We start from the raw sequence: 56938 nt of genomic DNA on the forward strand, positions 1-56938 counted from the left end.
CGGAAGATTATGTGCAGCCCTATCAGGCCTACATGGCCCTCAAGACCTACCCGCTGCGCCGGGACGTGTATCTGATCAGCCGGGAGGCGCGGGCGGGCCTTGGCACTGGTTTTGCATCTTTCGCGGCAGGCAACAAAGGCCAGCTCATCATTCTGAAATCGGGGCTGGTTCCCGCCGTCGGCCAAACGCGAATTATTAACACCAATAAGCTTTAGCCGCCTTTCTTTAACTTTCCACACGCTTTTTCACCAAACCTTTTGCTCATGAACTTCAAGCCCTGGAAGCTATCGCTCCTCGTTGCCTTGTCTGTTTCCGGCTCTGCCGCTATTGCTCAGAATACTACGAGCGCCCAGAAATCAATTGAGCTGGAGCGCTATAATGAAGCCCGGGCATCTTTGCTTAAGCTAGGGCAGTCGGCCGATGCTTCGTTTGCGTTGGGCCGCCTGTATCAGCTGCGCAACATGCCGGATTCGGCAGCTTACTACTTTAACCGGGTTCCGCTGAATCCGAAAGATGCTATGTCGTTGGTAGCAGCGGGCCGGGCGGCTTTGGCGCAAGGCAAAACCGCAGAGGCTGAAATCCACTTCGACAATGCTGCCAAGCTCACCAAAAGCAAGGATGCTAAGGTGCTGACGATGATTGCGCAGGCCTACGCCGAGTCGGACGTGAAAGATGCCACGAAAGCACTGAGCTACGTGGAAGCGGCCCATAAGGCCAACAAAGGCAAGGACGACGCGGCGCTGATGATTGCCCGCGGCGACATTTACCTGAAGCAGGAAACCGGCGGCGGCGAGGCAATGTCGAGCTACGAGCGCGCCTCGCTGGCCAACCCGAACGACGCCCTGTCTTACTACCGCAAAGGCCAGTTGAACGTACGTTCGCGCAACTACAATGAAGCCCGCACGTCGTTTGAAAAGGCTCTGAGCCTTGACCCAAGCTACGCGCCGGCCCAGCGCGACCTGGCCGAAATGTATTTCTACGCCGGCAAGTACGATGATGCTCTTTCCGGCTTCCAGAAGTACATGGCCGCCGCCGAGAAAACGCCGGACACGGATGCCAAGTACGCTTCGTTCCTGTTCCTGACCAAGAAATATCCGGAGGCGCTGGTTGAGATTGATAAAGTGCTGGCACGCGACCCGAACAACTTGACCATGAACCGGCTGCGGGCGTACTCGCTGTATGAAACCGGCAAAAACGACGAGGCCATTGCCGCCATGGACAAGTTCATGAAAACGGCTCCGGCCGGCAAAGTTCTCAAGGAAGACAATGTGTACTACGCCAAGATGCTCTCGAAATCCGGCAAGGGCGAACAGGGCGTGGCGTTGCTGGAGAAGGCCGTAGCAGCCGACCCAACCAACGGCGACCTGCGCAAAGACTTGGCCCAGGCGTATCTGAGCAAGAAAGACTACCCGAACGCCATCGGACAGTATAAGATGCGCATGAAGGATGGCAAAGGCGACTTGGCCGACAACGTACTGCTGGCGCGGGCCTACGAGCTCAACAAACAATACACGCAGGCCGACAGCCTCTACAACGTGGTACTGGTAGCACGCCCCACCTACGTGCCGGGCTACATGATGCGGGCCCACGTGAATACTTACCTTGATCCGACCTCGAAGCTGGGCACTGCCAAGCCGTATTACGAGAAGTACATTGAGGTAGCTACCGCCAACGACCCAGCCAAATACAAGGATGGCCTGATTGAGGCCAACAACTACCTGGGCTCGTATTATCTCTTCACTAAAAGCGACAAAGCGGCCGCTCTGCCCTACTACCAGAAGGTTCTGGCCCTGGACCCAGGCAACAAGGACGCTACGGTAGCTGTGAACGAAATAACCGGCAAAAATAAAGTGGCCACTAAAGCTCCTGCTAAGAAGGCTCCGGTAAAGAAGAAGTAACGCTTCTTGCTTCAGTAAAAAGGCCCGTTACAATCGTAGCGGGCCTTTTTTTGTATCCGAGTGGGCGGTCAGGCTATTCCTGCTCCTACACACCGTACTTTTCCCAAAGCTTGAGCACGGCGGCGAAGTCAGCGGGCAGTTCCACTTCAAAGTGCATGGTGGCTCCGGTCTGCGGATGCACGAAGCCCAGCGACTTGGCATGCAGGGCTTGGCGGGGCATCACCTGAAAGGCGTGCTCCACGAAGTCCCGGTAGGCCCCCGTGCGCTGGCCGTAGAGCACCTTATGGCCGCCATAGGTAGCATCGGAGAACAGCGGGTGGCCGATGTGCTTCATATGCACCCGAATCTGGTGCGTACGACCGGTTTCGAGGTTGCACTGCACCAGCGAAACGTGCTGGAACGTCTGGAGCACTTTGTAGTGCGTCACGGCGTGCTTGCCCTGGTCGCCCTCGGGGAACACGGCCTGCACCTTGCGGTCTTTTATGCTGCGACCAATATTACCCGTAATTGTGCCCTGCGTTTCCTTCGGAATGCCCCACACCAGTGCCAGATACGTGCGCTCGATGGTGTGATGGAAAAACTGATTGGACAGATGCGTCATGGCCCATTCCGTTTTGCCGATGACCAGCAGACCGGACGTATCCTTATCGATGCGGTGCACGAGGCCGGGACGGATTTCGCCGTTGCGGCCGGTGGGCAGGTGGTTTAGGTGGTGCGTGAGGCCGTTTACCAGCGTACCGTGCCAGTTGCCGAAGGCCGGATGCACCACCAGCCCCGCCGGCTTGTTCACCATCAGCAGCGACTCGTCTTCGTAGCGAATATCGAGGTCCATGGGCTCGGGCAGCACCCGAAAATCGATGGGGGGCTCGGGCAGCGTGATGGTAATGACATCGAACGGCTTGATGCGGTAGTTCGACTTCACCGGCTTCTCGTTTACCTGCACCGCCTCGGCCTCAATGGCATTCTGAATCTTGGTGCGCGAGGTGTGCGAAAGCCGCCGCATCAGAAACTTATCGATGCGCAGCAACTCCTGCTTGCGGTCTACCTTGATGCGGTGATGCTCATATAGCTCGTCGCCTTCACCTTCCTCTTCGGGCAGGTTGAGGTTGGGCAGATCTTGTTCTTCGTCGTCCGTGTCCGTCATGGTGGCGGCAGTTGGGTAAAAAGGTAAAAAAGAAAGCCGGAGCCCAGGGCCCCGGCTTTGCTGGCCGAAAAAAGCGCGAGGCGCTTACTTCTTCGTTTTAGTCTTGGTCTTGGTGGCAGCCGGTACGGCCGGGGTTGCTGCGGCAGCCGGTGTGGCTACTTTAGCAGCCGGGGCGGCACCCGGCGTGATGCCCATTTTCTTGAGCACCAGGTCCGAAATGTCGCCGTCTTTGGGGCCGTGCAGCAGCACCGGGCTGGCACCGTCCGAATTCAGCACGTAAGTGTAGCCATTCTCTTCGGCCACCACGTCAATGGTCTTCTGGAGCTTATCGAGGGCCGGCTTTAGCAGCGTCTGCTGCTTCTGCTGCAGGCTCTGATCGGCGCTGCGCTGAAACTCCTGGATGGATCCCTGCAGGCCGGTTAACTCTTTCTCTTTGTCGGCCCGCACTACTTCCGTCATCGTGGAAGCGCCCTTCTGGTAGGCTTCGGCCTTGGTCTGATAGTCGCTGTACTTGCTTTTCAACTGCGCTTCGAGCTGCGAACTGTAAGCCTTCAAATCGGATTCGATCTGCTTGCTTTCCGGCATCTGGCTCAGCACGTATTCCACGCTGGTGTAGCCGATTTTCAACGGAGCTTGCGCCAAGGCCGCGGTGGTAGTCGTAAGGCTGAAAACGGCCGCAATCAGGGCAAGACGGAATTTGTTCATGGTAATCATTAAAGGAAAAACGGTCAGAGAGTTGGAGTTGCGGGAGCAAAGTTAATTTTTTCCGGCACCTGGGCGCGGGGCGCGGGTGGCGGGCTTGCGCGGGGCCGGAGCCGGGGCCTCATCCGACTCAGAGTCGCCGGCCGGTGTGGTGGGCTTGGTTACGGTGCGCACGGCCCCCTTCTGGGCCGGCTGGTTGCGGTCTTCGGAAGCCAAACCCAATTCTTCCATCACAAATTCCGTGTAATCGTGAATGGGGTTGGTGTACAGCATAGTCAGGTCGCCGGATTTATCGAAGATGATGCCCAACTGCTTCTTCTTCGCCACTTTCTCCACCGCTTCAAACACCTGATCCTGCACGGGCTTAGTCAGCTCCTGGCGCTTCTTGAAAAGCTGGCCTTCGTAGCCGAAAATCTTGTTCTGGTAGGCCTTCACGTCCTGCTCCTTCTTCAGAATCTCGTCTTGGCGCTTCTTTTTCATCGGCTCCGTCAGCAGCACCTCTTCCGACTGATAGTTGCGGTAGAGCTTGTCGAGGTCCTTTTTCTGGCTCTCAATCTCCTTCTGCCAGTTGGTCGACAGCGTGTTCAATTCCTGCTGGGCCTGCGCGTAGGCCGGCATCTTGCCCATGATAAACTCGGAGTCGATGTAGCCAAACTTCTGGGCCTGCGCCGCGGGAGTGGCCGTGAGCAGCACGAAAGCGGCCGACAGCAGGCAAAACAGTTTTTTCATAGCACCTGAGTGAGACGTGAAATCCGGCGGCAAACCGCCGCAACGCTAGCGAATCTGCTGCCCGATGATAAAGTGGAAAATCCCTTTCTGCTGCGCGGCCTGACCCGGCGAGTACACATCTACCTTGTCGAAGCCGTAGCCGTAGTCGAAGCCCAGCAAACCAAATGCCGACATGAAAATGCGGGCCCCTACCCCGGCCGAGCGGTACAGCTTGTAGGGGTTGTAGCGGTTGTATTGCTCAAAGGCATTGCCCGCCTCCGCGAAGCCCAGCACGTATACCGTGGCCGCCGGATTGAGCGAAACCGGGTAGCGCATTTCCATTACGTACTTATTGTACACAACACCGCCTCCCGACTGAGGGTTCTGAATGGCCGTAGCCGTATTCGGGTCCTCATAGCCGCGCAGGCCGATATATTCGGTGCCCACAATGAAGTTGGACGATCCACCATAGCCCAGGCCCGACCCACCGAGCTTGAAGCGCTCAAATGGACCGATGGGGCGGCTGGAATTGTAGGAGCCGATGAAGCCGAAATGGGCCCGCGTGTTCAGCACTAGCTTGCCCACCACGGGCGTAAACCACGAAGCATCGAACATCCACTTATGAAATTCGATCCACTCATTCACGTTCGGGTGCGCCCCTTTGAACACCGAGTACGGCGGGGTTAGATTCACGCTCAGCGCCAAAGAAGAACCCCGGCGCGTGTAGGTCGGATTGTCAATGCTATTGCGCGACAACGTGGTGTTGAAGGTGATGTTGTTCGCGTTGCCAGTAGAGAAATCCGTGAAGCCCGGATAGTTATTCAGCTGATAGCGGCTGATAGACAGCGAGTTGCTCAGCGTGAAATAGTCATCGGGCACGCGCAGGCGGCGGCCCAGGCCAACCGTCACGCTGTTCACTTTAATCGACTGATCGTTGTTCGCGTCGAAGTTAGAACCCACGCGCTGGATACTGCGGTTCAAGCTCACCGACAGCGAGTTGGGCTTGCGCCCGCCCAGCCAGGGCTCCGTGAAGGAGAAAGAGTACGCTTGGTATTGGGTGCCGTTGGCCTGCACGTTCAGTGCAAGGCGCTGGCCGTCGCCGGCCGGCACGGGGGTCCAGTTGCGGAAGTTGCCAGCTTTGCGCAGCGAGAAGTTGTTAAATACCAACCCGACCGTGCCAATGAAGCCCGCGTAGCCGCCCCAGCCGCCCGAAAGCGTAATCTGGTCAGAGGGCTTTTCAACCACCGAATAGTTGATATCCACGGTGCCCTCGGCCTGGTTTGGCACCGGCACCATCCCGATTTTTTCCGGGTCAAAATAGCCCAGCGTGGCAATCTGCCGCTGCGAGCGGATCAGCAACTCGCGGTTGAACTTGTCGCCGGGCAGCGTCTGCAGTTCGCGCCGCAGCACATGGTCGCTGGTCTTGGTGTTGCCGGCAATGTTCACTTCCTTGATGCGGGCCTGCACGCCTTCGCTGATGCGCATCTCAATGTCGATGGAGTCGCCCTCTACTTTGGTTTCGACCGGATCGATGCCAAAGAACAGGTAGCCGTCGTTCATGTAGAGCGAAGTCACGTCCTGGCCGGTTGGGTTGTAGTTCAGGCGCTTGTCCAGCGTTTCCTTGCTGTATGTGCTGCCCTCCTTAATGCCCAGCACCGACGACAGCGTGCGGTTATCATACAGGTAGTTGCCGCTCCAGGTAATGTGGCGGAAGTAATACTTCGGGCCTTCATCTACCTTAATGGTCAGGGCCAGGCCGTCATCCGTCCGGACCAATGTGTCCGATACGATGGCCGCATCCCGGTAGCCCTCGCCGTTATAAAAGTCGATCAGCTTTTTCTTATCCTCCTCAAATTCCGACTGCTGGAACTTGCCGGCCGTCAGCGGATTGTATGCTTTCCGGGCTTTGGTTTTCTTCAGCTTGCCCCGCAGCTTGCGGTCGGTGAAAGCCGTATTGCCCTCGAAAGCAATATCCCGAATGCGAATTTTCTCGCCCTTATCCACACTGATGTTCAGCACCACACTGTTCGACAGGCTGGAATCCGGCGTTTGGGTAATGGTAGCTTTCGCGTCTAGAAAGCCCTTGTTCGTGTAGAACTTGCGTACCTGCGCCCGCGTGTTGTTCAGAAGCGCATCGGTCACCACCTTTCCCCGAATCAGCTTGATTTTGTTCTTTAGATCATCGGCCTGGGTCTTGCTGATGCCCGTAAACACGAACTTCGACAAGCGCGGGCGCTCCGTTAGGTTGAAATCCAGAAAGATCTTGGTGCCTTCCGTGCGGGCAATGGATACGCTCACGTCGCCCAGAATGCCTTGTTCCCACAGCCGCCGGATGGCTTTGCCAATTTCCTCGCCCGGTACGGTAATAGGGTCACCGATTTTCAGGCCCGTCAGGCCAATGAGCGTATTGGTATCGAGGTAGCGGGCACCGCTCACCGTGATACCGCCCAACGTATACCGCTGCGGCTCAGCGCCTCCCGGAGCAGTGGGCGTGGTTTGGGCCCAGGTGGCTTCAGCGGTCATTCCTACTACCAGGAGCAGCACGGTTAGAAACCGGAAAAGCGTATTTGAGAAAGAAATCATTGAAAACTTACGAAACGGTTAGCTGCTCACTGGTTTTGCCAAAGCGCCGCTCCCGGCGCTGATAGGCCTGGATGGCATCGTAGAAATGCTCGCGCCGGAAATCAGGCCATAGCAAGTCCGTAATATAGAGTTCGGTGTACGCCAGCTGCCACAGCAGAAAGTTGCTGATGCGCTGCTCCCCGCTGGTCCGAATCAGCAGTTCCGGATCGGGCACGCCAGCCGTAGACAGATACCGGGCAATGGTCTGCTCACTCACTTGCTCGGGTAGCAGCGTACCGGCCGCCACCTCCCGGGCTACGCGCTGCGTAGCCTGCGTCAGGTCCCAGCGGCCGCTGTAGCTCAAGGCCAGAATCAGCGTCATGCGTGAGCCGGCTTTTGTCAGCTCTTTGGCTTCCGCCAATTCCCGCTGGCATGATTCCGGCAGGCTGCTTATATCGCCAATGGATTCCAGCCGAATGCTGTTTTTCAGCAGCGTCGGCGTCTCCTGCCGAATAGTATGCACCAGCAGCTGCATCAGCGCCATTACCTCGTGCTTGGGCCGGGCCCAGTTCTCGGTCGAAAAAGCGTAGAGTGTCAGATACTGCACGCCTACTTCCGCCGCGGCCTCCACCGTATCCCGAACCGCCGTAATGGCATTCTGATGGCCGAAGATGCGCAAACCGCCTTTCTGCTTGGCCCAGCGGCCATTGCCATCCATAATGACGGCAACGTGGGCAGGTAAATTCTGAGAGTCTATTTCGGACCGGGCGGCCATCGGTGCTTTTTGCGTAAAAGAGGCCGCAAGGTACGCAAATGGTTGCATTCAGCCCCGCCATAATGCCTTCTACCTCAATAGCTGCTTATTTTCCTTATAAGAATCCGGGCAATGAATTTTGTAAAAAGTATAGGATATACTCACCCCATTATAGAAATACCAGTCCTGATCGTGGCTATTGACCAAAACCGGAGTCTGCGTGCTGGCATGGTCCAACTCATCCGTAAAGGTCTTGCGGGCTCCGGCCTCCAGCCCCAAGTTCCAGTGCCGCGACAGCGCCAGCTTCAATCCGAAACCGGCCGGAATGGCTATTCCCAGCATGTTGCCGCTTTTGTTGAATGCTTCGGCACCCGCCGCGCTACTCTGCGTGGTGGTGTTAGCATAAAATCCGGCCACCCCCACCATCACGTAGGGCGTAAAATGTATCTTCTCTTTGCGGTTATGAAAGTCAAAGAAATTATACTCCAGAGCCCCCGACACCTCAAGCAGACTGCCCTTCATGTTGGCTCGTCGCGCCGCTGATAAAGGAGCCGTGTTGCCATTTATCCCTTTCACGTTCGCATCATCGGCCCGTAGCAGCCCGCCCATCACCGCCCCACGCAACGTAATGGGAGCCGAAATATCCCGCCGGTAAAAGGCAGTTAGAGCAGGCCGGTTATTTCTGAACTGATAGCTGGGGGCTAGGTCACCTTTATAAACCAGGCCACCCACACCAATACCTACTTCGCTGGTATTTTGAGCCGTAGCAGAGGAGACAAAAAAAACGCTCCCTGCTTGCACAAGGCAAACAAGGAGCGTTTTGAAGAGAGACGAATTCGTCATTAGACTAGCTGAAAGTTGAATCAGACAGCCAGCAAAAGCTGTCTAACGGAATTTAGGGCTCTTAACGCGCGGCGCCAAGATGTAGTTTAGGTTTACCCCAGTAACGATGTACCAGTCCTTCTCATTGCCCTTGCCGCGCATTTCGCCGGGAGAGTTGAAATTGATGAAGGTACCATCATCGGTGCGGGTGATGCCCCTACCAAAATATTTGGCAGCAGGAGATGTGAGCTTACTATCCTCGATATATACTTGGCTTACATCATCCAGATAGTCCGTGAATGTCTTGCGCCAGCCTATTTCCAGACCAATATCGAAGCTTCGGTTCAGCTTATAGCGCACACCACCGCCAAAAGGAATCGATACCTGAGTCAGGCTGTAAGATATTCCTTCGGTTTGCAAAGGCTGCAGATTCACGTAGGTACCCTGTTCAAGATTAGAAGTATTCGGACCTACCAAACCTTTGGGGTTATGGTGGAATACTGCAACACCAGCAAATACATATGGGACAAAATCCGGGCGTTTAATGTAGTTGTTCCGATTGGCAATGAGGTCGAAAACGCCTACAGCGGAAGCTTCCACAAGGTCATTGCGGAAGTTCATGTTACGGTGGTAGCGGAAGCGAGCGTCAGCATCATTCTTGTCGGCTGCTTTGCTGTCATCACCGGTAATGCGACCATAGGCCAGCGCTACCCGAGCCGAGATACGGGGAGTAAAGCGGTGAGTCAGGTTAACCCCAATGTTGGGGCGGGTGGCGGCGAAGCGCAGGCTTGGAATGCTGGCTTTCGGCACGATGTCGCCGAAGTAGTTCATGGCATTCAGGCTTACGCCAACAGAGTTGTACTGTTTCCGCTTGCTGAACTGCTGCGCACTCGCCTCCGGAGAAACCAGCGCAAGGGCCAGCGCCAGAGTCAGGGTGTAGGTGAAAAATTGCTTCATATGGAGCGAAAATTTTTATGGATATGCAAAGTGGAAGAACGCGGTAAATCCGTCAGGACACGGTCGCAGTCGGCAACAAAAGTACGGTTTGCCAGCAACTTAAAAAACAAATAGCAGAAATTCTCGATTTTTTAGAGCGGTACTCCAGCCGGATTGCGGCGGTCGAGGCCCCAATTGAGTTTGCTGCGCAAGGTACTCAGAAAGTTTACGTGATTTAATTTGACCAAGCGGGCAGCGAATGTTTCACGCCGAACGGCTATCTGAATGCCGGCATCGACGGGCACCGCCCGCGAATCGAGGGAGAGCAGGAAGTTATTGCTGCGGCCCTCAATTTCGAAGGAAATGACGCTACGATCTGGGACAATCAAAGGCCGGACGTTCAGATTGTGCGGACATACGGGAGCAATGATAAAATTGTTGGTCTGGGGCAACATTACGGGTCCCCCACAGCTCAGCGAGTAGCCGGTAGAGCCCGTAGGCGTGGCCACGATCAGGCCATCAGCCCAATAGGAATTGAGGTATTCGCCGTCGATGTACGTGTGGACGACGATCATAGACGACGTGTCGCGCTTCGAAATCGAAAACTCGTTGAGGCCGAAGTTGATACCGTCGAAAACTTCGGGGTCAGTATCAACGCGGATGAGGCTGCGCTCCTCAATGACGAAATGGCCTTTGAATAGCGCGTCGATGGCCTGGGCGATGTGGGCGGTGGTGATGGTAGCCAGGAAGCCCAGGCGGCCGGTATTGATGCCCAGAATCGGGATTTGGAGCGCGCCAACGTAGGTTACAGTGTCGAGCAGGGTGCCGTCGCCGCCGATACTGAAGACGAACTGCACGCCGCGCAGGGAATCGCCGCGGCGGAAGGTGCCGATGGCTTCGGGCAGCCGCAGACGGTTGTCGAGGTAGGTGCGAAACGACTCGACGATGATGATGTCGGTGCGGCGGGCCACCAGATCATCGAGCAGGGCCTGCACGAAGGGCAGGGTTTCTTCGTCGAAGGGCTTACCCAGAATGGCAATTTTCATAACACAAACATAATCTAACCAGAGAGCAGAACGGGTCAGATGGGAAACTCACTACGGAAGAAAAAGCCTCCTTCGCCCCGGCCGTTGCGGGTGTACTCCAAGGTCAGTACCCGGTCGTAGAAGGTGACGAGGTGTAGACCGAGGCCGGCGGAGGCCAGTAGCTGGTTGGGGAGCCAATTCGTGGCTTCCACCGTACGGGCAGCGACATAACCGGCATCGACAAAGGTATTTAAATAAAGCACCAGCGGAATGCGGTTGACTTTGGGGTCACGGATGGCATCGAGCTTGAGCTGGCCTAGATCGAAGAGCCGATACGATACGCTTTGCTGCACCAGACCGTAGTGGCGGCCATCCACTACGTAAGGGTCGTAGCCGCGCACGAGGCGGTCGTAGCCCAGGGCACGGTGGTCGATGTAGGCCACGCGCTCAGCGAAGCGCAGCTGGCCCTGCAGGTTGAAATTGTAGTAAAAACCGCGACCCAGGGCGAAATACTGGGCGTACTGGGCGCTGGCGGTGGTGATATCGGGGGTGTCGGGCGTGAGGAAGGTGCGGTGCGCCAGGGTGGCCTGCGCGAAGCGGCCGGTGAGCGGATACGCAAACGTGTTGCGTTGATTCAGGGTAGAGCTTAGGCGCACATCCAGAAACTCGCGGCGGGTGCGGCCCAGATAGTAGTCGGGGTTGCGGCGCAGCACCGAATCGGAAATCTGCTGGCGGTGGTAGGCAACATCCAGAGCAGTGCGGCGCTGCACGGTGTGGCGCCAGCGCAGCCCGGCCGTGACGTAGCGGCGCTCGATGGGAAAGCCGGTTTCGTCGCGGAACGTAACAAGGCGGTCCTGCACGGTGGCGTAGTCGAGGGCGTGGCTGCGGTAGTAGGAAAGCGCGAAGCCGAAGCCCACGCGGCGGCGGCGGCCGTAGCCGGGCGCTTCGTAGAACAGCTCGTATTTGCGGTTGAAACCCAGCTGCAGATTGCCGCTCAGATCTTCGTTGCGGCCGCGGAAGTTGCGGCGCACCAGGTGCAGGCCATAATCGACGCGCTGCCACTTGTCGGGGCGGTCGAGCCAGGCGCGGAAGTTGCGGTCAGCGAGGGAGAATATGGGCACCGGAAACGTGTACCAGCGCTCCTGCAGGCTAAACAGCACCGTGATTTCACCGTCGCGGCACACGGTTTCGGTGAGAACTTGGTGGAAAAGCTGCAGGTTGAAGATTCGGCGGCGGTTGGCTTCGAGGCGCTTGTTCAGCTGAGCGGCCGGGATGGTGTCGCCTTCGTGAAAATCCAGCTCAGCCCGTAGAATCGGCTCTTTCGTGACCTCATTGCCCACAAACAAAATCGTCCCTACGCGCAGTGCCGCATACTCGGGGCACTGCACCCGCACGAGACTATCGGGGGTCGTGGGCCGGCGGGTGGTATCTGGCCGGACGGCCATAGGATGGAAAGAGGAAGGCCAGCCCAGCAGCAGAAAAAGCAAACAGGCAAGCACTAGTGGAATTCTGACTGTTGAATTCTAAATTCTGAATTAGCAGGCTTCACCATAAGTATGGCAATGGCCAGGCTGGTCAGAAGGTTGATTCTCAATTCAGAATTCATAATTCACAATTGCTCCTAGAGGCTTAGGTATTTGAGCAGGGCATCGAAACGGTCCTGCTCGCCTTCGCTGACCTCACCGGCGCCGCTGAACTGGGCCGTGATGATGTAGCCGAACCGCTCGAGCGTGGCCGTGATGCGGGCCAGATCGGCGGTATTGAGCTTCAGGGTGAGGCGGATCTTGTAGGGGTCGTGCTCGTCCTGCGCGACGTGGGCGCTGAGAATCTTGGCGTTGTTTTCCTCAACGTAGCGGCTGATCTGGGTGAGGGAATAGTCGCGCTCGGCCATCGACATGACGATGATGCCGCCCTGACCGGCGGCAATGGGCATCTGGCCAAACGCGGCCAGCGTATCGCCCACCGTGACTACGCCCAGGTATTCGCGCCGGTCGTCGAGCACGGGCACGAGCTGGAGCTTGTTCTGAATGGCCAGCTCCATGATGCTGTAGAAGTGCTGATCGTGCTGCACATGCACATTGGCAAAGCCGAAAGGAACGCTGGCCAGGGGCTGGTCGGAGTTTTCGTGGTCGAGCAGGTCGGCTTCGGTGATGAGGCCGCGGTATTGCCGGTTTTCGAGCACGGGAAGCTGGCCCACATGAAACTCTTCCAGCCACTTGGCAGCCTTAGAGGCTGAGTCGGAGACTTTGAGCGGCGGAATCATCTGGTTGAGCAAGTCTTCGGCAATCATCGAATGCATCGGCAAGAAAAAGCTGAAAGGCGTAAATAAACTGCTTACAAACGATGAATAAGCGAACGGGCAGCTGCTTTGTTCAGTAGCGCCTAACCCGCTGACTTCAGGCCCCTACCGCCACCGGGTGCCCGGCCGTGCGGCGCAGAAACTGGCGCAGATAGGCATTAAACTCCTGAGGGCGCTCCATCATGGGAGCGTGGCCGCAATGGTCGAGGAAGCGCAGCTCGGAGCTGCTGATGAGGCGGTGAAACTCGTGGGCGACGGGCGGCGGCGTGATGGTATCGTTCAGACCCCAGACCAGCAGCGTGGGCACCTTGATACGGGTAAGATCCTTGCCAAGGTTGTGGCGCTGGGCCGAGCGGGCAATGCTAATGATGCGCAGGCACTTAGCATTGGAGTTGGTCACGTTGAAAACTTCATCAACCAGCTCCTTGGTCGCCACCTGGGGGTCGTAGAAGGTATAGGCCACGCGCTCCTGCACGAAGGCATAGTTGCCGCGCTTGGGGAAGGAGCCGCCCATCGAGTCTTCAAAAAGGCCGCTGCTGCCGGTGAGCACCAGCCGCCGCACCCGGTCGGGGTGGCGCAGCGTATAGACCAGCGCCACATGGCCGCCGAGCGAGTTGCCGAGCACCGTAGTGGGCTCGGTGAGGTGAATGGCAGCCAGAAAATCCTCCACGTAACTCATCAGGCCCGGTACGCCGGCCTTGCTCAGCGGCATCTCATAGATGGGCAGCAGCGGAATGATAACGCGGTGGTCGGTGCTGAATTCGCGCACCACATCTTCCCAGTTGCTGAGCGCCCCAAACAGGCCATGCAGCAGCAGCAGCACCTCGCCGGTGCCTTCATCGACGTAGTTGAATCCGTTTCGTTCCTTGATCTGCAGTTCCATCTTCTCGGGGCGGGCGGCTCAGGCAGGTTGGGCCTGACCGGCCTTTGCAATGATACAACACTTGACCCAATTGCCCAGCAAGGCCAGCCCATGGGTCGTTAAGAGGGCTTCGGGGTGAAACTGGACCCCGTATAGCGGAAGCGTACGGTGCCGCAGGGCCATCAGTTCGGCGGGCTCGTCGGTGGTGAAAGCTAAGGGAGCCAGCACCGGCGGCAAGTCTTTGAGCACCAGAGAATGGTAGCGCGTAACCGGCATCCGGGCAGGCAGGCCGGCAAACAGCGGGTCTTCGATGGCGCAGCTGATGGTGGATAGTTTGCCGTGCATGGGCCGCGCCGCCCGCGTGAGCCGGGCCCCGAAAAACTCGCCCAGCGCCTGGTGGCCCAGACACACACCCAGCATGGGCAGCCGCTGGTGATAGGCTTCGATGAGGGCCAGCAGGCAGCCGGCTGCAGCCGGCGTGCCAGGACCGGGCGAGAGGACAACGGCATCGAAAGCCAGCCGCTGGATTTCGGCCAGCGGCACGTCGTTGCGCACCACATGGGCATGCACGCCCAGCTGCCTGTAGTAGTCGAGCAGATTGTAAGTGAACGAGTCGAAATTATCGAGCAGCAGTACTTGCATAGGCTACGTACCAGATACCGCGGGGCAGCAATTGGTTGGTAGTAACTCGGCTTTCGCCGCATAAAAGTTGGCCAGGGGCTAAAATACGCCGCGCAGCCGCGTAAGCAGCGTGCTGGCAAACGGCAGTACAAACCCAACCACCTCCAGCGCCACCGGCGTGGCGTGCTGCACCAGCGGCAGCACCTGCGAGTCGGCAACCAGCTGGGGCGAAAGCAGCTTGAGGCCGGCCAGCCCTACGCCGTGCAACAGCAGGCTCAGGCCCAGAATCCATTTCAGGGCCCCGGCTGCGCCGCCCAGCAGGTGGTCGAGCATGCCCAGCGGAGTGAGATGAACAGCGCTTTTAATAACGCCGCCCAGCAGATGCACGCCCCAGGTAATGCCCACAAACACCAGCAGAAACGACACCAGCGGCAACGCCCCGAAGGCATCGCCCACGTAGTGCCGCACCAGCGGAATGGCATCGTTGAGCAGTGTCAGCCCACCCACGGCCCCCAGCACAAACGCTAGCAGTGAGGCCACCTCCAGCACCAGCCCCCGGCGGAAGCCCTTCACGGCGCCCACCCCCAGGGGCAAGAGAAGCAATATGTCGAAGCCGGACATGGCGGAGAGGTTGTGAAGTTGTGGAGTTGTGAAAACGGAGTGATGATGTTCTGCTGGCGCTAGGTGCGCAGTTTGAACAACTCACAATTTCACAACTTCATAATCTCACCGTTTAGACATTCGTGTTGTTTAGCAGGTTGCTGACTACCTGGGAGATGACGCGGCCGTCGGCCTGGCCGGCCAGCTCGCGGGCGGCTACGCCCATCACTTTGCCCAGATCGGAGGGGCCGGTGGCACCTACCTGCTGAATGATGGCCACGATGCGCTCCACGATATCGGCCTCCGACATCTGCTGGGGCAGGTATTCTTCGATGATGGCAAGCTCAGCCAGCTCGGTTTCCTCTAGGTCGGAGCGGAACTGCTTCTGGTAGGTTTCGGCGGCTTCGCGGCGCTGCTTGGCGGCTTTGGTGAGCAGCTTCATTTCGGCGTCGGGCGAAAGGGTTGCGCCGTGGGCTCCTTCGGCCGTTTCGGCCAGCAGAATCTGCGACTTGATGCTGCGCAGCGTGAGCAGGCGCACTTTGTCCTTGGCCAGCATGGCTTTCTTGATATCAGCGTCGATGAGTTCTTTCAGAGCCATAAGAGGGAGCTTGAGTAACGGAGTGAGTGAATGGCGGGCTGGGCCGAAGCGGCGCGGCACCTTGTTGGGCCGGGGAACGTAACTTTGGCCCGGTGCGGGCAGCAAAGGCCCCAAATTTCGCCCTATGTCATGACGAAACTTAGCGTAAACATAAATAAAATAGCCACGCTACGGAATGCCCGCGGCCACAACCGCCCCAACGTGGTGCAAACGGCCCTTGACTGTGAGCGGTTTGGCGCGGAGGGAATTACAGTGCATCCGCGACCCGATGAGCGCCACATCCGCTTTCAGGACGTGCGCGACCTGCGCCGCGTCATCAGTACGGAGCTGAACGTGGAGGGCAACCCGACGGCCGAATTCCTGGCCCTGGTGCGCGAAGTGCGGCCCGAGCAGGTGACGCTGGTGCCCGACGCCCCCGATGCCATTACCTCCAACGCCGGCTGGGATACCATCGAGCACCAGATCTACCTCACCGGCATCGTGACGGAGCTGAAAAGCCTGGGCTGCCGCGTCAGCATCTTCCTCGACCCCAACCCGGCCATGGTGAAAGCCGCCGTGGGCACCGGCACCGACCGCATCGAACTATACACCGAGGACTATGCCCGCCGCTACCCCACCGACCCCGCCGCCGCCATTGCGCCCTACCGGACGGCCGCCATCCTGGCGCAGCAGCTGGGCCTGGGCCTGAATGCCGGCCACGACCTCGACCTGGAAAACCTGGCCTACCTGAAGCAGAACTTACCCGGTCTGGCCGAGGTTAGCATCGGGCACGCGCTGGTGTGCGACGCGCTGTATCTGGGGCTGGAAAACACGATTCAGCTGTATAAGCGGCAGCTGCGCTAGGGTCTGTGGAGAATAAAAACAGAACGTCATTCCGAGCGAAGCCGAGGAATCTCGCGTGCTGACGTCTGAATAGTAATCCCACATCAGCACGCGAGATTCCTCGGCTTCGCTCGGAATGACGTTCTGTTTTCACCATTCACTGCTAATTACAAAATGCCCCGTCTTCCCCTCTCCGAGTTTCTGCAAGGCCCGGCCCATGCGCCCATCTTAGATGTGCGGGCGCCCATTGAGTACGCGCAGGGGCATATTCCGGGGGCGCTGAGCCTGCCGCTGTTTTCGGATGAGGAGCGGGCCCGCATTGGTACGGCCTACAAGCAGGTGAGCCAGGACCGCGCCATTCATATTGGGCTGGATTTCTTCGGGCCGAAGATGAGCAAGCTGGTGAAGCACGCCCAAAAGCTGGCTCCCGGCAAGGAAGTGCGGCTGCACTGCTGGCGCGGCGGCATGCGCAGCGGGGCCGTGCTGTGGCTGCTGGAGCTGGCCGGCTTCAAAGTGCATCTGCTCGATAAGGGCTACAAGGAGTACCGTCGCTGGGCGCTGGCGCAATTCGCTGAGCCCCGCCCGATGCTGATTCTGGGCGGCCTCACGGGCTCCGGCAAAACCGACGTGCTGCACGAGCTGGCCCGGCAGCAGGAAACCATCGTGGATCTGGAAGGGCTGGCGAATCATAAGGGCTCCTCGTTCGGAGCCATTGGCCTGCCGCCTCAGCCTACGCCCGAGCAGTTTGAGAACAACCTGGCTCTGGTGCTGAGTGAATTGCCGACTGATGTGGTGCCGTGGCTGGAAGACGAAAGCCTGACCATCGGCCGCCTCACCATTCCGAAGCCCTTTTTTGAGCAGATGCGCCACGCCCCGCTGGTGGTGCTGGATATTGCCAAAGAAGTGCGCACCCGCAAGCTAGCCGCCGAATACGGCAAGGAAGACCCGCAGCAGCTCGCGGAAGCCATTCAGCGCATCAGCAAGCGGCTGGGCGGGCTGGCTACCAAGGAAGCCCTGGCCGCCATCGAGGCCGGCGACATGGAAAAGATGGTGGATATTGCCCTGAGCTACTACGACAAAACCTACGGCTTCGGCCTCGAAAACAAGGCCAGCCGCCGCATAGTGCGCGTGCCCTCCGCCACCTGCGACCCGGTAGTGAATGCCGGGCTGGTGCGCGAGGCCGTGCGCCGCGAAGGGCTGGTGGAGCTGGCCAAACAACCGGTAGCCCTGGCATCATAGGCTTTGGGTAAAAGGTTGGCCCAAAAGTCAAATGCACCGCCGCACTGCCTGCTTACATCATCCTACACAGTTCTTTCAGTCGCTCTTCTACGCTGTCCTCACCTCTGCTTTGCCGCCCGCCATTGGCGTAGTGAATGCAGGGCCACTTAGCGCGGCGAAATGGGAGTTTACGAAACTCATCTGCCTGGCGCGTTTCGTAAACTTTAATTCGTAGAAGGGTTTCTCAGACCCTTCCGAGCCGGCAGCGGCCTACGGGCTCTTGGTGCCGGCCATCTGCCAGGCGTTTACCGAAAGGAGTCATTAATTTAACGGCCCTAGGATGCACGAGCACCTTATATTTGGCCAATCTTATTACCCCTGCATTCATGGACCCTATTGCGTCGCGTCGTCTCGAAATTCTCGCCTCGAACATTTTATTCTTTGGCTTGGCTGTTGCTCTTGTGGACAGCGCGTGGACAATGCGCGGGGCGCTCCACAAACCCGCGACATCGGGTACGCTTTTATTGGGTTTCGTGGTACTCGGCGGGTTTTATTACGGCATCCGTCGTGGCGTCACACTGCTTAAATGGCTGTTCGTGCTCGGTCAAGGTGCCACGCTGTTGTACACCTTGGTGCAGTACCGCACGACCCTGTTGCCGGTGCTACACACCCCCTTATGGACGGCACTTGCCTATGTGGCGTTTTTTGGGTCACGCCTCGTGGCCATGTTTGTGCTCCTTCCCACGTTGCGCACCCGCCGTCCGGCCCCCTCTACTAGTACCTAGCTAGGTGTTCACGAAAACGGTGGTTCAATCAGGCAGTGCGGCGGCCCGGCTAACTTTTGGACCAAAATTTTCAACCAAGGCCACCACAGCCCCAGGCCGGTTGCTCGCGAAAAAAGCCGCCCGACCCCATAGGCCGGGCGGCTTTTTGCTGCGTTTTTAAACTACGCGGCCGGCGGTGGCGCTACTTGGCTGGCGGCACAACGGCCTTTTTTTCGGCTTCCTCAATCACCTCGAAGCCGAACTCGCCCAGGCGGCGCAGGTTCTGGCTATACACGCCCGTGAGCAGGTCGCGGGAGCTGCGGGTTTGGGGCACGAACACGTCGAGCAGCAGCTGGCGCTGGCCGTAGAGGTTTTTCAGGTCCTTTTCCAGCTGGTCAATCTGGGCCTGCAGGGTTTGGGCAACGGCCACTTTGGGGCCTACTTCGTCCCAGCTAGGCAGCTCCTCCAGCGCGTTGAGGGGCGATTTGGCCCCCAGCTTCTGGTGCTGGGCATAAATCAGCTCGTCGAGGGCAAACAGGTCGGCGGGATTCTCGGGGATGACAATTCGGGGTTTGCGGGGCATACTGAAATAGAATAAGATGTGAGTACTGATGCCGGAAGATACAGGAATTACCGACTCAGCCTGGCGCGCTGCGCCGGAGGCCCTTCCGAAGCATCGGAGGCCGCCCGGCTGCTCCGGAGGGGCCTCCGGTGCTTCGGTTTGCCAACCCGGTGCTTCGGGTTGGCAAACCGAAGCTCCGGGTTGCCAATCCGGTGCAGCCGACTGGCAAACCGGTGCAGCCGGGAGCCAAACCGGTGCTTCGGTTTGCCATTCCGGAGCACCGGATTGCCATTCCGGTGCTCCGGTTTGCCGGTCGGCTGCACCGGGGGGCCAGTCGGAGGAGCCGGCCGGGTGCTGGTCGGGGCGCTGCTTAGGCGGGCGGGTCGGGGCGCATGCCGCGGCTTCCGATTTTTTCCGGGAGCTTTGCGTCGCCTACCGGTTGTTTTGCCTCACCCCCGACCTTCTGCCTTATGCACCCCGATACCGCCTCCCCTACCGCCACCGGCTACCGCCTCACCCAATACAGCCACGGCGCGGGCTGCGGCTGCAAAATCGCGCCCAAGGTGCTCGACCAGATTCTGCACACCACCATCCCGCAGCCGCAGGATGCGAAGCTGCTCGTCGGCAATGGCAGCCGCGACGACGCGGCCGTGTACGACATCGGCGGCGGCCAGGCCCTGATTTCGACCACCGACTTCTTCATGCCCATCGTCGATGATGCGTATGATTTCGGCCGCATTGCCTCCGCCAACGCCATTTCCGACGTGTATGCGATGGGCGGGCGGCCCCTGATGGCCATTGCCGTGCTGGGCTGGCCCATTGATAAGCTGCCGCCCGAGGTAGCCCGCCGGGTGCTCGAAGGCAGCCGCAGCATCTGCGCCGAGGCCGGCATCCCATTGGCCGGCGGCCATAGCATCGACTCGCCGGAGCCAATTTTCGGCCTGGCCGTGACCGGGATGCTCGACATCAAGAACCTGAAGCAAAACGACACCGCCACCTCCGGCTGCGAGCTGTACCTGACCAAGCCCTTGGGCGTAGGCATGCTCACCACGGCCCAGAAGCGCGGCATTCTGCGCCCTGAGCACGCGCAGCTGGCCCCCCAAAGCATGATGCAGCTCAACAAAATCGGCTACGACCTGGGCCAGCTCGAAGCCGTGCGGGCCATGACCGACGTGACGGGCTTCGGCCTGCTGGGCCACCTTTCGGAAGTGTGCGAGGGCAGCAACCTCACCGCCGACATTGAGTTCGGCAAAGTGCCCCTGCTGGCCGAGGCCGAGGAATACCGCCTGCAAAAGTCCATTCCCGGCGGCACCGTGCGCAACTGGGACAGCTACGGCCATAAAATAGGCCCCGTGACCGACGAGCAGCGCACCTGGCTCTGCGACCCGCAAACGTCCGGCGGCTTGCTGGTGTGCGTGGAGCCCGCCGGCCGCGCGGCGGTGATGGCCGTGTTCGGGCAGTATGGGCTGGCGCTGGAACCCTTCGGCACCCTGCGGGCGCACACCCCCGGCGAGGCCTGGATTCAGGTGCGCTAAGCCGGTGAAGCTGTTTCCATTTCTAAGGCCCCTGCTGGAAATCAGCGGGGCGGTGCTGGCCGTTATCTTTGGCTTGCGGCTGATTACGGGTTTTTTCACGAAGGCCAGCCGGGTGTATCGGCCCACATTTGGGCGGCAGCTGTATCTGCTGTTCTGGCCGTTGCTGTGCCTGGGCGTGGGGCTGCCGTTTCTGGCCTCCTTCTTTTTCTTTGGGCCGCTTTCGAGCTACGAATTGGTGCTATTGACGGCGGTAGCGGCCGTGGTTCTGGGCTTTGCAGGGCCAGCGCTGGCGCTGCATGCGCAGTACTATGTACGCAACCTGCACACCACGCTGGTCTTCGAGCCGAAGCAGAATATCTTGGAAGTGTACGAAAGCGGGGTGCCGATTCCCTTCGCCAAAAGCGACCTGCAGCGAGTGGAATGGGTGACCTGCGCCTCGCCGCGGCTGTTCTGGAGCAACTACAACTTTCTGCGGCTGCACCTACGCGACGGCCGCGCCATCACCCTCACGGCGCTGCTAACCAATTTGGAGCCGGTAGCCGGTTTTTTGCGCAATTCCAATATGGAGCCTCGGCAGCGCTGGTGCTGCTTTTTGTAGAAAGCTCACTTTAAAAGTCTATTTCGCCTTATCTCTATCCTTTTAGGCTGCCTTATACCAAGGCTTTGCTGGTGGCGTTATAATCCACTAAGTATTACTTTTATAAAAGCTTATCTATCTACGCCCCCGATGCGGCATCTGTTCTTTGCCCTGTTTCTTATTCTCCAGCTTCTGGCCCCGCCGCTGCGGGCGCAGGATACGACCTTGTTGCACCGGCAGCGGCTGCTGTTGCGCACACTGCCACCCGCTACCCGGCGCGTGCGGGTCCTCGATTCGCTGTGCTACGCGCTGCACGAAACAAATATACCGCAGGCCCTGGCCTATGGGGAGCAGGGCGTGGCGCTGGCCCGCCGCCTGGGCGACCAGCCGGGCCTGATGCGCTGCCTGCTGAGCCTGGGCAGCTGCTACGCCTCCTCTTCTGACAGCCCCCACGCGCTGACGCTCTACAACGAAGCCCACGAGCTGGCCCGCCGCCTCAGCAGCGCCGAGGGCCTGGTGAGCAGCTACACCTACATAGCCGGCATTCATCACGAGCGGGGCGACACCACCATTGCCAGCCGCAACTACCGGGCGGCGCTGCGCCGTGTACATCAGCCCGGCGTGAGTGAGCACACCCGGCTCATTCTGTTTGGCAACGCCGCCAGCTTTTATTTTTACCAGAAGCGGCACGCGCTGGCTCTGAGCTACATGCACAAGGCCCTCTACCTGGCCCGCCGCAACCACGACCGCTCGGGCGAGGCGCTGTATCTGGCTAATCTGGGCACGTATTACTGGCAGAAAGGCCGCCTGGAAGTAGGCGAAGGACTGGTGCGTCGGGCCCTGCAAATCACGCAGGAGCTGCACGAGAACCGCTACGAAGCCGGCAACCTGGAGCTGCTAAGCCTGATTCTGCTACAGCAGCGCCGCACCGCCGAGGCCGCCGAATACGCCGCGCAGGCGCTGCAGCAAGCCCGCCGCAGCCGGTATCTGGAGCGGGTGCTGGATGCCTACAGCGTGCTGGCCCAGGTGAACACCCAGCAGCAGAACTACAAGCAGGCCTACGAGTGGCAGGAGCGGTATCTGGCCCTGAACGACACGCTCAACAGCCGCCAGCGCCTGAACACGCTCATGGCCCTGCAAACCCGCTACGACCTGCGCGACAAGGAGCACCAGATTCGGCTGCTCACCGAGCGCAGCCAGCTGCAGCAGCTGCGCAACCGCGGCCTGTGGGCGGTGGTAGGCTTTTTGGTGGTGCTGATAGCGAGCGGTGGCTTGCTCTATTGGCAGCTGCGCCGCAACCGGGCCGCGCTGCGGGCCAATAACCAGGCGCTGCAGGAAACCACTACCGAGCTGCGCCGTGTGGCTGCCTCCAAAGACCGCCTCTACGCCATCGTGGCGCACGATCTGCGCGGCCCCGTCACGTCCTTCGTGGGTGTCACGGAGCTGATTGGCTTCTACCTCTCGCGCCGCGACGAAGACGGCCTGCGCCGCCTGCCCGAGCTGGTGCGGCAGTCGGCCCACAGCCTCAACGGCCTGCTGGATAATCTGCTGAACTGGGCCGTGAGCCAGACCGGCGAGCTGGCTTTCCGACCCGAAAAGCTGAGCGTGGCCGAGCTGTTTGCCGAAAATGCCCAGCTCCACCAAACCACCGCCGAGGCCAAGCAGATCAGCTTCGAAACCACCCACGCCCCCGACCTGCGCCTGTGGGCCGACCACAACATGACGCGCACCATTCTGCGCAACCTGGTGGGCAACGCGCTGAAATTCACGCCGCCCGGCGGCCACATCCGTTTCCACGCCGCCGCCAACCCCGAAACCGGCACCGTCACGCTCACCGTTTCCGACTCGGGCCACGGCATGCCGGCCGCGCTGGTAGAGGAGGTGCTGTATTCGCCGGAGATGCCCCAGATGCTGGGCTCGGCGCACGGGGCGCGGGCGGGCACTGGGCTGGGGCTGCTGCTGTGCCGGGCCTTCGTGCAGCGGCAGGGCGGTTTGCTCAGTATTCATAGCACCGTGGGGGCAGGCACTACGGTGCATGTGCAGCTGCCGGGGGCCAGGGCGTAGCGAAGCGAGTCAAACAGCTATTCTGACGGTGAGGCGGCCGGCCGATGGGGTTTGCCGGCTTCTTCCGACCTTTGCTCGCTATGCAGCTACACTTCCGCGAACTGGGCCAGGGCACGCCGCTGGTTATCCTCCACGGCCTCTTCGGCACCTCCGACAACTGGCAGACGCTGGCCAAGCGCTGGTCCGAAACCCACCGCGTCGTTGTGGTGGATCTGCGCAACCACGGCCGCTCCCCGCACGCGGCCGAGCATTCCTACGAGCTGATGAGCCAGGACGTGTTGGCGCTGTTCGACCAGCTGGGGCTGCCCGAGGCCACGCTGCTGGGCCACAGCATGGGCGGCAAAGTAGCTATGCGCTTCGCCCTCGACCACCCCGAGCGCCTCACCCGCCTCATCGTGCTCGACATCGCGCCCCGCCTCTCCGACATGCGCCACCAGGACGATATTCTGGCCGGACTGAACGCCGTGAACCTCGCCACCCTGCAAACCCGCCAGGAAGCCGACACAGCGCTGGCGCAGCACATCCCGGATGTGGGCGTGCGGCAGTTTCTGCTCAAAAATCTGTATCGCAAGGAAGACAATTCCTTTGCCTGGCGGCAGAATCTGGCGGCCCTCACGGCCCAAATGGCCGCCATTGGAGCCGAAATAACGGGTTTGCATCCCTTCCTGAAGCCGGCCCTCTTCCTGCGGGGCGGCAAATCCGACTACATCAGCCCCGAAGACAAGCTTTACGGCATTCCGGCCCTGTTTCCCAACTCGCAGGTCGAAACGGTGGTGGATGCGGGCCACTGGCTGCACGCCGAAAAGCCGGAGGAAGTGTATGGGCTGGTAGAGGCGTTTATGGGATGATAATCTGTCATCCTGAGCTTGCGAAGGACCTTATCAGGACAGAACGATAATCGTTGATACGACTCGTTCTGTCCTGATAAGGTCCTTCGCAAGCTCAGGATGACAGTCGATTTTGCATCAGCCTACTCCGACACTCCGACATTTCCACATCAGCACATTCAAACCCTTTCATGCCCGGCACTCTCTACCTCATTCCTACCATCCTGGCCGATGAAACCGCCGCACAGGTACTGCCGGCGCAGGTGGCGGCGCGGGTGGCGGCCCTCTCCTGCTTTCTGGTCGAGAATGCCCGCACGGCGCGGCGCTTTATCAAAAGCGTGGCCCCGCAGCACGTCATTGAGACGCTGGCCATCAGCGTCATCGACAAAGACTCGACCGAGGCAGAGATAAGCGCGGCGCTGAAGCCAGTGCTGGCTGGGCAGGATGCGGGCGTCATCTCCGAAGCCGGCTGTCCCGGCGTGGCCGACCCCGGCGCGGAAATAGCGCGGCTGGCGCACCGACTAGGCATCAAAGTAGTGCCGCTGGTCGGGCCGTCGTCGCTGCTGCTGGCCCTGATGGCGTCGGGCATGAACGGGCAGAGCTTCGCCTTTCATGGCTACCTGCCCATCGAGCGGGCGCAGCGGGCCGGGGCACTCAGAGCCCTCGAAAAACAAGCCCTCACCCAGCACCAGACCCAGTTGTTCATCGAAACGCCCTACCGCAACATGCAGCTGCTGGAAGATCTGCTGGCACATCTGCACCCCGGCACCCGCCTCTGCATCGCCGCCAACCTGACGGCCCCCGACGAGTTCATCCGCACCGACACGGTAGCGGGCTGGAAAGGCAAGCTTCCGCAAATTCACAAGCAGCCAGCGGTTTTTCTGATTGGCCGTTAGGATCTTAGGGCTAGCGATTAAAAGCTAGCTCCCCTCCTTTTTTCAAGGAGGGGTAGGGGTGGTTACTAGATCTAGAAGTCGTTCAACGATAATCTAGCTTTAGCTGAACCACCCCTACCCCTCCTTGAAAAAAGGAGGGGAGCTCTAACTTTTAGTTTCTACCCCTAAACCCCTACTTAAACACCTGATACACAATCAGCGACGACACATACGCCAGTCCGGTCATGTATACCAGCTGCAGAATCGGCCATTTCCAGCCTTTGGTTTCGCGGTATACCACGGCCAGCGTGCTCATGCATTGCATAGCAAACACGTAGAAAACCAGCAGCGAAAACGCCCGCGCCGGCGTGAAAAACGGGTTGCCGTTTTCGTCCTTTTCGGCGGCCAGCTTTTGCTGCACCGTGCGCATATCGGCATCCTGCCCTACGCTGTAGATGGTGGAGATAGTGCCCACAAACACCTCCCGGGCCGCAAACGAGGTAATCAGCGCAATGCCGATTTTCCAGTCGAAGCCCAGCGGGCGGATGGCGGGCTCCAGCGTACGGCCGAACACGCCCGCGTAGGAGCTTTCCAGCTTCTCGGACGCCACCCGGGTTTCGGTTTCGGCCTTATTAAGCTGCTGCTGAGCAGCCATAGCCCGCGCCTTACTTTCAGCCTGTTCCAGCGCATTGCCGGGGCCATATGAGGCCAGCACCCAGAGAATAACTGAGATGGCCACAATGACTTTCCCGGCCTGAAAAACGAAGGTTTTCACCTTCTCCACAATGGTGATGCCCACGTTTTTCCAGCGCGGCCAGCGGTACACCGGAAACTCCATGATGAAGTAGCTCCGCTCCCGCGTGCGTAGCAGCAGCTTCAGCGCCAGCGCCGAGAAGATGGCCGCGAAAAACCCCAGCAGGTACAGCCCCATCAGGGCAATGCCGCGCAGGTTGAAGATGCCCAGCACCGGCTCGTCGGGCACTACCAGCCCGATGAGCACCGTATACACCGGAATCCGCGCCGAGCACGACATCAGCGGCGTGACGAAGATGGTAATAATGCGGTCCTTCCAGTTCTCGATGGTGCGGGCGCTCATGATGGCCGGCACGGCGCAGGCCACGCCCGAAATCAGGGGCACCACGCTCTTACCGTTCAGCCCGAACTTGCGCATGATGCGGTCCATCATGAACGTGACGCGGGCCATGTATCCGGTTTCTTCCAGCACGGCAATGAAGGCAAACAGCAGCGCAATCTGCGGTATGAAAATCAGCACCCCACCCAGCCCGGCCAGAATTCCTTCGGTGAGCAGGTTAATCAGCGGGCCATTGAAATTGGTCTGGATCAGGCTGTTGATCCAGGCCACGCCCTGGTCAATCAGCTCCATTGGGTAGATGGCCCAGGCAAATACGGCCTGGAACATGAGAAACAGCACCCCGAAGAAAATCAGATAGCCCCACACCTTGTGGGTCAGCACCTTGTCGAGCTGGTTGCTGTAGGGTTCGTTCTTCTCGGTGCGCGTCACGGTCACGGCATTCAGCAAAATGTCGTTGATGCGGGCGTAGCGGGCAATGGTTTCCTGGGCCTGCCGGGGCGTGGCCTGAAAGTCGTACTGCGCCACCAGCTCGCCGATGTAGGCGCGCTCATCGGCCGTCAGAAAGTTGATCTGCCGGAACTGGTGCGCGTAGTGCAGCGCCAAGTAGTCGTTGTGCAGGTTGAAGTAGTAGCGAATCTGCCGGATCATGAGCAGCAGGTCGGCCTCGGCTTCGTAGAAATGCTCCGTGGAGGCACTCATCTGCTGCGCCATCACGATTTTGAGGGCCGCCACGCCAATGCCTTTGCGGGCGTTCATCGGAATGACCGGTACGCCCAGCTCCTGCTGCAGCGCGGCCACGTCAATCTTCACGCCGTGCTGCTCGGCCACGTCCATCATGTTCAGCGCCAGCACGATGGGCAGGCCCAAATCAGCCAGCTGCGTGAACAGCAGCAGGTTGCGGCGCAGGTTGGAGGCATCCACTGTCACCACCACAAAATCCGGGAACTGCTCGGAGGCGCGGTCGTAGAGCAGGTCGGTTATCACTTTCTCATCCAGGCTCTTGGGGTAGAGCGAGTAGGTGCCGGGCAGGTCAATGATTTCGGCGCGGTGCTGGGGCGTGAGCTGACTGATGCCGGTTTTGCGGTCCACCGTCACGCCGGGGAAATTGCCCACTTTCTGGTTGAGGCCCGTGAGCTGGTTGAACAGCGACGACTTGCCCGAGTTGGGGTTGCCGATCAGGGCGATGCGCGTGAGCGGGCGGGCGCCGCGGGGCGGAAAGTCGCCGAGGGTTTCGAGGGCTACGGCGGAAGCGGCCGTACCGGCGGGGTCGGTGATGAGCGCGGCGCGGGCCATACGGCAGCGGCTAAGCTTTCAAAAGAATGGTTGCCGCCTCGCTCACCCGCAGCGACAGGGTATAGTCATCGTCGCCGAGCACCAGCGTGATGGGGCAGCCCAGCGGAGCCCGGCTGTTTAGGCGCACCTGCGTGCCCGGAATGCAGCCCATCTCCAGCAGCTTCAGCGCCATTTCCGGATCCTGCAGGCAGCAGATCGTGCCGGTTTCGCCGAGGCGAAGGTCTTTCACGCTGCGGGCGGCAGCGGCGGCAGAGCGGGCGGAACGATTGGACACGGGCGGGAGAGGTTATTTAGATTCTGTTCAAACAAAGGTACAACCGTTTTAGTTTTCAGCCAAAACCACCGCCTAGCTACGCGCCAGTCCAAGTAGAGCTAACAGGCTGACTTTGAATTATTCCCCCTTGCAATTGCATCTTTATAAAGATTCGGGGAAGGCTTGCAGAAATCAGCTTAATTGATTGTAGTTTTGGGGTAGGATAATCTGCCTTACTATGCTCAAACGCGTACTTGCTCTGCTCACCTTAGTGACGTTGTTCCCGATTCTGGGCTTCGCTCAGGAAAACAATAAGCTCTCCGGGCGTATTGTCGATTCTAAAACCAAGGAACCGATTCCCTTTGCCTCCATTCAGCTAAAAGAGGAGTCGACTGGAGCCTTGACCAACGAGTACGGCTTCTTCCAGATGGCTATGCCCGAGAAGAACGCCCAGGACTCCCTGTTGGTGCTGGCGCTCGGCTATTTCCGCAAAGCGGTGGTTATCAAGAAGGGCGGCAACATGACCGACCTCATTATTGAAGTGCCGAAGCGCGTGGTAGAGCTGGGCAACGTGACCGTGAAAGGCGGCAAGGTGAAAGACCTGTCGCTGGGTTCCAAAACGAGCACGCCGGGCGAAGGCATGATTCAGGGGATGCCGGGCCAGCAGTACGCTTTCTACGTGAAAAATGAGAAGGGCAAGAAGCTGGGCAACATCCGCTCCGCGTCGTTCTACATCGGCGAGCACGGCTTCCCCCGCGAGCCATTTCGCGTGCGCATCTACAAAGCCGACGGCAACTATAACTCGCCCAACACCGACCTGCTCACCGAAAACGTAGTTGTTTCGGCGCCCGGCGGCGGCCAATGGTACACCGTCGACCTGACTCCCTACAACATTGAAGCGCCCTCCGAAGGCTTCTACGTGGCCATGGAGTGGATTGTGAGCGGCGACAAGTTCTACACCACCAACTTCATGGACACTTACACTCCTTACGGCCAGATCATGCGCCCCACGTTCGAGTTCAAGGAGAGCCGCACCTGGTCGTATTCGCTGGGCAAAGGCTGGAGCCTGATTACGCTGGCCAACAACGGCATGCGCTACAACGCCATGATTAAGGCGGAAGTAGACATGATTAAAGACTAATTTTTAATGTGCTAAATGTGGAAAATATGCTGATGTGCTAATCGGCAGCCGACTTCCTCATTAGCTAATCATACTAACAAAAGAGGCTGCTTCCTTCCGGAAGCAGCCTCTTTTGCTTTATGTGTGCTGGATGTTAAAGCATTGCTGAATACACTAATCAGCACATTTTCCACATTCAGCACATTAGAACATTATTTGGTGCGGACGGCAATTTCTACGCGGCGGTTCTGCTTACGGCCTTCGGCGGTGGCGTTGGAAGCTACGGGGCTGCTTTCGCCCATCGGCTCCAGGCTCACGCGGCCAGCGTCGATTTTACCGTTCTGAGCCAGCCAGTTTTTCACGGCTTCGGCGCGCTGGGCGCTCAGTTCCTTGTTGAAGTCCTTGTCGCCGCGTGAGTCGGCGAAGCCCATGATGCGCACGGGACCGGTGGCATAGCGCTGCCCGATGGAAGCGGAAATCTGGTCCAGGGCTTTGCGGGCGCTGGCTTTAATTTCGGCTTTGCCGGTATCAAACAGCACCGTTTCTTCCAGGCCATACACGCTGTACTCGTCGTTGCCGCGCACAGTCACCTCGGAGGTATTCACTTCCGGGTATTTCACGTCGGCCAGTTGGGCCTTGGTCATGTCCCAGGTGTTGTCGACGGCATTGCCAGCCGCGTTGGCGGCATCGGCTACGGCCCCGGCGGCGGTTTCGCCGTCGCGGTATACTACGGCCGTATCCTGGGTGGCCTCCTGGGGCTGGTCCTTGGTTTCGGGGTTCTTCAGATTGTCGCAGGCCGACAACAAAGCCACGAGGGCGACGATGGAAAGCAGTTGTTTTTTCATGGTTGTGGAAAGGAGGTTGGGAACAGGTAGGCCCCCTTACGCACAACATGGCCGGAAGTTCTGGCCCGGCTTATTTTAGCGAGCGGGCCATAATCCAGGCGCGCACCGTTTCCAGCGCGGCGGGCGAGAAGTTGGGGTGCGGCTCGCCGCCTACCAGCGGCCATTCGGTAGCGGCAGGCTGAAACAGGTGATTTACACCCGGCAGTGCTTTGTTGGTCAGATTGGGGGCATTGCGCAGCGCCTTAGTCAGCGCCGCCAAATTAGGCTCGGCGGCCACTTCCAGATCGGCGGTGCCGTTGAGCAGCAGCACCGGGCACTTCACCTCACCCAGGTGCTGAGTGGGGTTGTATTTCAGGAAGTAGCGGTAGCGGGTCGAGGTCAGCTCCGTGGCCTTCACCTGGGCGGCAGCAGCCTCCAGGGTCGGGTCGTTCTGGCGCAGCATGGTGGCTACCAGCGTCTGAGCATTGGCCGCGTCGGGCGTCTGATTGATAACATCGAGCACGAGCTTCTGCTGGCGGGCGGCCTCCTCAATCTGGGCGGGCGTGCTGCCCGTGGAGCGCAGCAGGGCGGCCTGCTGCTGGGTAGCCAGCACCGTACCCGACTGCCCATAGGCGGCCAGCGCCACCACAAAAGCCGGTGGCAGCGGCTTGGTGGCCGTCAGCAGGGCCACGTTGCCGCCCTCGCCATGCCCGATGACCCCGACGTGGGAGAAATCCACTTCGGGCCGGGTCCGCAGCAGCTTCAGGCCGGCCTGCACGTCCGTCACCAGCTCTTCGGTAGTGGCTAGGCCGTAGTTGCCGGCCGAGCCGGCCACGCCCCGGTCGTCGAAGCGCAGCACCACTATGCCGCGGCGGGTCAGGTAATCGGCCAGCGCGCCCAGCAGGCGGTAGTCGCCGGTGGTGGCGTCCCGGTCGTGCGCCCCGGCATCCGACACAAGCACTACGGCCGGGAAAGGGCCTACGCCGGCCGGAACCGTAACCAGACCGCTAATTTTGAGATTGTTACTGGCATTGATGTACGCCACTTCGTCCTCGCGGTAAGGAGGGGTAAGGCGTACTTTGGCCGTGGCCGGATTAGCAGGCGTGGGGGTGAAGGTGAGCGTGAGAGGCGCATCGAAGCCGGGCTGGTGCCAAGTGCCCACAATCTGCTGACCATTGGCCGCCACCTGCCCCGTGAAGCGGCTACCGGCCTCGGGTGCCGCCAGCGTAAGCGTATCGCCGCGCAACTCCGCCTTCACCGACATGCGGCTGACTTTCTGCAGCGGCACATCCAGGGTGGCGAAATATGTACCATCGGAGAGACCGACTAGCCGGAAAACGACCTCCAGCTCGCCGCCGGGCATTTTCAGCGGGCCTTTCCACAGGCCGTCTAGCTTAGGAGCCGCGCTGGCCCCAAATGATGCGGCCCCGAAGAGCAGCACAGGCAGGAAGCAGCGAATCAGGAAGTGATAAACGCTTGTTTTCATGTTGTGATAAAGGGGGGTAATCAGAGCGGAAAGCAGCCAATCAGCCGACCTTGAAGCTGACGAAACCGGCTACTTTTTCTCAAATGTAGGGGTATTAAAGTACTCGGCATGCATACATTAGAACTGTATAACTCGCTATTCCAATAATACCGCAGCAGGCTGCTTTTCGACTCAATTTTTCACAATTACCCCTAACTATCAACTGCTTACCAGGCTAAGCTCAGGCGTGGGCAGAAGGCATTACTCGGCGAAGAATACCCGCTTCACCCGCTCGCTCACGTTGGTGAGCAGCTCGTAGGGAATGGTGCCGATACCAGTGGCCAAAGTCACCAACGGCATTTCCTCCCCGAACACCGTCACGGGGTCGCCGGCGCGGGCGGCGGGAATACTGGTTACGTCGGCCATGCACATATCCATGCACACATTGCCGATGATGGGGGCGCGGTGGCCGCGAATAACGACCTGGCCGCCGCCGTTGCCGAAGCGGCGGTCGTAGCCATCGGCGTAGCCGATGGCGATGGTGGCAATGCGGCGCTCGTAGTCGGTGGCCTGGCCGCGGCGGCCGTAGCCCACGGTTTCGCCGGGTGCCAGGGTTTTGATCTGGGAAATGGTGGTGCGCAGGCTGCTCACGGGCCGCAGGGCCTCGGGGTGCTGGCCGCTGGCCTCCACGCCGTAGAGCCCGATGCCGAGGCGCACCATATCGAAGTGAGCCTCGGGGAAGCGGATGATGCCGGCGGAATTGAGAGCGTGCTTCAGGATGGGGTAGCCGAGGGCGGCTTCCAGCAGGGGCGTCATGCGCTGAAAGGCGGCCAGCTGGCGGCGCGAGAAGTCGTTATGCTGCTCCTCATCGGCACCAGCCAGGTGGGTGAGGGCGCTGGCCACGCGCAGGTGGGCGGCGTTTTTGCGCAGCAGTTGGCATAGCTCAGGCAGATCTTCCTCGGCGAAGCCCAGGCGGCGCATGCCGGTATCGAGCTTGAGGTGAATGGCGGGCAGGGGCTGCTCGCCGGCGGCCCGCAGGTAGTCGCGCAGGCGCTCGAAGGAGTAGATTTCGGGCTCCAGGTGGTACTGGCGCAGCTTCTGGAATGAGTCCGGCGACGGATTCATGACCATGATGGGCAGGCTGATGCCATGCTGGCGTAGGTCCACACCCTCGTCGGCGTAGGCCACGGCGAGGTAGTCGGCGCGGTGAAACTGGAGCAGGTTGGCCACTTCGTAGGAGCCGCTGCCGTAGGCAAACGCCTTCACCATCACCATCAGCCGGGTGCCGGGCTGCAGGCGGGCGCGGTAGTAGTTCAGGTTGTGTACCAGCGCGTCGAGGTTCACTTCCAGCACCGTACCGTGAATCTTTTGCTGAAAAGCCGTCACAATCCGCTCGAATCCGTAGCGGCGGGCCCCTTTTACCAGGATGGTTTCGTGCTGAAAGTGGTCGGGGCGGAAGTCGTCCAGGAAGGCTTCGGTATCGGGGAAGAAGGCTTTGGCGGCGAGGGCGAAGGCCGATTGGAACTGGCTGATTTCGGGGCCGATGCCGATGAGGCGCTCCACGCCGTGGGCGGGCAGCAGGGCCGCCACGCGAGCGTATAGCTCGGCCGCAGGCAGGCCCGATTCGAGCACATCGGACAGGATGAGGGTGCGGCGGCCGCGGCGGGGCTGGCGGGCCAGGGCATCGAGGGCGAGGGTGAGGCCGGCCAGGTCGTTATTATAGGTGTCGTCGAGGACGTAGCAGTCGTTGATGGCCTGCTTCATTTCCAGGCGCATGGCCACGGGCTGCAGCCGATCCAGGCGGCGCTGAATTTCGGCGGCCGCCACCTGCCGCCAGAGCAGCACCGCGAGGCAGTGCAGGGCGTTTTCGACGGAGGGCTCGTCGGCAAACGGGATAGTGAAGGTGTGCTCCTGGGGCAGGGGCTTGTCGAGCACAACGCGCACCAGCGTACGGTCGGCCAGGGTTTCGAGCACCGTCACGGCCACGTTGGCCTCGTGCGGGTGATGGCGGCTCCAGGTGAAGCGGCGGTGCGGCAGCAGCAGGGCCTGCGCGGCTTGGTGCACGAGCGGCTGATCCAGGCAGTAAAAGAGCGTATCGACGCTTGCAAAAAGCTGCAGCTTCTCCCCTACTTTCTCCTCGGGCGAGCTAAAACCGGCGTCGTGGGCGGTGCCTAGGGTGGTGAAAATCCCCAATGTGGGCTGGATGACGCGGGCCAGCCGGGCCATTTCGCCGCGCTCCGAGATACCGGCTTCGAAAATCCCCAGTGTGTGCGTGGGGTTCAATTCCCACACGCTCAGCGGCACGCCCACCTGCGAGTTGAAGCTGCGCGGACTCTTGCACACCAGCTCATCGGGGCTTAGCAATTGGGCCAGCCACTCCTTCACAATGGTTTTGCCATTGGAACCCGTGATGCCGAATACCGGCCCGCGAAACTGCTGCCGGTGGTGGGCCGCCAGCGCCTGCAGCGCCGCCAGGCTATCTTCGACCAACAGAAAACCGGCCTCCGGAAAAGCCGCCACGCCACCCGGAATCTCAGCCTCGGCTTCGATGATGAACAGGCGCACGCCCTTGGCATACAGTTCGGGCATGTAGCGGTGGCCGTTGTGCTGGGGGCCGCGCAGGGCAAAAAACAGCGAGCCGGCGGGCTGGCCCACGCGGCGGCTGTCGAGCAGCAGGTGCTGCACGCGGGCCGGGGCGGCGGGCAGCTGGAGCAGGGTGCCGGAGAGGATGGCGGGCAGGTCGGGGAAGAGCAGCATAACAGCGGAAATAACCGGGGCAAAGGTACTAGGGTTTGGGGCGGGGAGGCAGTAGATCTACTGGCGGGAGTCTGAAATGGAGCGCAGCGCAATGCGACTTCCAGCCGGATGCATGCGGTCAGTCTCCAGACTGACGATGGTGGAACGAACGGTTCAGCGCCGGTCTCGCGCTGGTTTCGCAAGTCTGGAGACTTGCCTCGTGGCGCGGCTGGAAGGCCCATTGCGCTACGCTCCATTTCAGACTTCCGCCAGCGGTCTACTCGCCCGGCTCCGCGGCGTACCTTTGCGGCTTCTTTCGCCTGAATTCTCTTTTCGTGCCGCTTTCCCGTCATCATCTGGCTGCCCTGGCGGCCTTTCTCATCTGGGGCTTCTTCCCGATTCCGCTGCGGCTGCTTACGGGCTATGCCAGCGGCCAGATTCTGTTTTTTCGCATTCTGCTTTCGTTGGCTATGCTGCTGGCCATCAACCTGCTGGCGCGGCGCGATGCCCTGCGGGCCACCTGGCGGCAATGGCAGCAGGCTCCGGTGCGGGAGCGGCAGCGGGTGGCGCTGAGCACGGTGGTGGGCGGGGTGCTGCTCACCGGCAACTGGCTGCTGTTCATTTATGTAGTGAACCAGGTGAGCGTGCAGGCAGGCTCGTTTGCCTATCTCATCTGCCCCATTCTGACGGCACTGCTGGGCTTTGCGGTGCTGGGCGAAAAGCTGCGCCCGCGCCAGTGGTTGGCCATCGGGCTGAGCGCGCTGAGCTGTGCGCTGCTGGGCGCGGGGGCCTGGCAGGCGCTATTGATGAGCCTAGTGGTGGCCGCTACCTACGCTTCCTACCTCATCAGTCAGCGCCAGCTGCAGGGCTACGACCGGCTGCTGCTGCTCACGGTACAGCTGCTGCTGGCAGCCCTGGTCATTTTGCCCATTGCCCCGCTGCTGGGAGCAAATCCGGCGGCGGGTTTTCAGGATGGGCATCTGCTGCTGATAACGGCCGTTCTGAGCGCCGGCTTCACGGTGGTGCCGCTGTTTCTGAACCTGTATGCCCTGAATGCGCTGCCCTCGGGTACGGTGGGCATTCTGATGTATCTGAACCCGCTGGTGAGCTTTGCCGTGGCGTTTCTGTACTTCCAGGAAAAAGCCAGTCTGGAGCAGGCATTGGCCTACGGGCTGATTCTGGCCTCGGTGGTGCTGTATAACTCGGGGCCGCGCCCGGCGGCGGCTGGTGCGTCCGCCAAAGCCTAAAACCGGCCGCCGGCTTCGCGGTGCCGGGGAAAACGGCTACCTTCGAAACTCATTTTCCGACTCTTTTTCGCCTGATGACTACCGTTTCTTCCTCGCCCCAGGTGCCGCTGTGGCGCCGGGTGCTGCCCCACCTGCTGGCCGTCGTGTTTTTCGTGGCGCTGGCTTCGATCTACTTCTCCCCCATCGTATTCGACCACAAAACGCTGGCCCAGCACGACGTGGTGCAGTTCAACGGCGGGGCGCACGAGGCCCAGGTGTACCGGGCCGAAACCGGCAAGGAAGCCCTCTGGACCAACTCCATGTTTGCCGGGATGCCGACCTACCTCATCAGCACCCATTTCACCGGCGACCTGTCCATCTACCTGCACCAGCTGTTCACGCTGAACCTGCCGGCGGTGGTGGCCAACATGTTTCTGGCGCTGCTGTGCGGCTATATTCTCTTCATTGCCCTGGGCGTGCGGCCGCTGATTGCGGTGGTGGGCGCGGTGGCGCTGGGCTTCACCAGCTACAACCTCGCCATTCTGGCGGCCGGGCACAATACCAAATCGTTGGCGCTGGCCTACGCGCCGCTGGTGCTGGGCGGGCTGCTGGTCACGTTTCGGCGCAACCGCTGGCTGGGCGCGGCGCTGTTTGCCCTGGGGCTGGCCATGAACGTGCGCTCCAACCACTTGCAAATCACCTACTACCTGATGCTGCTGGTAGCCATTTTCGGCATCGTGGAGCTGGTAGCGGCGGTGCGAGAAAATCGGCTGAAGGACTTTTTCGGCCGCACCGTGCTGCTGCTGCTGGCCGCCGTGCTGGCCGTGGGCGTGAGCTTCGGCCGCCTGTACGTGACGGCCGAGTACAGCAAATACTCCAACCGCGGCAAGGCTGAGCTAAAGCCGCTGCCGGCCCAGCCGGGCCAGACCGCCCCTTCGACCGACGAGGACGGCCACGACCCCGACTACGCTTTCCACTGGAGCTACGGCGTGGGCGAAACCATTACCCTGCTCATTCCCAACTACTTCGGCGGGGCTTCGTCGGGCAAGCTGAGCGAAACCTCGGCCACGGCCAAAGCCCTGGAAGGGCTGGGCGTGCCGCCGGTGCAGCTACGCGACTACCTGCAGAACATGCCCACCTACTGGGGCAATCAGCCCATCACGAGCGGGCCGGTATATGTGGGCGCGGTGGTGTGTCTGCTGTTCATTCTGGGCTTGTTTGTGGCTGATCGGCGCACGCGCACCTGGCTGCTAGTGGGCACCATCTTCTCGATTATGCTGGCCTGGGGCAAGAACTTTGAGACATTCAATCTACTCATGTTCAATTATTTCCCCGGCTACAATAAGTTTCGCTCGGTGAGCATGGCCCTCGTTATTGCCCAGCTGGCCATGCCGCTGCTGGCAGTGTTGGCGCTGGCCCGCGTGCTGCGCACGCGGCCGGCTATGGTGCCGGTGGCCGGCGCCAGCGCCCACCCGAGCTTGGCCGCCCTGGCCGGCCAGCCCACGGACTCGGCCGAAACGGCCGAGTTGAAGCGCAAGCTGCTGTATGCCGTGGGCATCACGGCGGGTATTTGCGTGCTGGCTTTCCTGGCCGGCCTGGGCGCCGATTTTGCCGCGCCCGTAGATGCGCAGATGCAGCAGCAGGGCTTCCCGGTGGATGCCATTCGCACGGACCGCGCCAGCCTGATGCACGCCGACGTGCTGCGCTCCATCGTGTTTGTGCTGCTGGCGGGCGGGGTGCTGTATTTCTATCTGCAGCGCAAAATCTCGGTGAGCATTGCCGCCGCGCTGGTGGGCGTACTCACGCTGGTGGACCTGTGGAGCGTGGATAAGCGCTACCTCAACGACAATAATTTCCAGCGCGAAACCATTGCCCAGCAGTTTCAGCCCAGCGCCGCCGATCAGCAGATTCTACAGGATAAAGACCTGAGCTATCGAGTATTTAATCTCGCGGGCGGCGACCCATTCAGCGAGGCCAATACTTCCTACTTCCACAAGAGCATCGGCGGCTACCACGGGGCCAAGCTGCACCGTTACCTGGATTTGATCGAGCGCCAGATTTCGCAGAACAACCTGCAGGTGCTCAACATGCTGAACACCCGCTACATCATCCCGCAGGACCCCAAGCTGCCCGTGCAGCGTAACCCCGGCGCGTTGGGCAACGCCTGGTTTGTGAGCAAAGTGCAGAAAGTGCCGAACCCCGACCAGGAAATGGCGGCTCTGACCACCCTTAACCCGGCCACCGAAGCCGTGGTGGACATCTCGAAATTCCCCCTCACCAAAACGGACTATACCGCTGCCGGCTCCACCATTACCCTCACCAAGTACTCGCCCGACGCGCTGACCTACCAGGCCAACGCAGCGCAGGACGGCTTCGCGGTGTTCTCGGAAATCTATTATAAAGACGGCTGGAATGCTTACATCGACGGCAAGCTGACGCCGCACTTGCGCGCCAACTACGTGCTGCGGGCGCTGCTCATCCCGGCCGGCACGCACACGGTAGAGTTTAAGTTTGAGCCCAAGGAATACGCCATCGGCAACACGGTGTCGCTCATTTCGTCCGTTCTACTGATTGTGGCTATGCTGGCGGCGGTGTTTTATGCGGTGAAGCGCAAGCCGGAGATGGTGGAGGAGGCGCAACTGGTGGCGTAGCTTTTGACGGCTGTTCTCTTGAGTCGTCTGTCATCCTGAGCAGCGCGAAGGACCTTCCTCTTTCCGTTCCACCAAGCGCTTTTTCAACGCTCAAAGCCCTTTACCGTTGCGGTGGTAAAGGGCTTTGCTCATTTAGATGAACTTTGTAGTGGCGAAGAGGAAGGTCCTTCGCGCTGCTCAGGATGACAGACGACGAAAAAGAAAAAACGCGCCAACCAAAACTCCTCCTGCAGGAACTCGCCGAGCCCTCGGCCACCCAGCACGGCATCCGCTTGCTACTGCTGCGCGACGACCTGACCCACCCCGCGCTGCCCGGCAACAAGTGGCGCAAGCTCAACTACAACCTGCAAGCCGCCCGCCAACAGGGCCACCATACGCTCCTGACCTTCGGCGGGGCTTTTTCCAACCACCTGGCCGCCGTAGCCGCTGCCGGCCGGCTCTACGGCTTCCGCACCATCGGCCTCGTTCGGGGCGAAGAAGCCCGGCCGCTGAACCCCACGCTGGCCCAGGCCGCCCTCGACGGTATGCAGCTCCGCTACCTCGACCGCGAAACCTACCGCCGCCAGCACGAGCCGGCATTTCTGGCCGCGCTGCTGGCCGAAACCGGCCCCGTCTACGTACTGCCCGAGGGCGGCACCAACGCCCTGGCCCTGCCCGGCTGCGCCGAGCTGATACCCGAGTTACTCGCCCAAACCGACTTCGACGCCATAGCCGTGGCCTGCGGCACCGGCGGCACGCTGGCGGGCCTGCTCACGGGCCTGGATGGCCAAAGTAAAGCCCTCGGCGTGGCGACGCTGAAAAATGGCGGCTTCCTGCGCGACGAAATCGACGCGCTGACGCGGACGGCAACGGGCCGGCAGTATGCCAATTGGAGCCTGCAGACCGAATATCATTTTGGCGGCTATGCTAAATTCTCCGGCGAACTGCTGGGGTTTATCCGGGCGTTTGAGGCCCGGCACGGCGTGCTGCTCGACCCCATTTATACTGGCAAGCTGCTGTTTGGCGTGCTTGATCTGATTGCAAAAGGCCATTTTCGGCGCGGCAGCACAGTGGTTGCCATTCATACCGGTGGGCTGCAGGGCTGGGCCGGGTTTCGGCAGCGGTTTGGAGCCCGCAGCAGTTGGTGGCCGGCGCTATCCTGAAAGCGGAGGGCAGCCAAACCCGGTGCCGGACCGTATTTTCCTCACACTTCTCATTGCTTGTATGCCGCTTATCCGTTTGCTCCGTCGCCTGTTGCCGCTGCTGTTTTTGGTGGGCCTGGGCTGGTTTCTGTGGAAAAAAGTGCAGCCCGCGCTGTTTGACAACCCGCTCAACCCTGAGCCGCGCATCACCGTGACGCACAACACGGTGCTGCAAAAGGTGGAAGCGCTGGGCCGCCTGGAGCTGGTGCGCTACCACTTCAAAGACGTGGTAGAATACCGGAAAAGCACCTACCGCTTTCTGCCCGATGCCAAAGTGGCCCTAATCGTCGCCGGCGACGCCGTGGGCTGCCTTGACCTGCGCAAAGTCAGGCCTCAGGATGTAATGTTTGAAGGCGACTCCGTGGTGCGCGTCGCGCTGCCCGCCGCCGAGCTGTGCACCTGGCAGGTTGACCACAGCCAGAGCCGCGTATACAGCGTGGAAAACGGCTTTTTCCAGGATGCTGAGCTGGTGGATGCCGGCTACAAATACGCCGAGGCCAACGTACGCACCGCCGCCCTGCAATCCGGCATCCTGGCCCAGACGGAGCAGAACGCCGAGAAAATTCTGCGCCCCATGCTCGAAACCATGACCGGAAGACGCGTGATTCTGACGCAGCAGATGGCCCCGCCGCAACTGCCGGCAAGGCGGTAGAGTTAGGAGCTAAAAACTCCCCTCCTTTTTTCAAGGAGGGTGCCCGAAGGGCGGGGTGGTTGCTAGAGCTAGAAAACTAGAGCTGACAGATCGTTCAACGATTGAACCACCCCTAGCCCCTCCTTGAAAAAAGGAGGGGAACTAGCTTTCTAGCCTTCTAGCCTAGTCCCCTCCCTTTCCTCTGGCTCCTTGCCCAAGTCGTCCAGCGCCATCCGGATTAAGTCGTTTTCGTAGCCTTTCACCGTCATAAATAGGGTGAGCTTCTGGCGGCGCAGACGCTGGTTGCGCTCTTTTTCCACGCGGTTGCGCTTTTCCAGCACGTCCACTAGGTTCTGGAAGTACTCGTCGCCGTCGATTTCCTTCATCCCGACTTTAATGCAGTAGTCGGAAATGCCTTTCTGCTTCAGCTCCTGCATGATGCGGCGGCGACCCCACTTTTTGATGCGGTACTTGCCACGCACAAACGCCTGGGCGTAGCGTTCCTCATCGAGCAGCTTCTCCCGGCTCAGCCGAATGATTATTTCGCCGGCCTCGTCTTCGTTCAGGCCGTATTCGCGCAGCTTCGATTCAACTTCCTTCTGGTTGCGTTCCTGGTAGGCACAAAAAGCCGCAATTTTGGGCAGGGCTTCCGACGGTGTGTAGAATTTTCGTTTGGGTTGATCCATGAGCGTGATACGGGGCGACGGGTGAACGGACGGGGCTGCTACAACGCCCAAAACCGGCCAGATGTTCGGTAGCGCGGCAAGCTACCGCCCCACCGGCAAAACCACCAGCCAGCGGGCTGGTTTGCACTGAAACCTATTGCTTCCGCTGCCCTGTGCGGCGGCTTTCCCTTTGCTATGCCCCTCACCCGCGGTGCCCGCTACATGCTGCTGTCCACGTTGTTTTTCGCGCTTATGAACGTGTGCGTGAAGCTGTTGCCCCACCTGCCGGCCCTCGAAATCATCCTGTTCCGCTCGGCCATGTCGGTGGTTATCAGCTATGTCACGCTGCGGGTGCTGCGCATCCGGCCCTGGGGCACCAACCACTTTTTCCTCATTGCGCGGGGCACTACCGGGGCGCTGGCGCTGATTCTGTACTTCTTCACCCTGCAGAAAATGCCGCTGGCCACGGCTGTTACGGTGCAGTACCTGGCCCCGATTTTTACGGCCGTGCTGGGCATTTTCATCGTGAAGGAAAAGGTGCGGCCCTGGCAGTGGCTGTTCTTCCTGCTGTCGTTTGCCGGGGTGCTGGTGGTGGAGGGCGTGGATACCCGCGTCGATCCGCTGTATCTGGCCGTGGGCGTGGCTTCGGCCATTTTTTCGGGCTTTTCCTATAATTCTATCCGGCGGCTCCGGGGCAAGGAAGACCCGCTGGTGGTGGTGTTCTACTTTCCGATGGTGGCGCTACCCATTGCTGGCGTATACTGCCTCTTCCATTGGGTGCAGCCCCAGGGCCTCGACTGGCTCTGGCTCATCCTCACGGGCCTGCTCACGCAGGGCGCGCAGGTGTGCATGACCAAGGCCTACCAGGCCGAAAAGCTTTCCAGCGTGGCCAACCTCAACTACATCGGCATTGTGTACGCGCTGGGGCTGGGGCTCGTGTTTTTCAACGAAACCTTCCACCCCGCTTCCTACCTGGGCATGGCACTGGTGCTGGCGGGCGTGGTGCTGAACACGGTGTATGCTGCCCGCGCAGCCAAGGCCCTGCCCCACCCCACACCCGAAAAAGTGGCGGCCTAGACCCGAAAAAACATCATCAGCGCGCTACCAGACAACCTTTGCCTACCCGATTCTATCTACCTTCACACCTCCCGTGACTTGTAGCTCTATGCCGCGTTTTCTACTGATTTTTCTGCTGCTGGTAGCAGCCGCTCAAACCCGCGCCGGCATCGTGCGCGGCCGCATTCAGGACCCGCAGGCCGAGGCCCTGCCCTTCGCCAACATTGCCGTGCGCGGCTCGGCCACCAGCACCGCCTCCAATGAGCAGGGCCGCTACCAGCTGCGCCTGGAGGCCGGTACCTACGAACTGGTATACCAGTACGTGGGCTTCCGGCCCCGCATGGAAACCGTGCGCGTGGCCGGCGGCGACACGGCCACCGTGCTCGACGTGACCCTGACGCCCGAAAACTACAAGCTGGGCGAAGTGGTGGTGCGCGGCACCGATAAGGACCCGGCCTACACCATCATGCAGCAGGCCATCAACTGGCGGCGCTACCACCGGGCGGAGGTGGCGGCCTTTTCGGCCCGCATGTACATCAAGGCCGTGTTTCGCCTCACCGACGTGCCGGGCAAGGTGATGGGCCTGTTCAAGGTGGGGCCGGATATCAAGCCGGGCATCGTGTACCTGTCGGAGTCGGTGTCGGACCTCACGTTCCGGCAGCCGGGGCAGCTGCAGGAGCGCATGATTTCGTCCCGGGTGAGCGGGAGCAGTAAGGGCTTCAGCTTCAATAGGGCCTCCAAGAGCTTCAACTTCTACGACAACCTGCTGCAGTCGGGCTTCGCCGAGCGCGGGTTCGTGTCGCCGGTGGCGCAGAATGCCATGCTGTTTTACCGCTACGAGCTGGTGGGCACCACCGTGCAGAACGGCATCACCATCGACAAAATCCGCGTCACGCCCCGGCACCGCATCGACCCGGCCTTCTCGGGCTACGTCTACATCGCCGAGGACGGCACCTGGCGCCTGCACAGCCTCGACCTGAGCCTGAACGCCGACGCCGGCATCGAGTACGTGGACAAGATGCGGGTGGAAGTGCTCTACGCCCCCGCCCCCGGCCACCCCCAGGCCTGGATTGTTCAGTCGCAGAAGGTGTACATGAACGGGGAGGGTTTCGGCTTCAAGGGCAACGGCAGCATCAACGCCGTGCTGTCGAATTACCGCGTGAAGCCGACCTACGCCGCCCCGCCCGTGGTGGCGGCCGCCCCGCCCGCCGCGGCCCCCGACGAGCCGGTACACCGCGCAACCGTGGCCCAGGTGCGGCGGCAGCAGCCCCAGCTGCGGGCTGCCACCCGCGGCATCCGGCGCGAGGCCCGCACCCTGGGCCAAGAGCAGCCGGCCACGGCGGCCACGCCCGGCGGCGAGGCCGTGGCGTCCCTGCCCAAGGGCGAGATTATGCGCATCGAAAAAGGGGCCAACGAGCGGGACGCCGCCTACTGGAACGAGGTGCGCCCCATCCCGCTCAGCGACGAGGAAACCAAGGACTACCGCGTCAAGGACAGTGTGGAAGTCATTCATAAAAGCAAGCCCTACCAGGATTCCTTGGACCACATCCGCAACAAGCCGGGCCTGGCCGCCCTGCTGCTGACGGGCTACACCTTTAGCCGCTCGTTTGAGAAGCGCTTCATCAGCGTGGCCCCGCTCACCACGGCCCTGCTCTACAACACCGTAGAGGGCACCGTCATCAACGCTTCGGCCACGCTGATTCAGCGCTACGAGGACCGCCGCAACTACCTGCTGATTCCGACCCTGCGCTACGGCTTCGCCAGCCAGCGCCTCAGCCCCGGCCTGCGCGGGTTCTACACCTACCGGCCCGAGTCATTCAGCCGGGTGGGCTTCGCCGTGGGCCGCTTTATCCTCGACTTCGACCCGGCTGCCAACTTCCAGCAGACCGTTATCAATACCCCCGACATCAACACGACCTACACGCTGCTTTCCAACCGCAACTACGCCAAGTACTACCAGCAGGACGGCCTGGAGCTGAACTACCGCACCGAGCTGACCAACGGCCTGATGCTGACCGTGAGCGGGGCCTACGCTGACCGCCGGGAGTTGCAGAACACCACCATCAAGCTGCTACGCGACGTGCCGGGCCGGGCCTTTACCCCGAATCAGCCGGTGGCCGCCGAGCGGCCCGCCGGCACCGGCTTCGGCCGCAGCCAAGCCACCACGCTGGCCGCCGAGCTGGTGTGGCAGCCAGGCCAGCAGTACATCACCCGCCCCGACGGCAAGTTCAACCTGCGCAACACCCACTATCCGCGCCTCGCGCTGGGCGTGCGTCAGGCCTTCCGCGGCGTGCTGGGCTCCGATGTGCGCTATACCCGCCTGGAGCTGGGCGTGCGCAAGGAATTCGCGCTGGGCCTGTTCGGCGACACCCAGCTCGACGCCACGGCCGGCACCTACGCCGGCCGCCCCGACCTGACCTTCATTGACTACCGCCACTTCAGCGGCAACCGCACCGTGCTGGTGGTGGACTTCGACCGGCAGTTTCAGCTGCTCGACTATTACCGCTACAGCACCGCCCGCCGCTATCTGGAAGGCCACTTCAGCCACCATTTCAACGGCTTCTTCCTGAACAAGGTGCCCGCCCTGCGCCAGCTGCGCTGGCAGGAAGTGGCCACCTTGAACTACCTGCACACGCCGGCCGCCGGCCACTACGTAGAGCTGGGCGCGGGCATCGAGCACATCTTCAAATCCCTGCGCGTGGATTATTTCACGGCCCTGCAGTCGGGCCAGCGCCTAAGCTCAGGCGTGCGGGTGGGCGTGAAGTTTTAGCAGGTCGGTTCAGGTCGCTTGCTGGTGGCCGAAGTAGTCCGACGACTTTGAGTCTTCGGACCACTTTAATTGAACGGCATCCGTACGTGCTTACCCATCAAGGTGCATGAATCGACCCACAAGCCCCGTCCGGCGGCATTCCCTACGCAAAAGCCCCGGACCGACGACTGGTCCGGGGCTCTGCTTTAGCAGCGAACAGGCGGCTACTTCACTTCCTCAAACTCCACATAATCGCCGCCTTTGAACTCCCGGGGCTTGCGGGGCTTATCTTTGGGCGGAATGAAATCGACGTGTATCTGCCCGTCGGGCTGGTGGCCGTTGGATGCGGGCGGTGGCGGGCCGAAGGGCGCTTCAAACGGCGCGCCGCCGAACTGCTCGGTGTACTTGCGGGCCTGCTTGCGCACGAAGCTGCCCACGAAAAAACGCAGCACCGACGGCAGCACATAGCGCACCACGAAGGTGATGATGAGGAGGGTGAGAACGAACTTGACCATCAGAAAGCTGCTTTAGGCAGCCGGAGAAATGGGTTGAAAGTAAAAGTCAGCCGTGACGTGGCTTTCCAGCTGGGCCGCAGTGCAGGGCTCCAGCTCCAAACGCGCCGACAGCACAAATGGTTTGTAGCCCAGCCCGGCCAGCAGCGCCACCACGGCGCGGCGGTTTTCGAGGCCGTTCAGCTCCGTCTGAATCAGGGGGCGGAAGCGGCGCAGCGTGGCCTGCATGTTTTCGAACACCACCGACTCGAAGCCTTCCACGTCGCACTTCACGAAGTCGAGGCGGGGCAGGTCGGCCAGCAGCTCATCGGGGCGGCGCATGGGCACATCGTAGGTGCGGGCGTAGGTTTCGGTGGTGCTGCTGGCGGCCACTTTGGTCATGCCGTGGTGCAGCAGGCCGTCGCGCTCGGGCGTGCCCATCTGCACGGTGGTGTTTTCAGCGCCCAGCGCGTAGGGCAAAAGCGTAAGGTTATCGATGCTGCTCAGCTTCACATTGTCCTGCCAGATGGCCTGAAACTGCGGAATGGGCTCCACCGCCAGCACCTTGCCCTGGGGCCCCGCCAGCCGCGACAGCGCCACGGAGTAATACCCCAGGTTAGCCCCAATATCGAGGCAGATAAAGCCCGGCCGAATGATGCGCTGCAAGAAAAACAGCTCCGGGTACTTCTGCCGGCCCCAGCCCGCCCCCACCAGCCGCAGATACACGCGGCTCACGAAGCGGATGTAGCGCTCGAAGCCAAGCGTGCGGACCAGAAGTTTGCGGAGCTGTTTCATCATGAGGCTGCAAAGATGCCGGAAAGCGGGGAAATGAGAGGCAGGCGGCTGCCTTTGAGGCGGTGCGCCAGGGAAGCTCTTTTGGCAGCGGGCTTCTCATATTGGTCATATACCAGACTGCTTTGCGCAGCCCCCACAAAAAAATCCGGCGGGGCTTGCGCGTTGTTTCGCCATCTGCCTATCTTTGCAGCCCCGGCGAACGAGCGGTTCGGCGGCAAATGCCTCTTTAGCTCAGCTGGTAGAGCAGCTCATTCGTAATGAGCAGGTCGTTGGTTCGAGTCCAATAAGAGGCTCATACTTTTAAGAAAAAGGGTCATGTAGTCTGCTAAGGCAGATTATATGACCCTTTTTCTTATTTCCGCCTGCTACAAGGCCGGGTGATGCGCTGCCTCGGGTGCACTGCTGGCAGCCGTACGCAGCAACCCGTAGCCTACCAGCCCCGATATCAGCGAAGCGACCAGAATGGCCAATTTGGCTACCGGCTCCGTCGCCGAATGCTCGCCCAGCGCCAACAAGGTGATAAACAAGGACATGGTGAAGCCAATGCCACCCAGCGCCCCGGCTCCCCACAGTTGCTGCCACGTGACCCCGGACGGCAGCGTGGCCCAGCCCAGCCGCACCACGCCCCAGGCCATTGCCCCGATGCCTAGCGGCTTGCCCACCACCAAGCCCACCATAATACCCAGCCCGAGCGGCGAAAACAGCTCGCCAAACACCGAGGAATCAATTACCAGGCTGGTATTGGCGAAGGCAAACAGCGGCACAATCCCGAAAGCCACCACCGAGTGCAGCCGCTGCTCCAGCTTCTGTGCCGGCGAGCTGATAGTATCGGAAAGGTGCTCCAGCTCTTCGCTGATGGTGCGCGGGTCGGCATCGGCGCCGTGGGCCTCGTCATCGAGGAAGCGCAGACGCGCCTCCAGCAGCCGCAGCAGCACGGGCCGCTCGTGGTTGATGCGCGCCGGTATGGCTACCGCTAGCAGCACCCCAGCCAGCGTAGCATGCACCCCCGATTCCAGCATGAAATACCAAAGAAGCAGGCCCAGCGGCATATACAGAAACAAACTGGTGGCTCCCAGCGCGTTCAGGGCCAGCAGCGCGGCCCAGGTGCCCAAGGCCAGATAAAGAAAGTGCAGATGCAGCTCCTGCGTGTAGAAGCCGGCAATGACGAGGACGGCCCCCAGGTCATCGACGATGGCCAGCGCGGTGAGGAAAACCTTGATTCCTAGCGGCACTCGTGGCCCCAGCACCTGCAGCACGGCCAGGGAAAAGGCAATGTCGGTGGCCATGGGGATGCCCCAGCCGCCCGCCGTAGTGGTGCCCCGGTTGAAAAAGTAATACAGCAGCGCCGGCAGCAACATCCCCCCCAGCGCGCCGGCCATGGGCAACACCGCGTGGCGCACCGTCGAAAGTTCGCCTTCCATCACCTCACGCTTTATTTCCAGGCCTACGATCAGGAAAAACACGGTCATCAGGCCATCGTCAATCCAGTGCAGCAGACTTTTATCGAGCACAACGCTGGCAAAGGCAATGCGCAGGTGCTCATCCCACAGGGCCGGAAAGTAGCGCGCCGGGCCCCAGGAAGTATTGGCCAGCACCAGCGCCAGCACGGCGCTCAACATCAGCACGATGCCACCGGCGGCCTCTCGGCGAAAAAACTCGGAAAAGGGACGCACCAAAGGGCGAATGAGGCGGGCAACAGCCATAGGGAAAAAGCTAAATAAAACTCGACCGGGGCTCTGGCCGAAAATGGAAGCAGGCGCTTTTACCGCCCGGTCCGGGCACTGGCGGCTTTGCCCGGCACCCGCAAGCGACAAGGCCGTTACCGAAGTGGGCTTCGTTTGCCAAAGCGGTAGTAAGGTAGCGCATGCAGGCTGAATTGGCCGGTTCTCTGCCTACGAAGCTGTTTGAGTTAGTTTGGGCAACCTCTAGAAAGTCCTGCTGAGCCTGTCGAAGTATCTCTACCACGCCGTTTGGTTAGCATGGCAACGAAGCGGTAATGATGCTTCGACAAGCTCAGCAGGAGGTTCGTGATTAATTCAAATAGCTTCTAAAAACCTTTCAAGAAACGGGAGCCCGCCGAGGCTGCTCAATGCAGCGCCCTGGAGCCTTATGACCAAAGCCGTACCTTGCGGCCTGGTTTATTTTCCTGGCTCTATGCGTATTTCTTTCCCCAGCTTGCTGGTTGCTCTGCTACTTCAGCTGGCTCCGCTCAGTCCGGCAGCGGCGCAGGTGGCGGCCCCCACCGATACCACTCATAAATACCAGACCCCGGCGGGACCGGTAGCGCCCAAGCCCTGGTACAAGGGCAAGCTGGTGCGGGCCAGCGTCGTGCCGGCTCTGCTGATCGGCTATGGAGCCTATACGTTTGATGGCGGCGGTTTCTATACCAATCAGAACGCTAACCGCGACATTCACCGCCTGTTTCCCACCTACCGCACCAAGCTGGACAACCTGCTGATTTTCGCGCCTTATTTTGAGCTGGGAGCTGTGGCGCTGGCGGGCGTCGAATCGCGCAACGACCGGCTGAACATTGGCTTGGTCATTCTGAAAAGCGAGGCGCTGATGCTGACCTCCGTATTCGCCATCAAGCACCTGACCCGCGAAACCCGTCCCGACGGCTCCGATAATCTCTCGTTTCCGTCGGGCCATACGGCGCAGGCGTTTCTGGCCGCCAGCATCGTGCACACAGAATTCAAAGACAAGAGTCAGTGGTACGGCATCGGCGCCTACACCATTGCCGGCAGCGTAGCCGCCCTGCGCATGATCAACACCAAGCACTGGCAGAGCGACGTGGTGGCCGGCGCGGGCATCGGCATCCTGTCGGCACACCTAGCCTACCTTTCGCACCGCAACCGCTGGGGCCGCAAGCCGCGTCTGCTCGATGGCACCAGCCTGGCCCCAACGTGGCAGCCCGGCGCGGGCGGTGGGCCGGGGCTCATCTTCACCTGGCGCCCCACCCGATAGCAAGCGACTAGCACGTGATGCCGAAGCTGGTTTAGATGATTTCCCAAACCGCTTCCATTACAAAAAAGGCCGGCTGCACTGGGCAGTCGGCCTTTTTTGCCTTTCTATCTGGGTTAAAACGCTACGGCCTACAGGTCGCTGCTGTAGTCGTCTTCGCCGAAGCCCGACGTTTTATCGGGGCGGGTGCTGCCGCTGCGGTAGCCGGAATCGGTGCCGGAGCTGCGGTAGTCGGTCACCGATTTGCCGGATTTGCTATCCGACGTGCCCCGTGCGGCCGAGTCGCCATAAGGGTTCTGGAACTTCTGGTCGGTGGTAGCTGCGGTGCCCGAGCCATAAGAGCCATACGAATGGCTGCGGTAGTCGGTAGCGGCCGAGCGGTAATCCGTGTTGGAGCGGTACTTCGATTTGGTGCTGCTCGGCTCCTTCGACTTCGAGCGCAAAGCCAGCCAGCTCAAACCGCTGACCAGCAGCGCCCCGCCTACCACTTTCTGGGTGGGGCTGAGCTTGTTGATCTGGTCCAGGGCTTTAGTGCCCAAATCTTTCACCGACTGCGGCAGCTGGTTGCTGCTTTCCAGCCAGGAAGATACGTTCATCCAGGATTGGGGCTGCCGGCCGTCAGCCTCTTTGGCCGAATCTGAGGAAGTACGGCTTTCCATGGTGTTGCGAGCCGACTGATCCTGGCTTGGGGTGCCGGGGCGCGTTGAAGCCTCGGGAGAAGTAGTGCGGGTAGCATCCTGCGAGCCAGTTGAAGCAGCCGACGATGTTTTGCTGCGGTCCGACTGGCTTTGCGAGGCGGAAGTAGCGGCCTGCGGAGTAGGGTTAGCAGCCGTCGATTTGTTAGTACCAGTAGATTGCGAAGAAGAGGCTCCGGGAGTGGGCTGATTTGGCTTGTTTTCCATGGCAAATACGTGGTTGTAAGTACGAAAGAACTCCGCGGCAGCTCTGCCGGGTGTCTCCCCTATTCGTAAAGCAGCCGGCTGGGGTTACAAATTGGTTCGGGTTTTTGTGCAACCCGTCCGCAAAATTTTCTACTGCTGCCCGGTAGGGTAGCGCTGATTATTGAGCCGGATTCTCGGCAATGCACACATTGGCGGCCAGCGGCTGGCCGCTTTACTGGGCTTTGGGCCGAGCGGCGTCATTAGCCGTAGCTGGGCGCTTAACTAAACCAGCGCTGAGCTTGTTGGCGGTCTACTTTCTGCCGTGCCGCCATCCCAGCCCAAAACAGGCAACGGCTTTTTTCAGCCCTTTTTGTTTCTCATGAGCAAGCGTTTTCAGGATAAAGTATGCCTCGTTACGGGGGGCACTTCCGGCATTGGCCGGGCCGTTGCCGGGCAGCTGGGCCGCGAGGGCGGGCGCGTGGCCGTGCTGGGCCGCAACGCGCCGGAGGGCCGCGAAGTGGTGCGGGAAATAGAAGCCGCGGGCGGCGAGGCCGTCTTCATCCGGACTGATGTGGGCAAGGACGCGCAGCTGCGCAATGCCGTGGACCGCATCCTGGCCCGGTGGCAGCGCATTGATGTGCTCATCAACGATGCGGCCATGATGACCTTCACCCCCATTCTCAAGCTCGACCCCAAAGAGTGGGACCAGTTGATGACGGTGAACGTGCGGGCGCTGTTCCGGCTGTGCCAGCTGTGCCTGCCGCACATGCAGGGCGGCAGCATCGTCACCATCAGCTCGGTGCACGCCCACCAGACTACGCCCAATGTGGTGCCCTATGCAGCCAGCAAGGGCGCAATGGAAGCCTTCGTGCGCGGCATCAGCCTCGAAATTCCCCACACCCAGGCCCGCATCAACGCCGTAGCGCCCGGTGCCGTGGATACGCCCATGCTCTGGGAAAACCCGAACGTGAAAAGCGGCAAGGAGGAAATAACCGGCCAAGTGGGCACCCCCGCCGAGTTGGCCGCCGCCATCTGCTTCCTGGCCTCGCCGGAAGCCAATTTCATCAACGGCACCACCCTAGTAGTAGACGGCGGCCGCCTGGCGGCGCTGTGAAGTGGTGAGATAGTGAGATAGTGAGATAGTGAGATGGTGAGATGGTGAGTTTGATGGTGAGTTTGCGCATCTGGCGCAAGTGGCGCAGTTAGCGCAAAACCGAACATCAAACTCACCATCTCACTATTTCACCATTTCACTATCTCACCGCCCCGGCGTGGGGTGGCGATTTTCTGGCGGGGGAAGTTGGCCGTTGGGGGCATAGAGGAGCGCGTCGCGCTCGGCGGCTTCGCGGGCGGCCACCTCGAAGGGAATATTGTAGTAGCCGTGCCGCACCCAGCCCAACAGGTAGCGCCACAGAAATCCGAAGCGGCCATACTGCTGAAACTGCCGGATGTGCTCCATCTCGTGGGCCACCCAGTGCGGGTCGCTCAAGAACTGCGCCCGCGTGGTGCCGCTCAGATGAATGCTGTTGCCCAGCACCATAGCCACGCTGCCGGCCTGCAGCTTGAGTCGGGCGAGGCGGGCGAGGGGCGAATTTTCGATAATGCGAGGCGGCTTCATGGACAGAAAAACGGGGTGCGCATATACGACACTATTTCGGCAGGGGTTGCAAGCTCAACCTTAAATTTTCGATCAATTTATTTAACTATATAAAGAATATTGCCCGAAATCATGTCCGAAATTAGGACTCCTAACTTTTAAGTCCTTAGCTTTAACCTACGGCCGGGATAGAAACCTTCTCTTTTCGGCCGGAAGCGCGGCTAAATCGACCGCTTTTTTTCGCCCCCAGGTTACGCCCAACCTATCGAGTAAAACAGTACGCTCCGGCCCTCCGGCCGCCCCCGGAAACCGATTTTGCCATCTAACGACGGACAATGAAAAACAGTCTTCTGTATTGCCTCGCTGCCTCCTCGCTGGCCCTTTCCTTTTTCTTTGAGCATACCCCTGCTTCGTCCTCCGCTTCGCAAAGCGTGGCTCCCGTAGCCGCCGAAGCCTCTTTCCTCTCCGCCTTCAGCAGCAACGGCGACGACGACAAGCCCGCCACCACCCGCGATTCGCTCGCCTACCATTACTACTCCCAGACGCTGGGCCTCAAGCTAGCCTTCAACGAGGATCAGAACCTGCTCCGCACCGTGACCGAGTGGATCGGTACCCCTTATAGCTACGGCAACAACTCCAAAAAGGGCACCGACTGCTCCGGTTTCGTGACTCGCGTATTTAAGGAAGTATACGGCGTAACGCTGCAGCGCAGCTCGCGCTCTATGTTTCAGAACGTGAAGCACGTAGCCAAAACCGAGATGCACAGCGGCGACCTGGTCTTCTTTCGCCGCGGCCCCGGCCAGCCCATCTACCACGTGGGCATCTATCTGCAGGATGGCAAGTTTGCCCACTCGGCCTGCAATGGCGGCGTGATGGTCAGCTCGCTGAACCAGCCTTACTACCAGCGCAACTTCTACGCCGCCGGCCGCGTTGAAACCAACTAACCGGCCGCCAACCGTTGCCCAGAACACGCCTCATTCATCCGAATGGGGCTTTTTTTTGGCCTGACGGGGCCGAAGCATAGCATAAAACCTATTTTTAGCCGAGACAGTATAGCAGAGGCAGCCAGCGGCCTTATCTTGGGGCGCGCGGGCCGATTTTCTCAACTCTCTCCCTCCTCATGGATACTCAGAACCCCAAAGGTGAAAACGTAGCCTCCTCGGCTATTTTCAAAAAGTTTCTCGGCAAGGCCGAAGAATACATCAAGAAGCCGACGCGCCTGAAGCAGCTGCTGACCGATGCCTACCAGAAGGCCAGCGACAAGAAAGACGTAGGCAGCCTGGCCCACGAGGCCTGGGAAACCATGCAGACGCTGTTTCGCCTGATTCGCTCGTCGGCTTCGGGTGAGTATGCCGGGCTGCCCACGCCGACTATTGTGGCGGCCGTGGCCGTGGTTATTTACTTTCTGAGCCCCATCGACCTGATTCCGGACTTCATTCCGGTGCTGGGCCTGCTCGATGACATTGCGCTGGTAGCCTGGTTTTCCTCTACGGTGAAAGATGAGCTGGAGAAATTTACGGAATGGGAGAAAACCCACGTGAGCGTGGTGAGCAACCCCGACCACACGGCCACGGAAGCCACGTTTGCCTCCATGACCGACCAGAGCGCCAAAACCACCTCCCCCGCCGCTACCAGTCCCATAGCAGCCGCCAAGGCCACGGAAACCACCGAATCGGCGAAGCACGGAGCCACCACGGACCTGCATTCGGCCCCAAAGAAGCCTTCGGATACGGATTCCGGCATTTCCTCGCCCGATAGCAGCAACCCGAACCCCAGCCGCACCGGCCCCACCGATCCGGCCCCCAAAACCGACGTAGCGCCCCACGCCGATGTGGCCGCCAACACCACCGACAGCAGCCGCACCCGCCACGACGGCGCAGCCGATACCGGCGGCAACGTGCGGTAGCATCCGGCTTTCGTAAGACATAAAAAAAGGCCCGCAACTGAAGTTGCGGGCCTTTTTTTATGCCTGTGGCTAAGTATGCACGGAGACTAAGCGGCGCGGTTGTGCTCCAGCTCGGGCGTGTGCGAGGAAACGTAGTTCACGAAATCTCCCACCGTGCTCAGGGGCACTTCGTCGGGGATGGTGATGTGAAAGCTGCGCTCCAACTCCAGGATAATATCCACTACATCAAGCGTATCGAAGCCCAGCTCACGGCTCAGGCTGCTGCCGGCACGCAGGCGCGCCGGCTTGATGGCCTTGCGCTTGCTGATGATGCGCACTACTTGTTGTGCGATGGATTTAGGGGCGGAAGTCGTTGAGGAAATCATGCAAGGGAACGACAGAATGAGGGTAAAATTGCGGCGCGGGGCCGGACGGCAGCCAGCTTTCCGTGCCCGTTCGGGCAGATGAGCCTGAAGTTGGCACGAAGGGTTGCAAGCCGCCAGAAAAAATTATAGTTCGGCGAAAACCGGCGGCGTGGCAGCTTGCTGCTCCTCATAGTCGGCAGACTGCTGACCGGGAGCATCGGCGGGCACGCCCGTGATCCGCTCGCGCACCAGCTCGTTGATCAGGTACATCACCGGTACCACCACGAGGGTGATGAGCGTAGCAAAAGCCAGACCGAAAATGATGGTCCAGGCCAGCGGGCCCCAGAATACCACCGACTCGCCCCCGACGAAGAAGTTCGGGTTGAAGCTCTCGAACAGAGTGTAGAAGTCGATATTCAGGCCAATGGCCAGCGGAATCAGACCCAGGATGGCGGCCGTGGCGGTCAGAATCACGGGGTTGAGGCGGGTGCGGCCGGCCTGCACGAGGGCCTCGCGCAATGGCACGCCCTGGGCGCGGAGCATGTCGGTGAATTCGACCAAGAGAATACCATTTTTCACCACGATACCCGCTAGGGCCACTACCCCCACGCCGGTCATCACGATGCTGATTTTCATGCCCGTAGCGGCCAGGCCGAGGCACACGCCCGTCACGGAGAAGACGATTTCGGTGAGGATGATGATGGTCTTGCTCACCGAATTGAACTGCGTAACCAGGATCATGAAGATGAGGCCGATGCTGAGCAGGCCGGCCACGCCCAGGAAATCCTGGGTTTCCTTCTGGTCTTCACTGGCTCCGCCCATGCGCACGGTGTAGCCGGGCGGCGTAGGATAGGCCTGCAGGGCCTGGTCGATCTGGGCCACTACGTCGGGGGCGGTGTAGCCGCCGAGCACGTTGGAGGAAACGGTGATGATCTTTTTGAGGTCTTTGCGCTTGATGCCGCCGTAGGTATTGCTGTATTCAACACCGGCTACGGAGGAAATAGGCACCTGCCGCATCTGGCCGGTGGCATCGCGGAAGGTGAGGCGCGAGTTCAGGATGGCGTCCACGTCGTCGCGGTAAGGCTTGGCGTAGCGCACCTGAATGGGGTACTCGTCGTCGGGGGTTTTGAACTTGCTGGCTTCCGAGCCGAAGATGGCCGTGCGTACTTCCATGCCGATCTGGGCCGTGCTCAGGCCCTCGCGGTTGGCCCGCTGCCGGTCGATGTTCACGGCAATTTCGGGGTTGCGGTCTACCAGGTTGGAGCGCAGATCCTCGATGCCGGCAATATTGAGCGAATCGACGTAGCGCTCCACTTTCTTGGAGAGCTTGGCCAGCTGCTGGTAGTCGTCGCCGCTTACCTCGATGGCCACGGCCTTGCCCTGGGGCGGGCCGTTCTGCTCCTGATCCACGGCCACTTCGGCGCCCGGAATGCCTTTCACCGCCTCGCGGATCTTATCCTTATAGGTACTCGTCACCGGGCCGGTCCGCTCGCTGAATTCCTTGAACGCCACCGACACCTTGCCCAGGTGGCTCTGCGCCGTGCGGGCCGCGTCCTGCGGGTCGTCGGCGCCGATGCCCACGTTGGCGATGATGGACTCCACGTCGGGGTTGTTGGTGCCGATAACCTTGTTGATGCGCTGCTCCAGCACGCGGGTCAGCGAATCGGTGATGGCCACCTTGGTGCCCACCGGCATGCGCAGGTAGGTGTAGATGAACTTGGGGTCGCCCTGGGGGAAGAATTCGACCTGGGGCTTGCGGATGGCCACGGCCACGAAGCCGAAGATCAGCAGGGCAAACATGCCCGTCATGATGCCCAATTGCCGCCACTTGGTGCCGTGCACGGCCCAGCCCACCAGGCGGGCGTAGGCATTCTGGAAGCGCGGCAGCACCTTGGTCTGGAAGCCGGCAATGAGGCGGTAGAGCACGAACTGGTCGAGCGTGGCAAACAGAGCCAGGAACATAAACAGATTGCCCACGAACATCGAACCCGATACGTAGCCCAGGACCGCTATGCCCAGCAGAATCAACAGCACGCGGCGGAAACCGGCGGTCCAGCGCGGCTTGCGCAGCTCCTCGGGGCTGTTGTGGGCCTCGCGCTCCATGAAGCTCACGGCAAACACCGGGTTGATGATGAACGCCACCACCAATGACGACAACAGCGTGACAATGAGCGTAATGGGCAGGTAGAACATGAATTCGCCGATGATGCCCGGCCAGAACGCCAGCGGAATAAACGGCGCTACCGTAGTCAGCGTGCCGGCCAGCACGGGCACGAACACCTCGCCGGCCGCGAATTTGGCGGCCTGGGCCGTGCTCAACTCGGGGTGGTCGTGCAGGATGCGGTGGGTGTTTTCAATCACCACAATGGCGTCATCGACCACGATGCCTAGGGCCAGCAGGAAGCTGAACAGCACAATCATGTTCAGTGAGAAGCCCAGCGTGGGCATGCACAGGAACGCCAGGAACATCGACAGCGGCACCGAAAGCGCCACAAACAGCGCGTTGGTGGTGCCCATGAAGAACATCAGAATCAGCGTCACCAGGATGAAGCCGATGACGATGGTGTTGATCAGGTCGTGGAGCGTGACGCGGGTATCGTTGCTGGTGTCGCCGGTAAGGGTGATTTTCAGCTCGCTGGGCAGCGTGACTTTGCTGGTTTTTACGATTTCCTGAATCTTGTCGGAGGCATCAATCAGGTTTTCGCCCGAGCGCTTGATGACGTTCAGGGCAATGGCGGGCTTGCCGTCGAGGCGGGCGTAGGATTCGCGGTCCTTGAAGCCGTCCGTAACGGTAGCCACGTCGCCGAGGCGGATGCTGGCCCCGTTCATGTTCTTGAGCTGGATGTCGGCAATGTCGGTGGCCTTGGCGTACTGGCCGGCCACGCGCACGGCGCGCTTCTGGCTGCCCACCTCTACCGAGCCGCCCGAAATGGTCAGGTTTTCGCTCTGAATGGCGCGGCTCACATCGGTGAAGTTCACACGGGCGGCCTGCATCTTATACAGGTCCACGTCCACGTTCACCTGCTGATCCAGGGCCCCCACGATATCCACGCGGCTGATTTCGGGCAAGGCCTCAATCTTGTCCTGGAAGTCGTCGGCGAACTTTTTGAGCTGGGTGGTGGAGAGGTTGCCCGACAGGTTGATGGTCATGATGGGGAACTCCGAGAAGCTCACTTCCTGCACGCTGGGCGGCGTGGGTAGGTCGTTGGGCAGCTCGTTGCGGGCCTTGTCCACGGCATCCTTCACCAGCTGCTTGGCATACTGCACCTGCACATTGGTGTTGAACTCCACGTCGATAACGGAGTAGTCCTGGTTGGAGGTGGAGTTGATTTTCTTCACCCCGTTCACGCTTTTCAGCTCCTTTTCGATCTGGCGCGTGACCAAGTTCTCCATGTCGGCCGGCGAAATACCCGGATAGATGGTGGCCACGATGATGCGCGGCACCACGATATCGGGGAAGTTCTCCTTCTGGAGCTTCACGTATGTGAACAGCCCCGCGATGGTGATAATCAGCGTGAGGATGTAAATGCTGGTCTTGTTATCGATGGACCAGCTGGTGGGCTTGAATTCTTTTTCGACGTCCTGCATGTTTTTTTCGAGCTACAAGCTGTAAGCGGCAAGCTTCAAGCTTTAGTGGACGAGTATTATTTGGCGTTTTGGTACGATGCGTCGGGCATGGTGAAAGCCGGTATCAGGCTATCCGCCGAGCCGGCGCAGAAAGCTTTGCAACATCATTTGTTCTTCCCGGACCAAGCCAAGTGCTGGCTCCGCTGCCGGCGGGGAGGACAAACCAACCCGGACAGTAATCAACAACTGGGTTTCAACTTCAAAGGCTGACCCCAGCGCTATTTCTATGAAACGCTTGTAGTCCTTCTCGCTTCCCCGGCTACTGCCTTCGGCAATGTTTGATGGAATCGAAGTTGCGGCCCGCGTAAGCTGACTGCGTAGCCCAAACCGTTCCTCAGCGGGGAAGCTGGCGACAAGCAGATATACCTGCTCCACCAAGTCCATGCCCTTCTGCCAAATCAATAGCTGCTGATAGTTGCGCATTTTATTGAACTGTAAGCTTTTCTTAGCTGCAACTGTAAGCTTCAAGCCGCAAGCTTTTCGTTATGACTCACTAAAGCTTATAAAAGCTTGCGGCTTGAAGCTTACAGCTTGCAGCTCAAAGACTAACCACCTGCCCCTCGTTCAGATTCTGATAGCCGGCCGAAATCACTTGGTCGTCGGCTTTCAGGCCCTGGG

Annotated in this window: 50 protein-coding genes, 1 tRNA gene and 1 pseudogene (2 of these 52 only partly in view); 22 read left to right on the top strand and 30 right to left on the bottom strand. The window is 60.4% G+C overall.

Features of this window, described 5'->3' with window-relative positions:
- Together BUB62_RS00530 and BUB62_RS00535 are read left to right on the top strand one after the other, a co-directional pair.
- A protein-coding gene (locus BUB62_RS00530; RefSeq protein WP_073104838.1) for a PstS family phosphate ABC transporter substrate-binding protein crosses the window boundary here: on the top strand, window positions 1-215 show its final stretch. Its footprint begins 748 nt before the window's first position; the window shows 215 of its 963 coding nt (coding positions 749-963); the start codon falls outside the window, past its left edge; it ends in the stop codon at window positions 213-215.
- 180 nt (window positions 216-395) lie between these two features.
- Window positions 396-1898: a tetratricopeptide repeat protein gene (locus tag BUB62_RS00535; protein ID WP_159437378.1), complete on the top strand. Its 1503-nt coding sequence runs from the start codon at window positions 396-398 to the stop codon at window positions 1896-1898.
- Window positions 1899-1983: 85 nt separating this feature from the next.
- Here the strand turns inward: BUB62_RS00535 and BUB62_RS00540 are convergent, their stop codons facing one another.
- The 14 genes from BUB62_RS00540 to BUB62_RS00605 all read right to left on the bottom strand — a co-directional run bounded on the left by BUB62_RS00540 (window position 1984) and on the right by BUB62_RS00605 (window position 15531).
- Window positions 1984-3042: an RluA family pseudouridine synthase gene (locus BUB62_RS00540; protein ID WP_073104844.1), complete on the bottom strand. Its 1059-nt coding sequence runs from the start codon at window positions 3040-3042 to the stop codon at window positions 1984-1986.
- Window positions 3043-3126: 84 nt separating this feature from the next.
- Window positions 3127-3747: an OmpH/Skp family outer membrane protein gene (locus BUB62_RS00545; protein WP_073105917.1), complete on the bottom strand. Its 621-nt coding sequence runs from the start codon at window positions 3745-3747 to the stop codon at window positions 3127-3129.
- Window positions 3748-3798: 51 nt separating this feature from the next.
- The gene (locus BUB62_RS00550) at window positions 3799-4473 is read right to left on the bottom strand and encodes an OmpH/Skp family outer membrane protein (protein ID WP_073104847.1); all 675 of its coding nucleotides are present in this window, start codon (window positions 4471-4473) and stop codon (window positions 3799-3801) included.
- A gap of 45 nt (window positions 4474-4518) precedes the next feature.
- Window positions 4519-7035: an outer membrane protein assembly factor BamA gene (gene bamA, locus BUB62_RS00555; RefSeq protein WP_073104851.1), complete on the bottom strand. Its 2517-nt coding sequence runs from the start codon at window positions 7033-7035 to the stop codon at window positions 4519-4521.
- Between the two features lie 7 nt (window positions 7036-7042).
- Window positions 7043-7789: an isoprenyl transferase gene (locus tag BUB62_RS00560; RefSeq protein WP_073104854.1), complete on the bottom strand. Its 747-nt coding sequence runs from the start codon at window positions 7787-7789 to the stop codon at window positions 7043-7045.
- A 69-nt stretch (window positions 7790-7858) separates the two neighbouring features.
- Window positions 7859-8611: a type IX secretion system protein PorG gene (gene porG, locus BUB62_RS00565; protein ID WP_073104857.1), complete on the bottom strand. Its 753-nt coding sequence runs from the start codon at window positions 8609-8611 to the stop codon at window positions 7859-7861.
- A gap of 42 nt (window positions 8612-8653) precedes the next feature.
- Window positions 8654-9547, bottom strand: a complete 894-nt coding sequence (locus BUB62_RS00570; RefSeq protein WP_073104860.1) for a DUF6089 family protein — start codon at window positions 9545-9547, stop codon at window positions 8654-8656.
- 131 nt (window positions 9548-9678) lie between these two features.
- Complete coding sequence (locus tag BUB62_RS00575; RefSeq protein ID WP_073104863.1) at window positions 9679-10572, bottom strand: NAD kinase; 894 nt, start codon at window positions 10570-10572, stop codon at window positions 9679-9681.
- Between the two features lie 35 nt (window positions 10573-10607).
- Entirely contained in the window at window positions 10608-11996 is a 1389-nt protein-coding gene (locus tag BUB62_RS00580) for a POTRA domain-containing protein (protein WP_084538714.1), read from the bottom strand.
- Window positions 11997-12172: 176 nt separating this feature from the next.
- Entirely contained in the window at window positions 12173-12841 is a 669-nt protein-coding gene (locus BUB62_RS00585; RefSeq protein WP_073104866.1) for a CBS domain-containing protein, read from the bottom strand.
- A 106-nt stretch (window positions 12842-12947) separates the two neighbouring features.
- Complete coding sequence (locus BUB62_RS00590) at window positions 12948-13733, bottom strand: alpha/beta fold hydrolase (RefSeq protein ID WP_073104869.1); 786 nt, start codon at window positions 13731-13733, stop codon at window positions 12948-12950.
- A gap of 18 nt (window positions 13734-13751) precedes the next feature.
- Complete coding sequence (locus BUB62_RS00595) at window positions 13752-14354, bottom strand: anthranilate synthase component II (protein WP_073104872.1); 603 nt, start codon at window positions 14352-14354, stop codon at window positions 13752-13754.
- A 78-nt stretch (window positions 14355-14432) separates the two neighbouring features.
- Window positions 14433-14954 (bottom strand): CvpA family protein, encoded by a 522-nt coding sequence (locus BUB62_RS00600; protein ID WP_073104875.1) that lies wholly within the window; start codon window positions 14952-14954, stop codon window positions 14433-14435.
- A gap of 112 nt (window positions 14955-15066) precedes the next feature.
- Window positions 15067-15531, bottom strand: a complete 465-nt coding sequence (locus tag BUB62_RS00605) for a GatB/YqeY domain-containing protein (RefSeq protein WP_073104879.1) — start codon at window positions 15529-15531, stop codon at window positions 15067-15069.
- A gap of 129 nt (window positions 15532-15660) precedes the next feature.
- On the opposite strand from BUB62_RS00605, the gene BUB62_RS00610 reads away from it, so the two are divergent.
- The 3 genes from BUB62_RS00610 to BUB62_RS00620 all read left to right on the top strand — a co-directional run bounded on the left by BUB62_RS00610 (window position 15661) and on the right by BUB62_RS00620 (window position 18356).
- Window positions 15661-16374 (top strand): pyridoxine 5'-phosphate synthase, encoded by a 714-nt coding sequence (locus BUB62_RS00610; RefSeq protein ID WP_073104882.1) that lies wholly within the window; start codon window positions 15661-15663, stop codon window positions 16372-16374.
- 153 nt (window positions 16375-16527) lie between these two features.
- Entirely contained in the window at window positions 16528-17592 is a 1065-nt protein-coding gene (mnmH, locus tag BUB62_RS00615; protein WP_073104885.1) for a tRNA 2-selenouridine(34) synthase MnmH, read from the top strand.
- Between the two features lie 365 nt (window positions 17593-17957).
- Window positions 17958-18356 (top strand): hypothetical protein, encoded by a 399-nt coding sequence (locus BUB62_RS00620; RefSeq protein ID WP_073104888.1) that lies wholly within the window; start codon window positions 17958-17960, stop codon window positions 18354-18356.
- Between the two features lie 181 nt (window positions 18357-18537).
- Here BUB62_RS00620 and BUB62_RS00625 read toward each other — a convergent pair whose 3' ends face one another.
- Window positions 18538-18918 carry a hypothetical protein gene (locus BUB62_RS00625; RefSeq protein WP_073104891.1) on the bottom strand — a complete coding sequence of 127 codons (381 nt, stop codon included), beginning with the start codon at window positions 18916-18918 and terminating at the stop codon, window positions 18538-18540.
- A gap of 449 nt (window positions 18919-19367) precedes the next feature.
- Here BUB62_RS00625 and selD point away from each other — a divergent pair, with 449 nt between their 5' ends.
- The 5 genes from selD (at window position 19368) to BUB62_RS00650 (ending at window position 24796) form a co-directional block, all read left to right on the top strand.
- Window positions 19368-20432, top strand: coding sequence for a selenide, water dikinase SelD (selD, locus tag BUB62_RS00630; protein WP_073104894.1), 1065 nt, complete (start codon window positions 19368-19370; stop codon window positions 20430-20432).
- Between the two features lie 4 nt (window positions 20433-20436).
- On the top strand, window positions 20437-21030 hold the full coding sequence (locus BUB62_RS00635) for a PH domain-containing protein (protein ID WP_073104897.1): 594 nt from the start codon (window positions 20437-20439) through the stop codon (window positions 21028-21030).
- A 129-nt stretch (window positions 21031-21159) separates the two neighbouring features.
- Window positions 21160-23073 (top strand): sensor histidine kinase, encoded by a 1914-nt coding sequence (locus BUB62_RS00640; RefSeq protein ID WP_073104900.1) that lies wholly within the window; start codon window positions 21160-21162, stop codon window positions 23071-23073.
- An 80-nt stretch (window positions 23074-23153) separates the two neighbouring features.
- Window positions 23154-23921 (top strand): alpha/beta fold hydrolase, encoded by a 768-nt coding sequence (locus BUB62_RS00645; protein WP_073104903.1) that lies wholly within the window; start codon window positions 23154-23156, stop codon window positions 23919-23921.
- A 170-nt stretch (window positions 23922-24091) separates the two neighbouring features.
- Entirely contained in the window at window positions 24092-24796 is a 705-nt protein-coding gene (locus tag BUB62_RS00650; protein ID WP_073104905.1) for an SAM-dependent methyltransferase, read from the top strand.
- A 172-nt stretch (window positions 24797-24968) separates the two neighbouring features.
- Here the strand turns inward: BUB62_RS00650 and feoB are convergent, their stop codons facing one another.
- Window positions 24969-27161, bottom strand: a complete 2193-nt coding sequence (gene feoB / locus BUB62_RS00655) for a ferrous iron transport protein B (protein WP_084538716.1) — start codon at window positions 27159-27161, stop codon at window positions 24969-24971.
- A gap of 10 nt (window positions 27162-27171) precedes the next feature.
- On the bottom strand, window positions 27172-27435 hold the full coding sequence (locus tag BUB62_RS00660) for a FeoA family protein (protein ID WP_073104907.1): 264 nt from the start codon (window positions 27433-27435) through the stop codon (window positions 27172-27174).
- A 217-nt stretch (window positions 27436-27652) separates the two neighbouring features.
- Here BUB62_RS00660 and BUB62_RS00665 point away from each other — a divergent pair, with 217 nt between their 5' ends.
- Entirely contained in the window at window positions 27653-28555 is a 903-nt protein-coding gene (locus BUB62_RS00665) for a carboxypeptidase-like regulatory domain-containing protein (RefSeq protein WP_073104911.1), read from the top strand.
- A 191-nt stretch (window positions 28556-28746) separates the two neighbouring features.
- On the opposite strand, the gene BUB62_RS00670 is transcribed toward BUB62_RS00665, so the two are convergent.
- The 3 genes from BUB62_RS00670 to BUB62_RS00680 form a co-directional block, all read right to left on the bottom strand.
- Window positions 28747-29379 (bottom strand): OmpA family protein, encoded by a 633-nt coding sequence (locus tag BUB62_RS00670; protein WP_073104913.1) that lies wholly within the window; start codon window positions 29377-29379, stop codon window positions 28747-28749.
- Between the two features lie 70 nt (window positions 29380-29449).
- A complete protein-coding gene (locus BUB62_RS00675) occupies window positions 29450-30844 on the bottom strand; it encodes an alpha/beta hydrolase family protein (protein WP_073104915.1) in 1395 nt (464 codons plus the stop codon).
- A 240-nt stretch (window positions 30845-31084) separates the two neighbouring features.
- Window positions 31085-33580 (bottom strand): bifunctional UDP-N-acetylmuramoyl-tripeptide:D-alanyl-D-alanine ligase/alanine racemase, encoded by a 2496-nt coding sequence (locus BUB62_RS00680; RefSeq protein ID WP_073104918.1) that lies wholly within the window; start codon window positions 33578-33580, stop codon window positions 31085-31087.
- Between the two features lie 314 nt (window positions 33581-33894).
- Between BUB62_RS00680 and BUB62_RS00685 the strand changes: the two genes are divergently transcribed.
- The 4 genes from BUB62_RS00685 (at window position 33895) to BUB62_RS00700 (ending at window position 39269) form a co-directional block, all read left to right on the top strand.
- Window positions 33895-34806: an EamA family transporter gene (locus tag BUB62_RS00685; RefSeq protein ID WP_073104920.1), complete on the top strand. Its 912-nt coding sequence runs from the start codon at window positions 33895-33897 to the stop codon at window positions 34804-34806.
- 74 nt (window positions 34807-34880) lie between these two features.
- Entirely contained in the window at window positions 34881-37436 is a 2556-nt protein-coding gene (locus BUB62_RS00690; protein ID WP_073104923.1) for a YfhO family protein, read from the top strand.
- 182 nt (window positions 37437-37618) lie between these two features.
- The gene (locus tag BUB62_RS00695; RefSeq protein WP_073104925.1) at window positions 37619-38578 is read left to right on the top strand and encodes a 1-aminocyclopropane-1-carboxylate deaminase/D-cysteine desulfhydrase; all 960 of its coding nucleotides are present in this window, start codon (window positions 37619-37621) and stop codon (window positions 38576-38578) included.
- 61 nt (window positions 38579-38639) lie between these two features.
- Window positions 38640-39269 carry a DUF4230 domain-containing protein gene (locus BUB62_RS00700; RefSeq protein ID WP_073104927.1) on the top strand — a complete coding sequence of 210 codons (630 nt, stop codon included), beginning with the start codon at window positions 38640-38642 and terminating at the stop codon, window positions 39267-39269.
- A 149-nt stretch (window positions 39270-39418) separates the two neighbouring features.
- Here BUB62_RS00700 and BUB62_RS00705 read toward each other — a convergent pair whose 3' ends face one another.
- Complete coding sequence (locus tag BUB62_RS00705) at window positions 39419-39934, bottom strand: regulatory protein RecX (RefSeq protein ID WP_073104928.1); 516 nt, start codon at window positions 39932-39934, stop codon at window positions 39419-39421.
- 174 nt (window positions 39935-40108) lie between these two features.
- On the opposite strand from BUB62_RS00705, the gene BUB62_RS00710 reads away from it, so the two are divergent.
- Both BUB62_RS00710 and BUB62_RS00715 read left to right on the top strand, forming a co-directional pair.
- The gene (locus BUB62_RS00710; RefSeq protein ID WP_234988445.1) at window positions 40109-40990 is read left to right on the top strand and encodes a DMT family transporter; all 882 of its coding nucleotides are present in this window, start codon (window positions 40109-40111) and stop codon (window positions 40988-40990) included.
- A gap of 88 nt (window positions 40991-41078) precedes the next feature.
- Window positions 41079-43739, top strand: coding sequence for a DUF5686 and carboxypeptidase regulatory-like domain-containing protein (locus BUB62_RS00715; protein ID WP_073104930.1), 2661 nt, complete (start codon window positions 41079-41081; stop codon window positions 43737-43739).
- Window positions 43740-43942: 203 nt separating this feature from the next.
- Here BUB62_RS00715 and BUB62_RS00720 read toward each other — a convergent pair whose 3' ends face one another.
- A complete protein-coding gene (locus tag BUB62_RS00720; RefSeq protein ID WP_073104932.1) occupies window positions 43943-44233 on the bottom strand; it encodes a DUF4834 family protein in 291 nt (96 codons plus the stop codon).
- Window positions 44234-44245: 12 nt separating this feature from the next.
- Window positions 44246-45007, bottom strand: coding sequence for an FkbM family methyltransferase (locus BUB62_RS00725; RefSeq protein WP_073104934.1), 762 nt, complete (start codon window positions 45005-45007; stop codon window positions 44246-44248).
- Between the two features lie 217 nt (window positions 45008-45224).
- Here BUB62_RS00725 and BUB62_RS00730 point away from each other — a divergent pair.
- A tRNA-Thr gene (locus BUB62_RS00730) sits at window positions 45225-45297 on the top strand.
- Between the two features lie 72 nt (window positions 45298-45369).
- Here BUB62_RS00730 and nhaA read toward each other — a convergent pair.
- A complete protein-coding gene (gene nhaA, locus BUB62_RS00735) occupies window positions 45370-46707 on the bottom strand; it encodes a Na+/H+ antiporter NhaA (protein WP_073104935.1) in 1338 nt (445 codons plus the stop codon).
- Window positions 46708-47158: 451 nt separating this feature from the next.
- Between nhaA and BUB62_RS00740 the strand changes: the two genes are divergently transcribed.
- Window positions 47159-47968: a phosphatase PAP2 family protein gene (locus BUB62_RS00740; protein WP_073104936.1), complete on the top strand. Its 810-nt coding sequence runs from the start codon at window positions 47159-47161 to the stop codon at window positions 47966-47968.
- A 128-nt stretch (window positions 47969-48096) separates the two neighbouring features.
- Here the strand turns inward: BUB62_RS00740 and BUB62_RS00745 are convergent, their stop codons facing one another.
- On the bottom strand, window positions 48097-48867 hold the full coding sequence (locus BUB62_RS00745; protein ID WP_143163969.1) for a hypothetical protein: 771 nt from the start codon (window positions 48865-48867) through the stop codon (window positions 48097-48099).
- A gap of 358 nt (window positions 48868-49225) precedes the next feature.
- On the opposite strand from BUB62_RS00745, the gene BUB62_RS00750 reads away from it, so the two are divergent.
- Entirely contained in the window at window positions 49226-49960 is a 735-nt protein-coding gene (locus BUB62_RS00750; protein WP_073105924.1) for an SDR family NAD(P)-dependent oxidoreductase, read from the top strand.
- A 144-nt stretch (window positions 49961-50104) separates the two neighbouring features.
- Here BUB62_RS00750 and BUB62_RS00755 read toward each other — a convergent pair whose 3' ends face one another.
- On the bottom strand, window positions 50105-50464 hold the full coding sequence (locus tag BUB62_RS00755) for a hypothetical protein (protein ID WP_073104940.1): 360 nt from the start codon (window positions 50462-50464) through the stop codon (window positions 50105-50107).
- A gap of 314 nt (window positions 50465-50778) precedes the next feature.
- Between BUB62_RS00755 and BUB62_RS00760 the strand changes: the two genes are divergently transcribed.
- Both BUB62_RS00760 and BUB62_RS19635 read left to right on the top strand, forming a co-directional pair.
- Entirely contained in the window at window positions 50779-51387 is a 609-nt protein-coding gene (locus tag BUB62_RS00760) for a C40 family peptidase (RefSeq protein ID WP_073104942.1), read from the top strand.
- A gap of 359 nt (window positions 51388-51746) precedes the next feature.
- Window positions 51747-51917: pseudogene (locus BUB62_RS19635) on the top strand (YkvA family protein); the annotation flags it as partial.
- 518 nt (window positions 51918-52435) lie between these two features.
- Here BUB62_RS19635 and BUB62_RS00770 read toward each other — a convergent pair.
- The 4 genes from BUB62_RS00770 to BUB62_RS00785 all read right to left on the bottom strand — a co-directional run.
- The gene (locus tag BUB62_RS00770) at window positions 52436-52714 is read right to left on the bottom strand and encodes an acyl carrier protein (protein ID WP_073104946.1); all 279 of its coding nucleotides are present in this window, start codon (window positions 52712-52714) and stop codon (window positions 52436-52438) included.
- A 123-nt stretch (window positions 52715-52837) separates the two neighbouring features.
- A complete protein-coding gene (locus tag BUB62_RS00775) occupies window positions 52838-56281 on the bottom strand; it encodes an efflux RND transporter permease subunit (RefSeq protein ID WP_073104947.1) in 3444 nt (1147 codons plus the stop codon).
- A gap of 108 nt (window positions 56282-56389) precedes the next feature.
- Window positions 56390-56788 (bottom strand): four helix bundle protein, encoded by a 399-nt coding sequence (locus BUB62_RS00780; RefSeq protein WP_234988452.1) that lies wholly within the window; start codon window positions 56786-56788, stop codon window positions 56390-56392.
- 70 nt (window positions 56789-56858) lie between these two features.
- Window positions 56859-56938 carry the 3' portion of an efflux RND transporter periplasmic adaptor subunit gene (locus tag BUB62_RS00785; RefSeq protein ID WP_073104951.1) on the bottom strand. The gene runs 1087 nt beyond the window's last position, so 80 of the gene's 1167 nt are visible here — the last part of the coding sequence; the start codon falls outside the window, past its right edge — the gene reads right to left on this strand; it ends in the stop codon at window positions 56859-56861.

Origin of the sequence: Hymenobacter daecheongensis DSM 21074, from assembly GCF_900141805.1 — a bacterium.
GTDB classification, from domain to species: domain Bacteria; phylum Bacteroidota; class Bacteroidia; order Cytophagales; family Hymenobacteraceae; genus Hymenobacter; species Hymenobacter daecheongensis.

Excerpts from the sequence above, each read along its gene's own strand:
- BUB62_RS00540 (WP_073104844.1), bottom strand. The coding sequence starts at position 3,042 with ATGACGGACACGGACGACGAAGAACAAGATCTGCCCAACCTCAACCTG.
- BUB62_RS00545 (WP_073105917.1), bottom strand. The coding sequence starts at position 3,747 with ATGAACAAATTCCGTCTTGCCCTGATTGCGGCCGTTTTCAGCCTTACG.
- BUB62_RS00550 (WP_073104847.1), bottom strand. The coding sequence starts at position 4,473 with ATGAAAAAACTGTTTTGCCTGCTGTCGGCCGCTTTCGTGCTGCTCACG.
- bamA (WP_073104851.1), bottom strand. The coding sequence starts at position 7,035 with ATGATTTCTTTCTCAAATACGCTTTTCCGGTTTCTAACCGTGCTGCTC.
- BUB62_RS00560 (WP_073104854.1), bottom strand. The coding sequence starts at position 7,789 with ATGGCCGCCCGGTCCGAAATAGACTCTCAGAATTTACCTGCCCACGTT.
- porG (WP_073104857.1), bottom strand. The coding sequence starts at position 8,611 with ATGACGAATTCGTCTCTCTTCAAAACGCTCCTTGTTTGCCTTGTGCAA.
- BUB62_RS00570 (WP_073104860.1), bottom strand. The coding sequence starts at position 9,547 with ATGAAGCAATTTTTCACCTACACCCTGACTCTGGCGCTGGCCCTTGCG.
- BUB62_RS00575 (WP_073104863.1), bottom strand. The coding sequence starts at position 10,572 with ATGAAAATTGCCATTCTGGGTAAGCCCTTCGACGAAGAAACCCTGCCC.
- BUB62_RS00580 (WP_084538714.1), bottom strand. The coding sequence starts at position 11,996 with ATGGCCGTCCGGCCAGATACCACCCGCCGGCCCACGACCCCCGATAGT.
- BUB62_RS00585 (WP_073104866.1), bottom strand. The coding sequence starts at position 12,841 with ATGATTGCCGAAGACTTGCTCAACCAGATGATTCCGCCGCTCAAAGTC.
- BUB62_RS00590 (WP_073104869.1), bottom strand. The coding sequence starts at position 13,733 with ATGGAACTGCAGATCAAGGAACGAAACGGATTCAACTACGTCGATGAA.
- BUB62_RS00595 (WP_073104872.1), bottom strand. The coding sequence starts at position 14,354 with ATGCAAGTACTGCTGCTCGATAATTTCGACTCGTTCACTTACAATCTG.
- BUB62_RS00600 (WP_073104875.1), bottom strand. The coding sequence starts at position 14,954 with ATGTCCGGCTTCGACATATTGCTTCTCTTGCCCCTGGGGGTGGGCGCC.
- BUB62_RS00605 (WP_073104879.1), bottom strand. The coding sequence starts at position 15,531 with ATGGCTCTGAAAGAACTCATCGACGCTGATATCAAGAAAGCCATGCTG.
- BUB62_RS00610 (WP_073104882.1), top strand. The coding sequence starts at position 15,661 with ATGACGAAACTTAGCGTAAACATAAATAAAATAGCCACGCTACGGAAT.
- mnmH (WP_073104885.1), top strand. The coding sequence starts at position 16,528 with ATGCCCCGTCTTCCCCTCTCCGAGTTTCTGCAAGGCCCGGCCCATGCG.
- BUB62_RS00620 (WP_073104888.1), top strand. The coding sequence starts at position 17,958 with ATGGACCCTATTGCGTCGCGTCGTCTCGAAATTCTCGCCTCGAACATT.
- BUB62_RS00625 (WP_073104891.1), bottom strand. The coding sequence starts at position 18,918 with ATGCCCCGCAAACCCCGAATTGTCATCCCCGAGAATCCCGCCGACCTG.
- selD (WP_073104894.1), top strand. The coding sequence starts at position 19,368 with ATGCACCCCGATACCGCCTCCCCTACCGCCACCGGCTACCGCCTCACC.
- BUB62_RS00640 (WP_073104900.1), top strand. The coding sequence starts at position 21,160 with ATGCGGCATCTGTTCTTTGCCCTGTTTCTTATTCTCCAGCTTCTGGCC.
- BUB62_RS00645 (WP_073104903.1), top strand. The coding sequence starts at position 23,154 with ATGCAGCTACACTTCCGCGAACTGGGCCAGGGCACGCCGCTGGTTATC.
- BUB62_RS00650 (WP_073104905.1), top strand. The coding sequence starts at position 24,092 with ATGCCCGGCACTCTCTACCTCATTCCTACCATCCTGGCCGATGAAACC.
- feoB (WP_084538716.1), bottom strand. The coding sequence starts at position 27,161 with ATGGCCCGCGCCGCGCTCATCACCGACCCCGCCGGTACGGCCGCTTCC.
- BUB62_RS00665 (WP_073104911.1), top strand. The coding sequence starts at position 27,653 with ATGCTCAAACGCGTACTTGCTCTGCTCACCTTAGTGACGTTGTTCCCG.
- BUB62_RS00670 (WP_073104913.1), bottom strand. The coding sequence starts at position 29,379 with ATGAAAAAACAACTGCTTTCCATCGTCGCCCTCGTGGCTTTGTTGTCG.
- BUB62_RS00675 (WP_073104915.1), bottom strand. The coding sequence starts at position 30,844 with ATGAAAACAAGCGTTTATCACTTCCTGATTCGCTGCTTCCTGCCTGTG.
- BUB62_RS00680 (WP_073104918.1), bottom strand. The coding sequence starts at position 33,580 with ATGCTGCTCTTCCCCGACCTGCCCGCCATCCTCTCCGGCACCCTGCTC.
- BUB62_RS00690 (WP_073104923.1), top strand. The coding sequence starts at position 34,881 with ATGACTACCGTTTCTTCCTCGCCCCAGGTGCCGCTGTGGCGCCGGGTG.
- BUB62_RS00695 (WP_073104925.1), top strand. The coding sequence starts at position 37,619 with ATGACAGACGACGAAAAAGAAAAAACGCGCCAACCAAAACTCCTCCTG.
- BUB62_RS00700 (WP_073104927.1), top strand. The coding sequence starts at position 38,640 with ATGCCGCTTATCCGTTTGCTCCGTCGCCTGTTGCCGCTGCTGTTTTTG.
- BUB62_RS00705 (WP_073104928.1), bottom strand. The coding sequence starts at position 39,934 with ATGGATCAACCCAAACGAAAATTCTACACACCGTCGGAAGCCCTGCCC.
- BUB62_RS00710 (WP_234988445.1), top strand. The coding sequence starts at position 40,109 with ATGCCCCTCACCCGCGGTGCCCGCTACATGCTGCTGTCCACGTTGTTT.
- BUB62_RS00715 (WP_073104930.1), top strand. The coding sequence starts at position 41,079 with ATGCCGCGTTTTCTACTGATTTTTCTGCTGCTGGTAGCAGCCGCTCAA.
- BUB62_RS00720 (WP_073104932.1), bottom strand. The coding sequence starts at position 44,233 with ATGGTCAAGTTCGTTCTCACCCTCCTCATCATCACCTTCGTGGTGCGC.
- BUB62_RS00725 (WP_073104934.1), bottom strand. The coding sequence starts at position 45,007 with ATGATGAAACAGCTCCGCAAACTTCTGGTCCGCACGCTTGGCTTCGAG.
- nhaA (WP_073104935.1), bottom strand. The coding sequence starts at position 46,707 with ATGGCTGTTGCCCGCCTCATTCGCCCTTTGGTGCGTCCCTTTTCCGAG.
- BUB62_RS00740 (WP_073104936.1), top strand. The coding sequence starts at position 47,159 with ATGCGTATTTCTTTCCCCAGCTTGCTGGTTGCTCTGCTACTTCAGCTG.
- BUB62_RS00745 (WP_143163969.1), bottom strand. The coding sequence starts at position 48,867 with ATGGAAAACAAGCCAAATCAGCCCACTCCCGGAGCCTCTTCTTCGCAA.
- BUB62_RS00750 (WP_073105924.1), top strand. The coding sequence starts at position 49,226 with ATGAGCAAGCGTTTTCAGGATAAAGTATGCCTCGTTACGGGGGGCACT.
- BUB62_RS00755 (WP_073104940.1), bottom strand. The coding sequence starts at position 50,464 with ATGAAGCCGCCTCGCATTATCGAAAATTCGCCCCTCGCCCGCCTCGCC.
- BUB62_RS00760 (WP_073104942.1), top strand. The coding sequence starts at position 50,779 with ATGAAAAACAGTCTTCTGTATTGCCTCGCTGCCTCCTCGCTGGCCCTT.
- BUB62_RS00770 (WP_073104946.1), bottom strand. The coding sequence starts at position 52,714 with ATGATTTCCTCAACGACTTCCGCCCCTAAATCCATCGCACAACAAGTA.
- BUB62_RS00775 (WP_073104947.1), bottom strand. The coding sequence starts at position 56,281 with ATGCAGGACGTCGAAAAAGAATTCAAGCCCACCAGCTGGTCCATCGAT.